At 61.7% G+C, this 53262-nt stretch carries 66 protein-coding genes and 1 pseudogene (1 of these 67 only partly in view); 10 read left to right on the top strand and 57 right to left on the bottom strand.

What is annotated here, in order from left to right; genetic code table 11:
* On the bottom strand, positions 1 to 519 hold the start of the coding sequence (eno, locus tag NKI52_RS17940) for a phosphopyruvate hydratase (RefSeq protein ID WP_352698833.1). 756 nt of this gene lie to the left of the window's left edge; only the first 519 of its 1275 coding nucleotides appear in the window; its start codon is at positions 517 to 519; its stop codon lies beyond the left edge, outside the window.
* Positions 520 to 721: 202 nt separating this feature from the next.
* On the opposite strand from eno, the gene NKI52_RS17935 reads away from it, so the two are divergent.
* Complete coding sequence (locus tag NKI52_RS17935; protein ID WP_084642452.1) at positions 722 to 844, top strand: hypothetical protein; 123 nt, start codon at positions 722 to 724, stop codon at positions 842 to 844.
* A gap of 76 nt (positions 845 to 920) precedes the next feature.
* On the opposite strand, the gene NKI52_RS17930 is transcribed toward NKI52_RS17935, so the two are convergent.
* The 7 genes from NKI52_RS17930 to NKI52_RS17900 form a co-directional block, all read right to left on the bottom strand.
* Complete coding sequence (locus tag NKI52_RS17930; RefSeq protein WP_023675091.1) at positions 921 to 1286, bottom strand: PRC-barrel domain-containing protein; 366 nt, start codon at positions 1284 to 1286, stop codon at positions 921 to 923.
* A 122-nt stretch (positions 1287 to 1408) separates the two neighbouring features.
* Positions 1409 to 2260: a 3-deoxy-8-phosphooctulonate synthase gene (kdsA, locus tag NKI52_RS17925; protein ID WP_352698831.1), complete on the bottom strand. Its 852-nt coding sequence runs from the start codon at positions 2258 to 2260 to the stop codon at positions 1409 to 1411.
* Positions 2257 to 3144, bottom strand: coding sequence for a VOC family protein (locus tag NKI52_RS17920; RefSeq protein WP_352699025.1), 888 nt, complete (start codon positions 3142 to 3144; stop codon positions 2257 to 2259). The genes kdsA and NKI52_RS17920 overlap by 4 nt, the downstream gene beginning before the upstream one ends.
* Before the next feature lie 96 nt (positions 3145 to 3240).
* Positions 3241 to 3528: a Dabb family protein gene (locus NKI52_RS17915; protein WP_352698829.1), complete on the bottom strand. Its 288-nt coding sequence runs from the start codon at positions 3526 to 3528 to the stop codon at positions 3241 to 3243.
* Between the two features lie 102 nt (positions 3529 to 3630).
* Positions 3631 to 3765 carry a hypothetical protein gene (locus NKI52_RS17910; RefSeq protein ID WP_352577845.1) on the bottom strand — a complete coding sequence of 45 codons (135 nt, stop codon included), beginning with the start codon at positions 3763 to 3765 and terminating at the stop codon, positions 3631 to 3633.
* A 368-nt stretch (positions 3766 to 4133) separates the two neighbouring features.
* Positions 4134 to 6113, bottom strand: a complete 1980-nt coding sequence (locus NKI52_RS17905) for a bifunctional 2',3'-cyclic-nucleotide 2'-phosphodiesterase/3'-nucleotidase (protein ID WP_352636696.1) — start codon at positions 6111 to 6113, stop codon at positions 4134 to 4136.
* A 131-nt stretch (positions 6114 to 6244) separates the two neighbouring features.
* Positions 6245 to 7510 carry an NAD(P)/FAD-dependent oxidoreductase gene (locus NKI52_RS17900; RefSeq protein ID WP_352698827.1) on the bottom strand — a complete coding sequence of 422 codons (1266 nt, stop codon included), beginning with the start codon at positions 7508 to 7510 and terminating at the stop codon, positions 6245 to 6247.
* Between the two features lie 180 nt (positions 7511 to 7690).
* Between NKI52_RS17900 and NKI52_RS17895 the strand changes: the two genes are divergently transcribed.
* A complete protein-coding gene (locus NKI52_RS17895; RefSeq protein ID WP_352457505.1) occupies positions 7691 to 8347 on the top strand; it encodes a 5-formyltetrahydrofolate cyclo-ligase in 657 nt (218 codons plus the stop codon).
* Between the two features lie 13 nt (positions 8348 to 8360).
* Here the strand turns inward: NKI52_RS17895 and NKI52_RS17890 are convergent, their stop codons facing one another.
* Complete coding sequence (locus tag NKI52_RS17890) at positions 8361 to 8834, bottom strand: Lrp/AsnC family transcriptional regulator (RefSeq protein ID WP_023675099.1); 474 nt, start codon at positions 8832 to 8834, stop codon at positions 8361 to 8363.
* Between the two features lie 157 nt (positions 8835 to 8991).
* On the opposite strand from NKI52_RS17890, the gene ald reads away from it, so the two are divergent.
* A complete protein-coding gene (ald, locus tag NKI52_RS17885; protein ID WP_352698825.1) occupies positions 8992 to 10107 on the top strand; it encodes an alanine dehydrogenase in 1116 nt (371 codons plus the stop codon).
* Between the two features lie 248 nt (positions 10108 to 10355).
* Here ald and NKI52_RS17880 read toward each other — a convergent pair whose 3' ends face one another.
* From NKI52_RS17880 to NKI52_RS17855, 6 genes are all read right to left on the bottom strand, one after another.
* Positions 10356 to 10823, bottom strand: coding sequence for a DUF1203 domain-containing protein (locus NKI52_RS17880; RefSeq protein ID WP_352457506.1), 468 nt, complete (start codon positions 10821 to 10823; stop codon positions 10356 to 10358).
* Between the two features lie 77 nt (positions 10824 to 10900).
* Positions 10901 to 11707: a 4-hydroxy-tetrahydrodipicolinate reductase gene (gene dapB, locus NKI52_RS17875; protein WP_352448952.1), complete on the bottom strand. Its 807-nt coding sequence runs from the start codon at positions 11705 to 11707 to the stop codon at positions 10901 to 10903.
* 150 nt (positions 11708 to 11857) lie between these two features.
* Positions 11858 to 12421: a GNAT family N-acetyltransferase gene (locus tag NKI52_RS17870; protein WP_352448953.1), complete on the bottom strand. Its 564-nt coding sequence runs from the start codon at positions 12419 to 12421 to the stop codon at positions 11858 to 11860.
* A gap of 5 nt (positions 12422 to 12426) precedes the next feature.
* The gene (gene sseA, locus NKI52_RS17865) at positions 12427 to 13278 is read right to left on the bottom strand and encodes a 3-mercaptopyruvate sulfurtransferase (RefSeq protein WP_352698822.1); all 852 of its coding nucleotides are present in this window, start codon (positions 13276 to 13278) and stop codon (positions 12427 to 12429) included.
* 35 nt (positions 13279 to 13313) lie between these two features.
* Positions 13314 to 14057, bottom strand: coding sequence for an alanyl-tRNA editing protein (locus tag NKI52_RS17860; RefSeq protein ID WP_023675105.1), 744 nt, complete (start codon positions 14055 to 14057; stop codon positions 13314 to 13316).
* Positions 14057 to 15091, bottom strand: coding sequence for a cysteine synthase A (locus tag NKI52_RS17855; protein WP_352698820.1), 1035 nt, complete (start codon positions 15089 to 15091; stop codon positions 14057 to 14059). Before NKI52_RS17855 ends, NKI52_RS17860 begins: the two co-directional genes overlap by 1 nt.
* 215 nt (positions 15092 to 15306) lie before the next feature.
* On the opposite strand from NKI52_RS17855, the gene NKI52_RS17850 reads away from it, so the two are divergent.
* A complete protein-coding gene (locus NKI52_RS17850) occupies positions 15307 to 16128 on the top strand; it encodes an SDR family oxidoreductase (RefSeq protein ID WP_352457508.1) in 822 nt (273 codons plus the stop codon).
* A gap of 25 nt (positions 16129 to 16153) precedes the next feature.
* Positions 16154 to 16309 (top strand): annotated as a pseudogene (locus NKI52_RS17845) (alpha/beta hydrolase); the annotation flags it as partial.
* A gap of 102 nt (positions 16310 to 16411) precedes the next feature.
* Here NKI52_RS17845 and NKI52_RS17840 read toward each other — a convergent pair.
* Positions 16412 to 17830: a DEAD/DEAH box helicase gene (locus NKI52_RS17840; RefSeq protein ID WP_352698818.1), complete on the bottom strand. Its 1419-nt coding sequence runs from the start codon at positions 17828 to 17830 to the stop codon at positions 16412 to 16414.
* A 388-nt stretch (positions 17831 to 18218) separates the two neighbouring features.
* On the opposite strand from NKI52_RS17840, the gene NKI52_RS17835 reads away from it, so the two are divergent.
* Together NKI52_RS17835 and NKI52_RS17830 are read left to right on the top strand one after the other, a co-directional pair.
* On the top strand, positions 18219 to 19751 hold the full coding sequence (locus tag NKI52_RS17835; RefSeq protein ID WP_352691955.1) for an acyl-CoA carboxylase subunit beta: 1533 nt from the start codon (positions 18219 to 18221) through the stop codon (positions 19749 to 19751).
* 7 nt (positions 19752 to 19758) lie between these two features.
* Positions 19759 to 20829, top strand: a complete 1071-nt coding sequence (locus NKI52_RS17830; protein ID WP_352698816.1) for a M48 family metallopeptidase — start codon at positions 19759 to 19761, stop codon at positions 20827 to 20829.
* Between the two features lie 44 nt (positions 20830 to 20873).
* Here NKI52_RS17830 and NKI52_RS17825 read toward each other — a convergent pair whose 3' ends face one another.
* Together NKI52_RS17825 and NKI52_RS17820 are read right to left on the bottom strand one after the other, a co-directional pair.
* Positions 20874 to 22877, bottom strand: coding sequence for a hypothetical protein (locus NKI52_RS17825; protein WP_352698814.1), 2004 nt, complete (start codon positions 22875 to 22877; stop codon positions 20874 to 20876).
* Entirely contained in the window at positions 22874 to 24403 is a 1530-nt protein-coding gene (locus NKI52_RS17820; RefSeq protein ID WP_352698812.1) for an NAD(P)H-hydrate dehydratase, read from the bottom strand. Before NKI52_RS17820 ends, NKI52_RS17825 begins: the two co-directional genes overlap by 4 nt.
* Before the next feature lie 357 nt (positions 24404 to 24760).
* Here NKI52_RS17820 and NKI52_RS17815 point away from each other — a divergent pair, with 357 nt between their 5' ends.
* Positions 24761 to 25099 carry a P-II family nitrogen regulator gene (locus NKI52_RS17815; protein WP_019857988.1) on the top strand — a complete coding sequence of 113 codons (339 nt, stop codon included), beginning with the start codon at positions 24761 to 24763 and terminating at the stop codon, positions 25097 to 25099.
* A 54-nt stretch (positions 25100 to 25153) separates the two neighbouring features.
* Complete coding sequence (gene glnA / locus NKI52_RS17810) at positions 25154 to 26563, top strand: type I glutamate--ammonia ligase (protein ID WP_023675115.1); 1410 nt, start codon at positions 25154 to 25156, stop codon at positions 26561 to 26563.
* Positions 26564 to 26677: 114 nt separating this feature from the next.
* Here the strand turns inward: glnA and NKI52_RS17805 are convergent, their stop codons facing one another.
* Positions 26678 to 27718, bottom strand: a complete 1041-nt coding sequence (locus NKI52_RS17805; protein WP_023675116.1) for a glutamine synthetase beta-grasp domain-containing protein — start codon at positions 27716 to 27718, stop codon at positions 26678 to 26680.
* Between the two features lie 317 nt (positions 27719 to 28035).
* On the opposite strand from NKI52_RS17805, the gene NKI52_RS17800 reads away from it, so the two are divergent.
* The gene (locus tag NKI52_RS17800) at positions 28036 to 28230 is read left to right on the top strand and encodes a DUF2735 domain-containing protein (RefSeq protein WP_352568581.1); all 195 of its coding nucleotides are present in this window, start codon (positions 28036 to 28038) and stop codon (positions 28228 to 28230) included.
* A gap of 84 nt (positions 28231 to 28314) precedes the next feature.
* Here the strand turns inward: NKI52_RS17800 and NKI52_RS17795 are convergent, their stop codons facing one another.
* The 38 genes from NKI52_RS17795 to NKI52_RS17610 form a co-directional block, all read right to left on the bottom strand.
* Positions 28315 to 30201, bottom strand: a complete 1887-nt coding sequence (locus tag NKI52_RS17795) for an MFS transporter (protein ID WP_352568580.1) — start codon at positions 30199 to 30201, stop codon at positions 28315 to 28317.
* 185 nt (positions 30202 to 30386) lie between these two features.
* A complete protein-coding gene (locus NKI52_RS17790) occupies positions 30387 to 31178 on the bottom strand; it encodes an ATP12 family chaperone protein (protein ID WP_352698810.1) in 792 nt (263 codons plus the stop codon).
* 2 nt (positions 31179 to 31180) lie between these two features.
* A complete protein-coding gene (locus tag NKI52_RS17785) occupies positions 31181 to 32038 on the bottom strand; it encodes a DMT family transporter (protein WP_502897768.1) in 858 nt (285 codons plus the stop codon).
* A 68-nt stretch (positions 32039 to 32106) separates the two neighbouring features.
* The gene (locus tag NKI52_RS17780; RefSeq protein ID WP_352698806.1) at positions 32107 to 33087 is read right to left on the bottom strand and encodes an RluA family pseudouridine synthase; all 981 of its coding nucleotides are present in this window, start codon (positions 33085 to 33087) and stop codon (positions 32107 to 32109) included.
* Positions 33088 to 33149: 62 nt separating this feature from the next.
* Positions 33150 to 33488 carry a DUF190 domain-containing protein gene (locus tag NKI52_RS17775; RefSeq protein ID WP_254817158.1) on the bottom strand — a complete coding sequence of 113 codons (339 nt, stop codon included), beginning with the start codon at positions 33486 to 33488 and terminating at the stop codon, positions 33150 to 33152.
* On the bottom strand, positions 33485 to 33856 hold the full coding sequence (gene crcB, locus NKI52_RS17770; RefSeq protein ID WP_245274632.1) for a fluoride efflux transporter CrcB: 372 nt from the start codon (positions 33854 to 33856) through the stop codon (positions 33485 to 33487). The genes NKI52_RS17775 and crcB (NKI52_RS17770) overlap by 4 nt, the downstream gene beginning before the upstream one ends.
* Before the next feature lie 122 nt (positions 33857 to 33978).
* Positions 33979 to 34365: a fluoride efflux transporter CrcB gene (crcB, locus tag NKI52_RS17765; protein ID WP_352593858.1), complete on the bottom strand. Its 387-nt coding sequence runs from the start codon at positions 34363 to 34365 to the stop codon at positions 33979 to 33981.
* Positions 34366 to 34396: 31 nt separating this feature from the next.
* Complete coding sequence (locus NKI52_RS17760) at positions 34397 to 35227, bottom strand: aspartyl/asparaginyl beta-hydroxylase domain-containing protein (protein WP_352698804.1); 831 nt, start codon at positions 35225 to 35227, stop codon at positions 34397 to 34399.
* 136 nt (positions 35228 to 35363) lie between these two features.
* Positions 35364 to 36674, bottom strand: coding sequence for a replication-associated recombination protein A (locus tag NKI52_RS17755; protein WP_352698802.1), 1311 nt, complete (start codon positions 36672 to 36674; stop codon positions 35364 to 35366).
* A 43-nt stretch (positions 36675 to 36717) separates the two neighbouring features.
* The gene (locus NKI52_RS17750) at positions 36718 to 38205 is read right to left on the bottom strand and encodes a DegQ family serine endoprotease (RefSeq protein WP_023675126.1); all 1488 of its coding nucleotides are present in this window, start codon (positions 38203 to 38205) and stop codon (positions 36718 to 36720) included.
* Positions 38206 to 38398: 193 nt separating this feature from the next.
* Positions 38399 to 38830 carry a 50S ribosomal protein L17 gene (gene rplQ / locus NKI52_RS17745; protein WP_023675127.1) on the bottom strand — a complete coding sequence of 144 codons (432 nt, stop codon included), beginning with the start codon at positions 38828 to 38830 and terminating at the stop codon, positions 38399 to 38401.
* A gap of 116 nt (positions 38831 to 38946) precedes the next feature.
* Complete coding sequence (locus tag NKI52_RS17740; protein WP_023675128.1) at positions 38947 to 39957, bottom strand: DNA-directed RNA polymerase subunit alpha; 1011 nt, start codon at positions 39955 to 39957, stop codon at positions 38947 to 38949.
* 104 nt (positions 39958 to 40061) lie between these two features.
* Complete coding sequence (gene rpsK / locus NKI52_RS17735; RefSeq protein ID WP_006205444.1) at positions 40062 to 40451, bottom strand: 30S ribosomal protein S11; 390 nt, start codon at positions 40449 to 40451, stop codon at positions 40062 to 40064.
* Between the two features lie 139 nt (positions 40452 to 40590).
* The gene (gene rpsM, locus NKI52_RS17730; protein WP_006205445.1) at positions 40591 to 40959 is read right to left on the bottom strand and encodes a 30S ribosomal protein S13; all 369 of its coding nucleotides are present in this window, start codon (positions 40957 to 40959) and stop codon (positions 40591 to 40593) included.
* A 198-nt stretch (positions 40960 to 41157) separates the two neighbouring features.
* Entirely contained in the window at positions 41158 to 41769 is a 612-nt protein-coding gene (locus NKI52_RS17725; RefSeq protein ID WP_023675129.1) for an adenylate kinase, read from the bottom strand.
* Positions 41766 to 43106, bottom strand: a complete 1341-nt coding sequence (gene secY / locus NKI52_RS17720; RefSeq protein WP_023675130.1) for a preprotein translocase subunit SecY — start codon at positions 43104 to 43106, stop codon at positions 41766 to 41768. The genes NKI52_RS17725 and secY overlap by 4 nt, the downstream gene beginning before the upstream one ends.
* A gap of 191 nt (positions 43107 to 43297) precedes the next feature.
* Entirely contained in the window at positions 43298 to 43771 is a 474-nt protein-coding gene (gene rplO / locus NKI52_RS17715) for a 50S ribosomal protein L15 (RefSeq protein WP_023675131.1), read from the bottom strand.
* A gap of 22 nt (positions 43772 to 43793) precedes the next feature.
* On the bottom strand, positions 43794 to 43991 hold the full coding sequence (gene rpmD, locus NKI52_RS17710; RefSeq protein ID WP_006205449.1) for a 50S ribosomal protein L30: 198 nt from the start codon (positions 43989 to 43991) through the stop codon (positions 43794 to 43796).
* A 24-nt stretch (positions 43992 to 44015) separates the two neighbouring features.
* Positions 44016 to 44579, bottom strand: coding sequence for a 30S ribosomal protein S5 (gene rpsE, locus NKI52_RS17705; protein ID WP_006333394.1), 564 nt, complete (start codon positions 44577 to 44579; stop codon positions 44016 to 44018).
* Positions 44580 to 44734: 155 nt separating this feature from the next.
* Positions 44735 to 45094 carry a 50S ribosomal protein L18 gene (rplR, locus tag NKI52_RS17700; protein WP_023675132.1) on the bottom strand — a complete coding sequence of 120 codons (360 nt, stop codon included), beginning with the start codon at positions 45092 to 45094 and terminating at the stop codon, positions 44735 to 44737.
* A gap of 85 nt (positions 45095 to 45179) precedes the next feature.
* Entirely contained in the window at positions 45180 to 45713 is a 534-nt protein-coding gene (gene rplF, locus NKI52_RS17695) for a 50S ribosomal protein L6 (RefSeq protein WP_023675133.1), read from the bottom strand.
* An 89-nt stretch (positions 45714 to 45802) separates the two neighbouring features.
* Positions 45803 to 46201, bottom strand: coding sequence for a 30S ribosomal protein S8 (gene rpsH, locus NKI52_RS17690; protein WP_006205453.1), 399 nt, complete (start codon positions 46199 to 46201; stop codon positions 45803 to 45805).
* Positions 46202 to 46213: 12 nt separating this feature from the next.
* Entirely contained in the window at positions 46214 to 46519 is a 306-nt protein-coding gene (gene rpsN, locus NKI52_RS17685; protein ID WP_023675134.1) for a 30S ribosomal protein S14, read from the bottom strand.
* A gap of 27 nt (positions 46520 to 46546) precedes the next feature.
* A complete protein-coding gene (gene rplE, locus NKI52_RS17680; protein WP_008875670.1) occupies positions 46547 to 47125 on the bottom strand; it encodes a 50S ribosomal protein L5 in 579 nt (192 codons plus the stop codon).
* Positions 47118 to 47432 carry a 50S ribosomal protein L24 gene (rplX, locus tag NKI52_RS17675; RefSeq protein ID WP_254817150.1) on the bottom strand — a complete coding sequence of 105 codons (315 nt, stop codon included), beginning with the start codon at positions 47430 to 47432 and terminating at the stop codon, positions 47118 to 47120. The genes rplE and rplX overlap by 8 nt, the downstream gene beginning before the upstream one ends.
* 12 nt (positions 47433 to 47444) lie before the next feature.
* Positions 47445 to 47813, bottom strand: coding sequence for a 50S ribosomal protein L14 (gene rplN / locus NKI52_RS17670; RefSeq protein ID WP_006205457.1), 369 nt, complete (start codon positions 47811 to 47813; stop codon positions 47445 to 47447).
* 82 nt (positions 47814 to 47895) lie between these two features.
* On the bottom strand, positions 47896 to 48135 hold the full coding sequence (rpsQ, locus tag NKI52_RS17665; protein ID WP_023675136.1) for a 30S ribosomal protein S17: 240 nt from the start codon (positions 48133 to 48135) through the stop codon (positions 47896 to 47898).
* 11 nt (positions 48136 to 48146) lie between these two features.
* Complete coding sequence (gene rpmC, locus NKI52_RS17660; RefSeq protein WP_006205459.1) at positions 48147 to 48347, bottom strand: 50S ribosomal protein L29; 201 nt, start codon at positions 48345 to 48347, stop codon at positions 48147 to 48149.
* Between the two features lie 13 nt (positions 48348 to 48360).
* Positions 48361 to 48774 (bottom strand): 50S ribosomal protein L16, encoded by a 414-nt coding sequence (rplP, locus tag NKI52_RS17655; protein WP_006205460.1) that lies wholly within the window; start codon positions 48772 to 48774, stop codon positions 48361 to 48363.
* Positions 48775 to 48801: 27 nt separating this feature from the next.
* Positions 48802 to 49527, bottom strand: a complete 726-nt coding sequence (rpsC, locus tag NKI52_RS17650) for a 30S ribosomal protein S3 (protein ID WP_023675137.1) — start codon at positions 49525 to 49527, stop codon at positions 48802 to 48804.
* Entirely contained in the window at positions 49527 to 49916 is a 390-nt protein-coding gene (gene rplV / locus NKI52_RS17645; protein ID WP_006205462.1) for a 50S ribosomal protein L22, read from the bottom strand. Before rplV ends, rpsC begins: the two co-directional genes overlap by 1 nt.
* Positions 49917 to 49918: 2 nt before the next feature.
* Positions 49919 to 50197, bottom strand: coding sequence for a 30S ribosomal protein S19 (gene rpsS, locus NKI52_RS17640; protein WP_006205463.1), 279 nt, complete (start codon positions 50195 to 50197; stop codon positions 49919 to 49921).
* 16 nt (positions 50198 to 50213) lie between these two features.
* Entirely contained in the window at positions 50214 to 51047 is an 834-nt protein-coding gene (gene rplB / locus NKI52_RS17635) for a 50S ribosomal protein L2 (RefSeq protein WP_023675138.1), read from the bottom strand.
* Positions 51048 to 51069: 22 nt separating this feature from the next.
* A complete protein-coding gene (locus NKI52_RS17630) occupies positions 51070 to 51363 on the bottom strand; it encodes a 50S ribosomal protein L23 (RefSeq protein WP_023675139.1) in 294 nt (97 codons plus the stop codon).
* Positions 51360 to 51980: a 50S ribosomal protein L4 gene (gene rplD, locus NKI52_RS17625; RefSeq protein ID WP_023675140.1), complete on the bottom strand. Its 621-nt coding sequence runs from the start codon at positions 51978 to 51980 to the stop codon at positions 51360 to 51362. The genes NKI52_RS17630 and rplD overlap by 4 nt, the downstream gene beginning before the upstream one ends.
* The gene (rplC, locus tag NKI52_RS17620) at positions 51980 to 52708 is read right to left on the bottom strand and encodes a 50S ribosomal protein L3 (RefSeq protein ID WP_352684842.1); all 729 of its coding nucleotides are present in this window, start codon (positions 52706 to 52708) and stop codon (positions 51980 to 51982) included. Before rplC ends, rplD begins: the two co-directional genes overlap by 1 nt.
* A gap of 96 nt (positions 52709 to 52804) precedes the next feature.
* Complete coding sequence (gene rpsJ, locus NKI52_RS17615; RefSeq protein WP_006205468.1) at positions 52805 to 53113, bottom strand: 30S ribosomal protein S10; 309 nt, start codon at positions 53111 to 53113, stop codon at positions 52805 to 52807.
* Between the two features lie 63 nt (positions 53114 to 53176).
* The coding region (locus NKI52_RS17610) for an EF-Tu C-terminal domain-related protein (RefSeq protein WP_455749504.1) at positions 53177 to 53262 on the bottom strand (86 nt) is incomplete at its 5' end.

Raw genomic sequence — 53262 nt, 5'->3', positions numbered from 1 at the left:
CGTCGGCGCGCCGATCGGCAGGATCATGAATTCCTGGAAATCGATCGGGTTGTCGGCATGCGCGCCGCCATTGATGATGTTCATCATAGGCACCGGCAGCACATGGGCCTTGGTGCCGCCGACATAACGATAGAGCGGCAGGTCGGCCGCTTCGGCCGCGGCCTTGGCCACAGCCAGCGACACGCCGAGGATGGCATTGGCGCCGAGCCGGCTCTTGTTGGGCGTACCATCGAGCTCGATCATGGTCTGGTCGATATGGATCTGATTCTCTGCCTCCATGCCGCCGATCGCCTCGAACAGCTCGCCGTTCACCGCCTCGACCGCCGTGAGCACGCCCTTGCCGAGATAGCGGGGGCCGCCATCGCGCAGTTCGACCGCCTCATGCGCGCCGGTCGAGGCGCCGGACGGCACCGCGGCGCGACCCATCGAGCCGTCTTCGAGCACGATGTCGACCTCGACGGTCGGATTTCCGCGGCTGTCCAGGATTTCACGCCCGACAATGTCGATGATGGCCGTCATTGCGATGTCCCCGATTGATCGATTGAAGCGTCGCGCACCTCTTAGCCAAAGCGCCGCAAAACGCAATCGGGGCACTTGCAAATATTGCCCGTGCGCTACGGATTCACGAAGCACGAAGCGCTGTCATCATTTGTCATACGCGGCATGCCGGTTTCTGGTTTATGGCTGTTGTCGCGCGGGGCGAAACAGGAGGAGTTTCGCCATGTCCCAGTTGAGCGGTATTGTGAGTTTGTTCCTGATCGCGGCTGCGTTCCTGACGTCGTGCGACAATCAGCAACCCCCGCAGGGATCGTCGCCTTTGCCGGCCCTGCAGATTGCGCAGTAGCATCCCGCCACATCGAAGGCCCCCGATTTCCCGGGGGCCTTTTTGATTCCAGGAGACTTAGTCAGTGCCAGTAAGGTCAGTGCCAGTAAGGCTCGACCTTGTAGTAGTTGTATGAGGCGTCACGCGCGGCCTCGCCGTCGGCGCCGGTCAGCTCGTTGATCGAATAGGAAGGAGCGGCCATCAGCTGGTCTTTGGTGAACGGCACGACATAGCCGCCCTTGTTCTCATCATAGTCAAGGCTCGCCCACGGAATGGCGTGGTATTTCTCGCCGATGCCGAGAAATCCGCCAAAACCGATCACGGCAAACATGATTCCGTTCGACAGTTTGTCGAGCATGACATCCTCGATGTCGCCGATATGAGTGCCTTCCGTATTGTAGACCGATGTGCCGATAACCCGCGAAGCGGCGATGGCTTCGGTGTGTCCCGTCTGGGTCGTCATGGTGTGCTCCTCGTCGTCGTTGACATTAGATTTTGACAATGAGGGCCGCGGGCTAAGGTTCCAGGCGGGTTCGAAATTCTTCAAAGTTTTCTTGGCCGCGCTGCTGTGGCGCAACTGCTGGTTCAACCCACGCTTTTGGCAATGCGATCGAACGCCATCAGCCGTTCAAGCAATGCGGGAAGATCCTTTAGCGGCACCATGTTGGGACCGTCGGAAGGCGCGTTGTCGGGGTCCTGGTGCGTCTCGATGAAGACGCCGGCGACGCCAACCGCGACGGCCGCGCGCGCCAGCGTCTCGACAAAGCGCCGGTCGCCTCCGGACGAACCGCCCTGCCCACCCGGCTGCTGCACGGAATGGGTGGCATCGAAAATCACTGGCGCGCCGATCTCGGCCATGATCGGCAGCGCCCGCATGTCGGACACCAGGGTGTTGTAACCAAAGGATGCGCCGCGCTCGGTGACCAAGACATTGGCGTTGCCGGAGCCGATGATTTTGGCGACGACGTTCTTCATGTCCCACGGCGCGAGGAATTGCCCCTTCTTCACATTGACCACCTTGCCGGTTCTTGCCGCAGCAATCAGCAAATCGGTCTGCCGGCTGAGGAAGGCAGGAATCTGCAGAATGTCGACATGCGGCGCGACGATCGCGCATTGTTCCTCAGTGTGGACGTCGGTCAGGATCGGCAGCGAAAAATTGTTGCGCAAATCGTCGAAGATCGGCATTGCCGCTTCAAGTCCGGCACCGCGCGTGCCGCCGAGCGAGGTGCGATTGGCCTTGTCGTAGCTGGTCTTGTAGACGAGTCCGATGCCGAGCCTTTCAGTCAATTCCTTTAGCGCACCAGCCATGTCGAAAGCGTGCTGCCGCGATTCCAGCTGGCATGGACCGGCGATCAGCGATAGGGGCGCGCTGTTGCCGAAAATGACCTTGCCGACCGCAACGGAGGAGTTTGGCATCAGTGGATTGAGCTTGTTCATGCGATCTCCCGGAAGATGAAGGCTGCGCCCTGCCCTGGCGCCGGCGGCACGATGATATCACCGCCGCGCATGTGGTGCTCGACGGAACTGGCTGCAAGCAACTTGGCGACGGCGTCGCCGTGCCTAATCGAAAAGACGATCCCAGCAAAGCGGAGTTCAGATGGCGCGCCGGCAGGAATGCCGAAGCGTGCCGAATAGGCTGCAGGATCCAGAACGGTCACGACGGCATTCGGCAGCTCATAGACAGTGCCGCCGCCCTGCGCCTCGATTCCGGCTGCGATCGAAATCAAACGGCCTTGTTCGAAGGGTTCGCCACTGACTGCCACGATTTCGACAATGCCGGTTGCGCCATTAGCGTGGGCCTGCAACGCAGTGCGGTCGACGTTCGGCGCATTGATCCGCCCGCAGGCGAAGAGAAAAGCGTCCGTTGGCTTGCCTGTAGCCGCGAAGGCCAGTTTGAACGATGCGGTGTCGCTCTTTCCCGTCGCATCGGTGAAGGCGCGCGAAAAGCTTAGCGCGTCTCCCGCCGACAGACCGGCTTCGATGAAGCGCGCGTGGTCCGCGGCGGCGCTTTCGGTGCCCAGCGCCACGGCAGAAAATCCTTCATCGCCGTTTTCTTCGCGATACGTGCGATCACGCACGACAAAGACATTGCGGTTCGCGATCGCCGTTGCCGCGGCCTGCCGGTCAGCGACCGCGAGCGGCTCGAGATAGGTGCCGTCGGTGAGGAAGACACAGCAGTTTTCGGTTCCGAAAGGGTGGATACCTGTCGGCGCAACGGTAAAGCCGAGCAAGGTCAAGCGCGCCCGCGCAACATCGAGGCTCGCGGTCGGCAGCACCAGGTGATCGAGCGGATGAGGGCTTGCGGGGGTGTTCTCTGTCATGTCCCGCGCGATGTGCCTCATTCCTGAAAATGGTTCAAGGGCTTGGCCGACGCCTCAGCGGAAAGACCACATCAGCGCGTAGGGGACGGCGGCTCGTCAACTTGCAACGATGTCGGCCGAATAACGCAATTCGCGCAGAGGTTTGACCCGGCTGGTGGTCTCTGCATAGAGCGGATGCGCCTTGTAGGCGGCGAGCGCTGCCTCGCCCTCGAACTCGGCATAGACGACCACATCGATTTCATCCGAGAGCGGGTCGACCTTGGTGTTGAGCATCACCTCGAAATGGCGCGAGTGGGGTATCTTGCCGAGCGCCAGCAGACCCGTACGCACTGCCTCGACGTCCACTTTACGCCGTGCGCTGAAGAAAACGATATGCCGGATCAACCCAGCCTCCTGGACCGTTGGACCGGCGTTCTTTTGTGTCAGCGGGAGCGTGCCGTCAATCGGCAGGATGTCGCGTCGGCGAACCGTGGCGAAAAAGAGAAACTACACCATGCTGGTTACATAGTGCACGACGCGGGTCACCTCCCTGATGATCCTGTCGAGGTAGCGGCCTTGGTTGTAAATGCCGTCCCAGATCAGGAAAAAGGTGACGGTCGTGATGATGATGACATAACGCATGGCTAAAACTAGCGCATATGGATGCTTGCAACCATAGTGATTCCGGCCCTGCTGGGACCCTCCCCGAATTTTAACGGCCTTTGGTCTGTCCGCTGCGATGCTTGCTGGCCAGAATGGCGCTACCGCTGCAGGGCGCCTTGGAAAGATAACCCCGCTCGGCTTCGACGACCGCTTCCCGCCTCGATCGACCAACTGCCACACGATTATTCCGGTGGGATTTCGACGGACACGCTGGATCTGGTCATGCCGCCGTCAAGCGGCGTTTCGCACCACCTGCTTGAAGAGGCCCCCTGTCTCAAACGGATTGGCCGTATCGGGACAGTATCTTAACGCTGAGACAGTTTCGAGCCGACGCTCAAATCCTTGCCTCAAAGCGTGATGCGGTACTTGGAAAACCCCGCTTCGCCCTCGCCCGCCGGCTCGATCGTCAGCGACTTCACTTGCGCAATAAACTCTCTCGCCTTGGCGCCGGTCTCGAACACGACGCTGGTTCCCGGTAGTGGCGCAAACGACCAGTTGGCATCCGCCGACAGGTTGATGGTGCCTTCGCTGACGATATAGCGCACGATCACGTCGCGGTTGGTGTCGGGCGCTTCGTAGATGATCTTCGAGGCATTGATCTCCGGGAAATTGCCGCCGCCGCCGGCTCGGTAGTTGTTGGTGGCGACGACGAATTTCCGCTTGGGACCAATTGGTTTGGCGTCGAACATCAAGTCAATGATGCGGGTCGAGCCAGCATTCACCAGCCCGCCCTTCGAATCATATTTCGGTGGCTGCGACAGGTCGATCCGGTAGGTGACGCCGTCGATCACGTCGAAATTATAAGACGGGAAGTCGGTGTTGATGAGCGCCTGGTCGGCTTTGCCCGGTTCGATCCGGTTGAAGATGCCGGCCGACATTTCCAGCCATTCCTTCACCTCTGCCCCGGTGATTTCGACGGCGCGCACCGTGTTTGGATAGAGGTAGAGGTCGGCGACGTTCTTGATGGCGATATCGCCCACCGGTACGTCGGTGTAATAGTCGGCGCCGTTGCGCCCGCCCGCCTTGAACGGTGCCGCCGCCGACAACAGCGGCATATCCTTCCACTCTGTGTTCTTCAGGATGTCCTTCAAGTACCAGGTCTGCGCCTGGCTGACGATCTGCACCGATGGATCGTCGGCGACCAGCGCAAAATAGGAATAGAGCGGCGCCGAGGTTTTGCCGACCGGCCGGCGCACATAGGCAAGCGTCGCCTCGTGGTCCTGTTTGAGCGCGTCGACGATGCGCTGGTCGTCCGCGACGGTCGGCTTGTTCGTCTTGTCGACCCGCTCAAAGATCGGCCTGGCCTCAGAGGTCGTCGAAACGATTTTCCACGTCGATCCGTCGCGCTCCAGCAACAGATCGATCAGCCCCATGTGCGAGCCCCAGAAGCCGGCCATGACGGCGGGCTTGCCTTGCAACGTGCCTTTCGCCGTATCGACGGCGTCCAGCGACTGAAAGTCCTTCTTGCCGGGGAAGACCAGATGCTGGTGGCCGGTGAACACCGCATCGATACCTTCGACACCGGCAACGAAGAAGGAGGCATTCTCCATCATGTCGCTTTGCTTCACATCGATGCCGGAATGGGAGAGCGCAATGACGATGTCGGCGCCTTCTTCCTTCATTTGCGGCACCCACGCCTTGGCCGCCTCGACGATGTCGCGCGTCTTGACGCTGCCCTCGAGATTTTTCAGGTCCCAGACCATGATCTGCGGCGGCACGAAGCCGATGATGCCGATCCTGATCGGTTGCTCGGCGCCCGACCCGTCTTTGATGTTCCTGTCGAGGATGACGTAAGGCTTGAGATAAAGCTTGTCGTCGCGCGGGTTCGCGGCGAGCTCCGTGCCGCGGATCAGGTTCGCGCAGACAAACGGGAAATTGGCACCGGCCAGCACCTTGTCCATGAACGACAGGCCATAGTTGAACTCGTGGTTGCCGAGCGTCGAGCATTCGTAGCCGAGCAGGTTCATGCCCTTCATGACCGGATGCAGATCGCCATCCTTCATCCCCCTCTCGTAGGCGATGTAGTCGCCCATCGGGTTGCCTTGCAGAAGGTCGCCATTATCGATCAGCATCGCGTTGGTTGCTTCCTTGCGCACGGCTTCAATCAACGATGCCGTTCGCGACAGCCCCATCGTGTCGTTAGCTTTGTCGGCGTAGTAGTCGTAAGGCAGCACATTCACGTGGATGTCGGTCGTCTCCATAATCCTCAGATGCGCCTGATTGGCTTGAGCCCGGGCGGAGAACGGGTGCAGCATGATCAGCGCTCCGCTGGCGGCAACGCCGGCGAGGAAATCGCGGCGTGAGACGAGGTGGCGCAATTGGGACATTCGTTCTCTCTTCCTTCCACGACGTGACAAGTCCTGCCCGAAGCAAAGCTTCGCGCCGAAATCCAGCCGAGTCCAGAAGCCGATTCCATCAAGAGGAGGTGACGCGCCGATGAATGTCCGGCAGCGAACAATCAGCCCTTATCGTCGTCGCCCTGGGTGATCAGCCGCGCGCTGCGCTGACCGGTGAAGTAGATCCATAGCCAACTCAGGGAAACCGCAAGCCGGTTACGAAAGCCGATCAGGAAGTAAATATGCGCCAAGCCCCATAGCCACCAGGCAAGCCGGCCGGTAAGCTTGATCCAGCCGAAATCGATGGCCGCCGCGCGCTTGCCGATCGTCGCCAAATCGCCGTCATGCCTGTAGCTGAAAGGACGCGGTGTCGCGTCACCGGCAAGCCTTGCCTTGATCGCCGTGGCGACGTGCCGTCCCTGCTGCTTGGCGGCGGGCGCGACGCCCGGCACCAGCCGGCCATCCGGTCGCAGGACGTGCGCTACGTCACCGATGACGAAAATCTCCGGGTTTCCCGGTACAGTGAGGTCGGGCTCGACAAGCACCCTGCCCGCGCGGTCCGCTGCCGCGCCGAGCCATTCGGCGGCCGGCGAAGCGGCGACGCCCGCCGCCCACAGGATTGTCCTAGCCGGCAAATGCCTGTCGCCGAAGACGACACCCTCGGCATCGCAGCGCGTAACCGCCCGGCCGAGTTCGACGGTCACGCCGAGCCGTTCGAGCGCCTTCATTGCATAATCGGAGAGTTCCGGCGCGAAATTGGCAAGAACGCGGTCGCCGGCCTCAATCAGCGCCACACGCGTCTGCCGCGTGTCGATGTTGCGGAACTCGCCGCGCAGCGTGTCATGCGCCAGTTCGGCAATGGTGCCGGCCAATTCCACGCCGGTCGGCCCGCCGCCGACGATCGCCAGCGTCAGCAGTGCCTGGCGCTTGGCGGGATCGGTTTCCCGCTCGGCCTGCTCGAAAGCCAAAAGAATACGCCGTCGAATGGTGGTGGCGTCCTCCAGTGTCTTCAGGCCCGGCGCGAACGGCTCCCATTCGTCATGGCCGAAATAGGCGTGCCGCGCACCGGTGGCCAGCACCAGCGTGTCGTAGGCGACCGTGCCGCCGTCCTGCAGCAGCACCCGCTTGCCGGTGCGGTCGATGCCAGTCACGGTGGCAAGCAGCGTCGTCACGTCCTTGCGCCTGCGCAGGAGATGGCGGATCGGCCAAGCCACTTCGGAGGTGGCCAGGGCCGTCGTCGCCACCTGGTAGAGCAGCGGCTGAAAAAGGTGATGATTGCGCCTGTCGATCATGGTGATGCGCACCGGCGCGCCGGCAAGTGCGCGGGTGAATTCGAGGCCGCCGAAACCGGCGCCTACGACGACGACGTGATGGTTGGCTATGTTCATCTCACTCATCCCTCTCGCCAAGGCTGATGTAAGTATCGTTGTGCAGTGCAGCAATGCCTGCGCTGCAACTGCCTGGGACTCGTCTCTTGATGTCGTGAATACGCATGCTGCAGACTCATTCCCGGATATAGCTTACGTCCCAGATACGACTTGGTTGGAATAGTACATTGCAGGTGAAGCATGGCTAGGAATGAAGATGAAGACCCAGCGCAGTACGCCTCGCCGCCTTGTTTTATGCACGAGCTCGATCCGGAGTTCCAAGCGCCGCTATCCGACTGGACCGACGTAAGGCGCTGGCGCAAGGCCGAGCGCGAGCGGTTGATCGTATCCCGCCTTGCCGTTTCGGCCGACACGCGCACAGCCATGTCGCAGCGCATTGCCGAAGGGCTCGACGCGGTGATCGGCGACATCGCCGGCCGCATGGTCAGCCTCTATTGGCCGTTTCGCGGCGAGCCGGACCTGCGCCCGTGGATGGAAACCGTTAACGCGCGGGGCGGGCGCACGGCGATGCCCGTCGTCGTCGAGAAAGACCGGCCGCTTGTCTTTCGCGCCTATGCCCACGGAGACCGGCTGGAGAAGGGCGTCTGGAATATCCCGATACCGGCCGAGGGTGATCCGGTGTTGCCCGACATCGTCATTTCGCCGATCGTCGGCATCGATCCCGGGCAGTTTCGCCTGGGTTATGGCGGCGGCTTCTTCGATCGCACGCTTGCCGCGATGCCCTTCAAACCGCTGGTCATCGGCGTCGGCTACGAACTGCAGCGCATCGTCACCATCTACCCGCAGCCGCACGACATTCCGATGGACCGTGTGGTGACCGAGGCAGTCAACACCTAGGCGAGTTCGGGGCCTAGGCGAGTTCAGGTTTCATTCCCACGGCCGTGCGATCGACGATTTCGCGCAAGGCAAAAGACGAATTGATCTTCGTCACATGCGGCATTGCCGACAGCCACTCCTTGTGGATGCGTTCGTAGTCGACGAGATCCTTTGCTGCGATGCGCAGGATGTAGTCATATTCGCCCGACATCAAATGGCAGGACAGGACGTTCGGGCAGCGCTTTATCGCTGCCTCGAAATCCGACAACGTCTTCTCGAATTGCCCGGACAGCGATATATGCACGATCGCCGTCATCTGGTGCCCAAGTGCAGCGTTGGACAGCCGTGCGTGATAGCCGCGGATGGTTCCGGACTTCTCCAGATTGTCCAGCCGCCGCGAACAGGCCGACTGCGACAGGCCAACCTTCTCGGCGAGCGCTGCGTTGGGTATCCGCCCGTCTTTCTGCAACGTCTCGAGAATGGCGATATCAATCCTGTCGAGCGGCATTTTTGCGGGTTCCTGCGAGAATTCTAATGTTTTGCGCAACGATTATCGAACAGTGGCCTCTCTGGCAAGCGCATTCGCAAACACTTACCGAACGATTCGTGGTTCACTATCTCTAGACAGGGAACAGGTCCTAAAAGGGCCGGATCAGGAGAAAAAGATGCGCGTCGGTTGCCCCCGGGAAATCAAGAACCATGAATACCGCGTCGGCCTGACACCGGGTTCGGTCCGTGAATATGTCGCGCATGGCCATGAAGTGCTGATCGAGACCGGCGCCGGCGCCGGCATCGGCGCCGATGACAACGCGTATCGCGCCGCCGGCGCCACGATTGCCAAAACGGCCGCCGACGTTTTTGCCAAGTCTGACATGATCGTGAAGGTCAAGGAGCCGCAGCCCAACGAATGGGTTCAGCTCCGCGACGGCCAGATCCTCTATACCTATCTGCATCTTGCTCCGGATCCGGAGCAGACCAAGGGTCTGCTGGCCTCCGGCGTGACCGCAATAGCTTACGAGACCGTCACCGACGAGCGCGGCGGCCTGCCGCTGCTAGCACCGATGTCGGAAGTCGCCGGCCGCCTGTCGATCCAGGCGGGGGCAATGGCGCTGCAAAAGGCCAATGGTGGCCGCGGCGTGCTACTTGGCGGCGTGCCCGGCGTGCTCCCCGGCAAGGTCACTGTGCTCGGCGGCGGCGTCGTCGGCCTGCATGCTGCACGGATGGCCGCCGGCCTTGGCGCCGACGTCACCATCATTGACCGCTCGATCCCGCGCCTGCGTCAGCTCGACGACATCTTTGGCGGCCGCGTCCACACCCGCTACTCGACCGTCGAGGCGCTGGAGGAAGAATGTTTTTCGGCTGACATCGTCGTCGGCGCCGTGCTGATCCCGGGGGCAGCAGCGCCAAAGCTGGTGACGCGCGAAATGCTGTCGGGCATGAAGAAAGGCGCCGTGCTGGTCGACGTCGCCATCGACCAGGGCGGCTGCTTCGAGACCTCGCACGCCACCACCCATGCCGAGCCGACCTATGAGGTCGATGGCGTCATCCACTATTGCGTCGCCAACATGCCGGGTGCGGTGCCGGTCACCTCGGCCCACGCGCTCAATAATGCGACGCTGCATTATGGCCTGCAGCTCGCCGACAAGGGCCTCAAGGCGCTGGTAGACGACCACCATCTGCGCAACGGGCTGAACGTCCACAAGGGCAAGATCACGAATCGCGCAGTGGCCGAAGCGCTCGGTTACGACCTGGTCGAGCCGAAGGCCGTTCTCGCCGCCTGAGCTGTCCGAATCTGCCTCTCCAGTGCCCGTCGGATTCGTCCGACGGGTTTTTTCTTATGTCGAAAAACTGAAAAGTGTCGGGCGCGCGGAATAACCGGACAACAAAAAAGCGGAGCCAAAGCCCCGCTTCCTCGGTTGTCGAAAATTCCCGCCGGTTCATCCGCGGTCGGCAAATCGATCGACAGTGTGTTTCTACCGCTTGTATGCGACGGGAGTACGACAGCCCCAAGCCGGTGCAGCCTGTCCGGTTACGCGCGGTCGATCCGGCACTGATAGCAATTGTTGCGCGCCGAGCGGATGTGGACGTAAGCGATGTCGTCGCGTTCGAACAACGTCTCTGCCCGTGCGGCAATTGCGTCGGTCGGAATGACGCCGCCGCTGCCGTAAACGATGCGGTCGTCCTTGCCATAACCACGCACAATGTAATCGCTGCTTTCGAGCATTTCGGGAAGCATTTTCCCCTCGGCGGCGCGTTCGCATTCTTTCGCATGCAGAAAGATCGGCCCCGTTTCGGCATAAGGCTGCAGCTCCGGAAAAGGCCGATAGGCCAAAACAAGATAGGCTTCTCCCACAGCAATATTTTTCAAGCAATGACGGCAAGGCACGCCGTCGCCATCCGAAATTTGCCGCTCTGGCTTCAAGCCATAAGCATCCGGCCCGCCGCGCTGAAGTGCCCGGACAGCATTGGTTGGCAAGGCTTTGAATTTTAGCGTCATGGCAAAATCTCCGGTGTCGTCGACCGGAAATTATGCTCGCAAGACAGAGCTTCCCACCCGATTCCTGCCGAAATGGATCAATCCATCAGCGCGTCGAGACCACGAACCAGACCTTTGATCTGCTGTACCCGTCTGATGGCGAGCAGCGTGCCCGCCACGTAAGGCGCCGCGGACGAGCCGGCGTCGTGGCGTATGGTCAGCCGCTCGTCTGGCAGACCGAACAGCGCCTCGCAGGACAGGATGTAGGACGGCAGGCGAAGCGCGTGCACTTGCACCCCCTCGCCTGCGCCGACCGCACCACCGCGTGTGGCCGGCACGCCGGAGACCTCGGAGACCGGCTTTGCCGTTGAGGCCTTGCGGATGTCGGCCAGCGCTTCAGCAAGCTCTCGTGCGGTTCCGGAGGGCGCGTCGGGCTTCTTTGCACTAGCATAATCGATGACCTCGACATCCGGCACGTATTTTGCCGCCATAAGTGCAAACCGCTTCATCAGCGTGGCGGTGATGGAAAAGTTGCCAGCGGCAACAACGCCGACGCCATTGGCCCGCGCCGCGGCGTCGATCTCGGCATAGTCGGCAGCTCCCAGTCCCGACGTGCCGATCACCGTGTGCCGTCCGTTGTCGATGGCGAGCAGCACATGGTCTTTCACGACATGCGGCTTGGTGAAGTCGACCAGCACGTCCGACGGCGCCTCCAGCGCCTCGGCCAGCGAGGCCGAAACGGCAATACCATTAGCCGGCATACCAACCAGCAGACCGGAATCCTGCCCCGCGCCGCTGCGTGATACAGCCCCGGCCAGCGCCATGTCGCCTTGCGCCCCGATCGCCGGAACCAGCGCTTTGCCGACCCAGCCGGTCGCGCCGGCCATTACCACGCGTATTGCCATCGTGCGATCCTCCATCACCCATCGATTTTTAGACGATAGCGATATGGAAAGAGCCAAGCTCATTCAAGTCGGGCTCGCCTTTGAGTGTTGATCCAGAGACTCTGGGACATTGCAAAGACAAGCTGAAGCTCGGATGAACGGGCCTGAAAATCAGGGCCGCATGACGCTGGCCGCGCGCTCGGCAAAAGACATCGGATGTACGACCTCCTTTTTTTGCGCCACTGGCGTAAAGCCGAGTTTTTGATACAGCGGCAGTGCTGCTGGGTGATCGAGGGTGCAGGTCTGCACCGTCACCCGCTTTGGCCCGTGCGACCAGGCTGCGGCGATTGCCGCACCGAGGAACCAGCGGCCGATGCCTTGCCCGGTCGCGTGCTCCATCATTCCGAAATAAGCGAGTTCCACTTCCTCCGGCAAATGCGGCTTGAGGTCGAAGAAGCCGGCCGGCGCACCATCCAGATAAAGCACCCTGATGTCGCGGTCCTCGCGGTGGATGCCCGCCGCAAGCTCCTCGTCGCTCAGCCTCAAAACATTGACCCAGTGCCATTTGCGGCCGACCCGATCCATCAAATAGCGGTAGAAATGCAGGGGAATGTCTTTGGTCTTGAGCAGCGCGATCTGGCGGTTGTACGGCAGCGGCGGCGAATAGGCAGGCGGCACATGCATTTCGAGAAACGTCACGGTGACATCGATGTCTTCCAGCGATCCGTCTTCCATCACCGTCAGTCCTTGCCCGTCACGACAGGCGTGTCGGAAAGCCCGCCCCATTCGGTCCATGAACCGTCATAAAGCCTGTTGTCGGCATGGCCAAGCGTCTCCAAAGCTAGCGTGACGGCTGCCGCGGTGACGCCCGACCCGCAGGAGGTGACGACCGGCTTCGACAGGTCGATGCCGGCTCCTTCGATCACTTTGCGCAGCCTGTCCTTCGGCAACAATTCGCCGTTTTCCGAAAGCGCCGAAAACGGCACGTTGTGCGCGCCCGGCATATGGCCGGAGCGGATGCCGGGGCGCGGCTCCGGCTCGGTGCCGGCAAAACGGGCAGGCGAGCGCGCGTCGGCGATCTGGCTCTCCCCCGTCTCGACGATCCGGCGCATGTCGGCAAGGCTGGCGACGCGGGCGGCATCGAAGTTGGCATAAAACACGCAAGGCGCGATCTTCGTCGGCTCCGCCGTCACCGGCCGTCCGGCGGCTTTCCAACGATCGAAGCCGCCGTCGAGTATATAGACCTGGAACACGCCCATGACGCGAAACAACCACCAGGCGCGCGGTGCAGAAAAGAACCCTGGCCCGTCATAGACAACAATCGTGTCATCGGCCGAAATACCCATCGCGCCGACATATTGCGCGAAATGCTGCGGCGACGGCAGCGTGTGCGGCAGAGCCGCGTCGGGGTCCGAAACCGCATCCTGGTCGAGGAAGCGGGCACCTGGAATATGCGCTACGTCGTACTCGGCGCGCGCGTCACGCTTTTGCGCCGGCAGATACCAGGACGCGTCGACAATCGTCAGGCCGGGTTCGCCGAGCCGCTTCTGTAACCAATCGGCATCGATGGTGAAAGGACTGTCGTCGGCCATCTTTTCTCTCCTGTCCCGTCCGTCGCATCCCTATATCAGGCTGGCGGCATAGGACCAAAGCGAATGCGGAAGCGCCGGTTCTCGCGGCCCTTCTTCTCGATCTTGCCGATATGGATCTCGCCGATTTCGCTGGTGCTCTTTACATGGGTGCCGCCGCAAGGCTGGCTGTCGATCGAAGCGTTCTCGCCGATGCAGACCAATCGGATCCTTCCCGTGCCGGCCGGGGGCCGCACATTCTTGGATTTCACCAGGCCCGGATTGGATGCCAGTTCCTCGTCGGATATGAGCCGGGTGAAGATCGGGTGGTCGGCTCGCACCAGCTCCATCAGTCTGGCCGTCACATCTTCCTTGGTAAAGCCGGCGTCCGGGATGTCGAAATCGATACGGCTGTCGTCCTCGGAAACCGCGGCGCCGGTGATCGGGAACGGACAGACGACGGTAAGCAGGTGGCAGGCAGAATGCATGCGCATCAACAACTGCCGCCGCGGCCAGTCGATGGCGAGCCTCATGCGCTCGCCCACCTTTGGAACTGCCTGCTCCGGCGCCGGCACATGGATGATCTCGTCCTTGGTTTCGCCGGTGATCGTAGCGGCAATCGCTATGCCGGTGCCGTCGGCGCGTTCGAGGCTGCCGGTGTCGCCCGGCTGCCCGCCCGATGTGGCGTAAAACACCGTCCGGTCCAGAATGATGCCGCCGCGATCATTGACTGCGACAACGGTGGCGTCGGCCGTCCCCAGATAGGCGTCGTCACGAAACAGCGCTTCGGTCTTGTGCGCCATCACGCAATCCTTTCGAACGGTACCGAAATCGTGCTCTGTTGCTCCATCCACCCCGGCACCGGCAGCTTCTTTTCGCGCAGGAATTCAGGATTGAACAGCTTCGACTGGTAGCGCGTGCCGTAGTCGCAAAGCATGGTCACGATGGTGTGGCCGGGGCCTAGCTCGCGCGCCAGGCGAATGGCGCCGGCAATGTTGATGCCCGTCGAACCGCCAACGCAAAGCCCCTCCTCCTGGATCAGGTCGAATACGATCGGCAGCGCGTCCTCGTCGGGGATCTGGAAGGCAAAATCGGGTGTAAAGCCTTGGAGGTTGGCGGTGATCCGCCCCTGCCCGATGCCTTCGGTGATCGAACTGCCCTCGGATCTCAGCTCGCCGCTGGTGTAGAAGGAATAGAGCGCTGCCCCCAGCGGATCGGCCAGCGCGATCTTGACCTGGTTGTTTTTGGCCTTCAGCCCGAAACCGACGCCTGCCAGAGTGCCGCCGGAACCGACCGCCGACACGAAACCATCCACCTTGCCGTCGGTCTGGTTCCAGATTTCTTCGGCCGTGGTGCGGATATGGCCGTCACGGTTGGCGACATTATCGAACTGGTTGGCCCAGATCGCGCCGTTCGGCTCGCTCTTCGCCATCTGCTCGGCCAGCCGGCCCGACAGCTTCACGTAGTTGTTCGGGTTCTTGTAAGGCACGGCGGGCACTTCGATCAGCTCGGCGCCGAGCAGTTTGATTGTATCCTTCTTCTCCTGGCTCTGGGTGTCGGGAATGACGATCACCGTGCGGTAGCCGAGCGCCTTGGCAACCAGTGTCAATCCGATGCCGGTATTTCCGGCCGTCCCCTCGACGATGACGCCGCCGGGCCGCAGCAGCCCACGCTGCTCCGCATCGCGGATGATGAACAGGCCGGCGCGGTCCTTTACCGACTGCCCGGGATTCATGAATTCGGCCTTGCCCAGGATCTCGCAGCCGGTTGCTTCCGAGGCCTTGTTGAGGCGGATCAGGGGCGTGTTGCCGATCACGTCGATCACAGAACGGGGCATGGAGATTCCTTTGTGGGTGCGGCGAAACCCTAGAAACCCGAAGCTTCGGTTTCAAGGCAAGAATTTGCCTGGTCCAGTCGCATTTCGCACACTGCAATTCCTGCAGCCAGGAGCGCCCGACCGGTATTCATTTCAACCATGTACCGAAAAGCACTCTTTTCATTCGATTTCTTCACCGGTAGAGCACAGGCTAAGAAGAGCCGGCGGGGCGCAACATGACACTCTATCGGGCCAATCCGAAGCATGGCGTCGCCTGGATTACGGGCGGCAGCAGCGGTATCGGCCGTTCGCTGGCCAAGGATCTTGCCGCTCGGGGCTATGTCGTCGCGGTGACTGCGCCAGATGACCATCCGATCGATACGCTCATCGTCGAAACGGCGCAGATGGCGGGCCGTGTCGCAGCCTATCCTTGCGACGTGACCGACGAAAAACGCATGGCGAAGACGGTTGCAGCGATCGAGAAAGATCTCGGTCCGATCGTGTTGGCAGTGTTCAACGCTGGAAGCTATATCGCAACGCCGGGCGAGGATCTTGTGGCGCGCAATTTCCGTCGGTCTTTCGAAGTCAATTATTTTGGCATCATCAATGGCCTGCTGCCGGTCATCGAACGCATGCGCGTGCGCTCGCGCGGCCATGTCGTGCTGATCGGTTCGGTCACCGCCTATTTCGGCTGGCCCACCACCGCCGCCTATGGCGGCACCAAGGCGGCAGTCAATATCCTGGCCGAGTCGCTGAAATACGATTTCGACAAGATGAACGTCCGCATCCAGGTGATTAATCCGGGCTTTGTCGACACGCGGCTGACCGAAAAGAACTTCCTGCCGATGCCGGGCTTGATGCCGGTCAATCTGGCCTCGCGCCGCATCGCGCAAGGCATCGAATACGGCGGCTTCGAAGTCACTTTCCCACGCCGCCTGAGTTGGACGCTGAAGCTGCTCAGGATGCTGCCGAGGCCGTTCTGCCGATGGGTGATCAGCACGGTCACCCGGTGGAATGCGCGGCCGCTGAATTTCGACCGCAAGCCGCCAGTCGAGTAGGATCGGTGATGGGCGAGCGATCGTACTTGCGGGTCGCTGGGGCGCCGCACATGAATTGATGCCGGTCGACGATACCGGCGACCCGGACAACCACGTCATTGCCGGCGACGCGCTGTCGCCATCGACCACGACTTTCCTCGCGCAGCGGATCGTCGTGTGGATCGAGGCGGTGGTAAAGTGAACCAAAGGCCCCCAAGCAAGAGGGCGACCGAAGCATCGCTCCGGTCGCCCTCTTCAATCGTGTGTGACCAAGCCAGGCTTGGCCGACCGCAACACGGTCAGATTATGCGGCCCGCGCTGCTGGCCGCTTGCCGCCGAAGCGGCGCTTGTTATTGCCCTTGAAGGGCTTGGCGCCTTCCGGCTTGCGCTCGCCCGCAAAGGCCGGCTTGTCGCCGAACCGCTTCTTGCCGAAGCCATTGTTTGCGCCGCCGGGCCGCCTGCCGTCGCGACGGCCATTGCGGTCGTTGCGATCATTGGCCGGTTCGAAGCTGCGCTCGTTCTTCTCGGCGGGATTGCGCTGCGGATCGGGGCTGCCGAGATGGTCGGCAACGATCGGCAGCTTGGTGCGGATGATGCGCTCGACCTGACGCAGCTTGCTGTTTTCAGACGGGTCGCAGAGTGTGATGGCGATGCCGTCCATGCCGTTGCGGCCGGTGCGGCCGATGCGGTGGACATAGCTCTCCGCCTCGTCCGGCAGGTCGAAATTCACCACATGGCTGATGCCGGGCACGTCGATGCCGCGTGCCGCAATGTCGGTCGCCACGAGAATGCGCACCGAACCCTCACGGAAATCGTTGAGTGCCTTCTGACGGGCATTCTGCGACTTGTTGCCGTGGATGACGGCGGCCTTGAAGCCGTCGCGCTCGAGATCCTTGGTCACCCTGTCGGCGCCATGCTTGGTGCGCGAGAAGATGATGACGGACTTCATCGCCTCATCGGCAAGCATGTTGGCCAGCACCTGGCGCTTCTGCTTGGTGCGGGCAAAGACGACACCCTGCACGATCTCGGCTGCCGCGGTGCTGTGAGGAGCGACTTCGACGCGGATCGGGTTCTTCAGCAGGCCTTTCGCCAGTTCGGCGATCTCGGCCGGCATAGTCGCCGAGAACAGCACCGTCTGACGGTCCGGCGCCGTCGCCTTGGCGATGCGCTTCACGTCGTTGATGAAGCCCATGTCGAGCATGCGGTCGCCTTCGTCGAGCACCAGCCATTTGGTGTCGGCAAGCATCAGGTCGCCTTCACGCACAAGGTCGGTCAGCCGACCGGGCGTTGCGATCAGGATGTCGACGCCGGGCGCAACCTTCTTCACCTGGCTGAAGCGCGAGACGCCGCCCAGCACGAGCGCGGTCGATACATGCGCGCCCTTGGCGAGCAGCTTGATCATCTCCTCGATCTGCACCGCGAGTTCACGTGTCGGCGCCAGGATCAGCGCGCGGGCCGTCTTCGGCCGGCGCTTGGTGCCAAGTGCGATGATCTTCGACAGGATCGGCAGCGCGAACGCCGCCGTCTTGCCCGAGCCGGTCTGGGCGATGCCGAAAATGTCGCGGCCTTCGAGCTGCGGCGGGATCGCCTGGGCCTGGATCGGCTTCGGATCGGTAAAGCCGGCGGCATTGGTGGCCTTGAGCAGTGCGCCGGTAATTCCAAGTGCGGCGAAACCGTTCAGTTCCCCAGTGTCCTTACCGGTCAAAGTGTTTTCATTGGTCAAAATATTCTTCTTTCATGCGGCTCCTGGCCGCAAACATCAATGGGCGGCAGGGCGCAACCTGCCGTCGAAAATTGTCATGAAACGACAAGGCGGGCGGACATTATCGTCCGCACGGCTGCGCTGTCGTGCCCGCAGGCATCATGCCACGGGGCTTTTTCGCCACCTTGCCGATCTGTCGGGAAGAGGGAAAACAGACGCAACCAGTCTCATTCGTCGAGAAGGCCGGATTATCCCGGCCCAAGCGCCTATGCCGCCGCATATGGCCCAGTTCCCATCGAAATGCAAGGGGCCCGATGCTGCAGCGCAGCAAAAGCCATGAGGAAGCGGCGCTTGCGCTCTCTCGCGGGCATGATTACCACAATGCAGCTTTCCGTTTCGGGGACCGGTCATGAAGGACGTGCTGAAGGAACTCGAGCGCCGCCGCGAGATCGCCCGCATGGGCGGCGGCCAGGCCCGCATCGACGCCCAGCACAAGAAGGGCAAGCTGACCGCCCGCGAACGCATAGACGTCTTTCTCGACGAGGGCTCGTTCGAGGAGTTCGACATGTATGTCGAGCACCGCTCGACCGATTTCGGCATGGAGAAAACCAAGATCGCCGGCGACGGCGTCGTTACCGGCTGGGGCACCGTCAACGGTCGCCCGGTCTATCTTTTCGCCAAGGATTTCACCGTGTTCGGCGGCTCGCTGTCCGAGGCGCATGCCGAAAAGGTGGTCAAGGTCCAGGAGATGGCGCTGCGCAATCGCGCGCCGATCATCGGCCTTTACGACGCCGGCGGCGCCCGCATCCAGGAAGGCGTGGCGGCGCTCGGCGGCTATGCCGAGATCTTCCAGCGCAATGTACTGGCCTCTGGCGTCATCCCGCAGATTTCACTGATCATGGGCCCCTGCGCCGGCGGCGATGTCTATTCGCCGGCGATGACTGACTTCATCTTCATGGTTCGCGAAACCTCCTACATGTTCGTCACCGGGCCGGATGTGGTGAAGACCGTCACCAACGAGACGGTCACCGCCGAAAGCCTCGGCGGCGCTTCTATCCACACGACGAAGTCCTCGATCGCCGACGGAGCCTACGACAATGACGTCGAGGCGCTGCTGCAGATGCGCCGGCTGGTCGATCTGCTGCCCGCTTCCAACACGGCGGAAATTCCCGAGATCGAATGCTACCAGTCGGTCACCGATCACGATCTGTCGCTCGACAGGCTGATCCCCGACAATGCCAACAAACCCTACGACATCAAAGAGTTGATCCTTAAAGTTGCCGACGAGGGTGACTTCTTCGAGATCCAGCAGAATTTTGCGAAAAACATCGTCACCGGCTTCGGCCGTATCGAGGGCCGCACCGTCGGCTTCGTCGCCAACCAGCCGATGGTGCTGGCCGGCGTGCTCGATTCGGATGCCAGCCGCAAGGCGGCTCGTTTCGTGCGATTCTGCGACTGCTTCTCGATCCCGATCGTCACCTTCGTCGACGTGCCGGGCTTACTGCCCGGCACCGCGCAGGAATATGGTGGGTTGATCAAGCACGGCGCCAAGCTTCTGTTCGCCTATGCCGAAGCGACCGTGCCAAAGATCACCGTCATCACCAGAAAGGCCTATGGCGGCGCCTATGACGTGATGGCCTCGAAGCATCTGCGCGGCGACATGAACTATGCCTGGCCGACGGCGCAGATCGCGGTGATGGGCGCCAGGGGCGCGGTCGAGATCATCTACCGCAAGGACATCGGCGACGCGGAAAAGATCGCGGCACATACAAAAGCTTACGAGGATCGCTTCCTGTCCCCCTTCGTTGCCGCCGAGCGCGGCTATGTCGACGAGGTGATCATGCCGCATTCGACCCGCCGGCGCATTGCACGTGCGCTCAGGATGCTGCGTAACAAGGACATGCAGAACCCCTGGAAGAAACACGACAATATTCCGCTGTGAGGGGTTGATGTCGCGCCTGGTCCTCTATGTAGGAGCGCGTTTCGGCAGGTTTGCCATCCTGCTCTTCGCCCTGCCGCTGTTTTGCCCAATACTCCTGTGGTTCTGGTTCCTCGATTGCTATCCGCTCGCTGTCATCGCGACTGGCGTTGTTGCGATCCCGGCCGCGATGCTGGCCATCGTTCTGTTGATCGGGACATTGTTCGCCGGTTTTCGACGCAGCAAGGTGGACGGGATTACTCGGGAATCAGCCCCGAAATTGTGGGCCGTCTGGGAGAGTATTGCCGGCAAACACCGCGCCAGCCGCACGAGCATCATCCTGAGCGACGATCTCAACGCTAGCATCGGTGAAGAGCGGCCGTTTCTGGGCCTGCTTGGTCGCAGGGCAATTCTCACCGTGGGCCTGCCGCTGCTCGCAGCGACCGACCAAAAGGGGTTTGCGGCGATCTTGGCCCATGAGGACGCCCATCTGAAAAATAAAGATACAAATGGCGGGCTCAACCTGGCCGAACTCGAAAAGAGCTTCGATCTAATCTTCGACTTCGCCCCACCGGGAAAAACCGTTTCAGGCAGCCTGTTCTACTGGATGCTTGGCCCGCTGTCGCGCACGCTGGAGCGCGAAGAAATACGGTTGTCGCGGCGGGCGGAAATTGACGCAGATCGTCATGCAGCGATGTCCGGCGATGCACATGAAACGGCGCGCGCCCTGCTGCTGATCGGTGCTGCCAGTACGTTCTTCGATGACCAAGTGTATATTCCGCTTAAACGTGAACTGCTTGGCACCATGGTACCGCCTCGTCCACCACTTGAAAGAGTTCTGGCGGCCGCCAGTCACCTGTCGAGGCTTCCCATCCTGCAAGAATATGCGCAAAAGGCCTGGGACGCGCCAGATAACGAAAGCGCGGATCATCCGCCCTGGTCCGAACGTTTGACTGCTCTTGGATTTAGCTCGGCTCCAGAGATAGAACCAGTTCTGGTTTCCGCCTTGTCGAGCCTGCTGAGCGATGAGATCGTCGCCGAACATGTCCGGCATTTCGACGGCGAATGGACATCGAAGATCGCCGACTATCTCGATCGATAGCTATCCACCTGAAACTATAGCGGCTAATGCCCAGTCGGCGCAGGCTATTCCGCTTCCGCCGCGCCGAATCCGGCTCCCATCGTCGCGCGGACGGCGCCCGACCATGGCGTGGCGTGATTGTCGATGCGCATCTGGAAGATAAAATAGGTCGGCGAGCAGAAGCCGATGCCTTTCACCTTGCCGAGGCCGGGCGTATCGGGCGGCAGCGACTGGCACATGTAATCCTCGCGGCAGAAATGGTCGGCCGAACAGGCGGGACGATTACCGCGATTGACAGCGCCGCCGAGGCACTGGTCGAAATTATTGGTCGCCACGCAGGTGTCGAATTTCTTGCCGCCGACGAGCCCGCAGATCTCGTTGGGCATCGGCTTGCCCGTCTTGAAGGCGGCAAAGCTGCGATCCCGGTCGTCGCAGCCGCGATAGGCGATACCCGCCGGCACACCGATCTTCGGCGGTCGGCAGGTGTAGGCGGCGCGCGAAATGCTTGGCGCGAACGCCGCGAACTGACCGGTGATGGTATAGCGGTCATTGAAAGGCTGTGCCGGGTTGCTGGCGATCGAGCCGGTCAGGCACGGATGGCCGGAGAACATCTCTTCGCTGTGCTTGGGCAACAGGCATTGCGCCAGCTTGGTGCGTACGCCGGACGCGGTTGCCAGCTGCGTGCAGACGGTGCCGGCGCCGCATTGCCATGTTGCGCCGAAGCGGGCCGCATCCTGTGGCATCAGGCACGGCATCGCCATCTCGGCCGGCGAATAGGCGATTTCGCCGGCATCGTTCCAGGTCGCCGGCGGCGCGAACGATAACGGGCGAAAGCGGTTCGGTTCCTTGCCGTCGGCAGTCGCGCGCAGCCAGGCGACGCGGCGCGGGATGTCGGCGTGGAGATGCGGGGAGATGCCGACCTCGATGCGGTTGAGCGGCGAGGTCGTCTTGTCGTCCAGGCCGATGAAATGGAAGCCGGCGGTCGAGCCCGCCTGATGGCAGCCCTGGCAGGCGCCGTTGTCCAGCCGCTCGACCAGTGCCTCCGGCGTGCGCACCAGCTTCAGCGCAGAGAAATCGACACCAGCGAAATCCGCGGACTGGAACAGTGGCGTGAACAGGTGGTTGGCCTGCCTCGCACTGCCGAAGGTCGACCACGAAATGACCTTCCTTGCCAAGAATTCATCGGGGATTTGGTAGACGCCGAGATCGACCGCCGCGACACTGGTGCGGACATAGTCCGCAAGTCTTGCTTTCAGCGCGACGTCTTCGGCAAGGCGTGCCGCATCGGGCGTGTTTTCCAGCGGCTTTTCGCTGGCAGCCACGCCATCGATGCCGAAAATTCGCATGAGATAGGCAGCCTGCCCGCCGAATTCGGTCTCCTGGCCGGAGGGGAAGCGCACCACTTGCGCATTGAGCTCGAGCTGCTTGAAGGTGAGCGCCGCCCTGTCCAGCGGCCCACCGATCAGCCAGCCGGCATCGACGTTCTCGTCGAGCTGTGGTGCCCAGCGCCCGGCGACGCCGACACAACCGCCATCGGCATCCGGCGCGGCATTGTAGACGGCACTGAAATTGAACGGCAGGCGCGAGCCCAGAACCTTGCCGTTTTTCTTGAAACTATAGGATAAGCGATAGACGAAGCGCACTTCGCCGCAACTCGTATCGCCTTGCAGCGCGGCGAAGTCGCGCCGGTCGAGCCGGTTGACTACGCCGACGAGGCGGAAGCGCGCGGCATCGGTCCTCAGCCAGCGCATGTCCATGACGCGGCCAACATTGCCGTCGGTCACCTCGTAGAGCGGCCGACCGCCGGCCTTCATCTCGGCCCGCAATGCTGCGACGTCGCTTGCAATCGTTTCGACGATCGCGTGATAGGCCGGCGCCTTGTCGTAAAGCGTCTTCAAATCGCCCTTGCCATCGACGCCTAAAATGCCGGCGAACCCGTAACCGTTGCTGTCGAGAGCGGCGAGAACGGCCGGGTCGTCGACGATCGTCAGCGGAGTTTCGGCGTTCGCAGCCTGCGCCATGAATACGGCGCTGACGATCGCAACGAGCAGCGTGAACATGCGGTTCATTCGGCAGCTATCCCGCGACTTTCGATAAGCTCGCGCAGGACCGGCACCAGCGCCAGCGGCAGGTCCTCGGCGATCAGCCCCGGCCCGAAACGGCTGCCGGCCTCGGCATGGATCCAGACTGCCGCACAGGCCGCTTCAAAGGCCGGCATGCCCTGCGCCAGCAGCGCGGCGATGATACCCGACAGCACGTCGCCCGAACCGGCGGTGGCCAGCCAAGGCGCGCCATTGCCGTTGATCGCTGCCCGGCCATCGGGGGCCGCAATCACAGTGTCGGCACCCTTGTAGACGAGAGTGGCGTTGGCCCGTTCGGCTGCGGCGCGTGCCTTGGCGAGTTTGGACAGGTCCTTGTCCTCGGCGATATCTGAAAAAAGCCTGGCGAATTCGCCGTCATGCGGCGTCATCACCAGAGCCGGCGCGCTCGGCCGGCTGGCGGCTTCGAACAGGGCATCCGGCGCGTCGCGAAACGAGGTGACGCCGTCGGCGTCGAGCACCAAGCCCTCAATCCCGCCGCCCTGCCCATGGGCGCCATTCAGCACGGCCAGGGCGAATTCGCGCGTCTTCTCACCAATGCCAAATCCCGGGCCGAGCACGAAGGCCGATGGCCGGCGGCTGCCGACGAATTCGTCCACATCCGCGACAGTGTCTAGCTTGCGCAGCATGATCGAGGTCAGATGCGCCGCGTTCACATGGATGGCGTTCGCCGGCGACAGCAAGGTGACGGCCCCTGCCCCGCTCCTGGCCGCGGCAAGCGCCGACAGCCGCGCAGCACCCGTCGCCGACGGCCCGCCGGAAAAGACGCCGACATGGCCGCGTTTATACTTATGGGCGTCGACGGCCGGAACCGGAAAGCGGCCAAGCCAGAGCGCCGGAATGTTCTCGAATGTTCGTGGTTCAAGCTGCGCAACAACACTGTCGCTTATGCCGATATCAGCGAGCACGATTTCGCCGCACAGCTCGCGCCCCGGCAACAAAAGATGGCCTGGCTTTTTTCGCGCAAAGGTCACGGTGATTCGGGCGTGGAAAGCCTGACCGAGGACATTGCCGCTCTCACCGGAGACGCCCGACGGCAGGTCGACCGCGACGACCGGCGAATTCAACTCCGCCACATTGTCGATCGCCTTGGCGGGGTCGCCGGATAGCGGCTTGGACAGCCCCGCCCCGTAAAGCGCATCGACCACGATCGAGCCCGTCTCGGCAACGAAATCCGACAGCGGCCGAGCTTCAACCGGACACTCCGAGGCAGCGACTGCTGCATCGCTGCCTCCTTTAGGCGATCCGGACGCCCATACCGAAACGTCGACGGCGCTCTCCCGAAGGATGCGCGCCACGACATAGCCGTCGCCGCCATTGTTGCCGGGGCCGCAAAGCACGTGGACGCGCGTTGCGTTCGGGTAGCGCTTGAGTACTACGGCAGCAACCGCAGCACCGGCATTGCGCATCAGGCCGATGCCGTCGAATGGACCAGCGGCAATCGCCAGCCGGTCGGCCTCGGCTATGTCGGACGGAGACAGAAGCTCATTGCTCATGCGGGCGACATGCACATCATTTCCCCAAGCATTGTCCAGTTTTTGATCCGACGCAAACAACGAAGGTCCCCAAGCAATTTGGCGGCGTACATCGTTCGGGACGACGGCGCGCAGCTGCCCATGAAATACCCGATCTGCCCAATTTTTGTGCGGACGGCAGGACCGGCGGTGTGTAGGCTCGCGGCATTCATGGCGCATCCAACGCTGCGAATGACGCGAATGTACATTCCCGCGTGGCATGGTATCCAAATCATGTGAGGCCGTTCGGCGCCCCATCAATTGGCACAGTTCGTGCTTGATTGAGGCGCAAGCGGGGCTCACAACCCGTCTTTTTTGGCAGTGGAGGCCACTTTTTACATGAAAAAGATCGAAGCGATCATCAAGCCGTTCAAGCTAGACGAAGTGAAGGAAGCGCTTCAGGAGGCCGGCCTGCAAGGTATCACCGTTACCGAGGCCAAAGGGTTTGGCCGCCAGAAGGGCCATACCGAGCTTTATCGCGGCGCCGAATATGTCGTCGACTTCCTGCCGAAGGTGAAAATCGAAGTCGTGCTCGGCGACGATGCGGTCGAAGCCGCGATCGAAGCCATCCGCAAGGCGGCCCAGACCGGCCGCATCGGCGACGGTAAGATCTTCGTCTCCAATATCGAGGAAGTGGTGCGCATTCGCACCGGCGAAACCGGCATGGACGCCGTCTGAATTTTCCCGTTAAAAGGCCATGTTCAAAACGTCATCACATAGGGAAGCAGGGACATGACGACAGCCAAAGACATCATGAAGCAGATCAAGGACAACGACGTTAAGTTCGTCGATCTGCGCTTCACCGATCCGAAGGGCAAACTGCAGCACGTTACGATGGATGTCGTCGAGGTCGAGGAAGACATGTTTGCCGATGGCGTCATGTTCGATGGTTCCTCGATCGCAGGCTGGAAGGCGATCAACGAGTCCGACATGGTGCTGATGCCGGATTCCGATACGGTGCATATGGACCCGTTCTTCGCGCAGTCGACCATGGTCATCCTGTGCGACATCCTCGATCCGATCTCCGGGGAGTCCTACAATCGCGACCCGCGCGGCACCGCTAAAAAAGCCGAGGCCTACATGAAGGCCGAAGGCATCGGCGACCAGATCTTCGTCGGTCCTGAAGCCGAGTTCTTCGTGTTCGACGACGTCAAGTACAAAGCCGATCCCTACAACACCGGCTTCAGGCTGGATTCGACCGAACTGCCGTCCAATGACGATACCGACTACGAGACCGGCAACCTCGGTCACCGGCCGCGCATCAAGGGCGGTTATTTCCCGGTGCCGCCGGTCGATTCGGCGCAGGACATGCGCTCGGAAATGCTCACCGTGCTCGCCGAGATGGGCGTGCGCGTCGAAAAGCACCACCACGAAGTGGCCGCCGCACAGCACGAGCTCGGCATCAAGTTCGACACGCTGGTCCGCAACGCCGACAAGATGCTGATCTACAAATATGTCGTGCACCAGGTCGCCAATGCGTATGGCAAGACGGCCACCTTCATGCCGAAGCCGGTGTTCGGCGACAATGGCTCGGGCATGCATGTCCACCAGTCGATCTGGAAGGAAGGAAAGCCGACTTTCGCCGGCAACGAATATGCCGGCCTGTCCGAGAGCTGCCTGTTCTACATCGGTGGCATCATCAAGCATGCGAAGGCGATCAACGCCTTCACCAACCCGCTGACCAACTCCTACAAGCGCCTGGTGCCGGGCTATGAAGCGCCGGTGCTGCTCGCCTATTCGGCACGCAACCGCTCGGCCTCGTGCCGCATTCCGTTCGGCTCGTCGCCGAAGGCCAAGCGCGTCGAGGTCCGCTTCCCCGATCCGGGCGCGAACCCCTATCTCGCCTTCGCCGCCATGCTGATGGCCGGCCTTGACGGCATCAAGAACAAGATCCACCCGGGACAGCCGATGGACAAGGATCTCTACGATCTGCCGCCGAAGGAATTGAAGAAAATCCCGACCGTCTGCGGCTCGCTGCGCGAGGCTTTGCAGAGCCTCGACAAGGACCGCGGCTTCCTGAAGGCCGGCGGCGTCTTCGACGACGACCAGATCGACAGCTACATCGAGCTTAAGATGGCCGAGGTGATGCGCTTCGAAATGACGCCGCATCCGGTCGAATACGATATGTACTATTCGGTCTGATCCAGATCGTTGCAGCCAACAAAAAAACCCCGGAGGAGACGCCGGGGTTTTTATTGCGATGCGATCAGAGAGAAAGTCACGGCGCAGACCTGAGGTCTACGCCGGGACGAATGCTCAAGCCGCGGCCGACACTTCGGCGCTGGTAGGGACGGAGGCGATCGTCTTCAATATCTGCGAGGCGATCTGGTAGGGGTCACCCTGCGAGTTCGGGCGGCGATCCTCGAGATAGCCCTTGTAGCCGTTATTGATAAAGGAATGCGGCACGCGGATCGAGGCGCCGCGGTCGGCGATGCCGTAGCTGAACCTGTTCCAGGGCGCGGTCTCGTGCTTGCCGGTCAAACGCTTGTCGTTGTCCGGCCCATAGACGGCGATGTGATCCATCAGGTTTTTGTCGAAGGCTGCCATCAGCGCCTCGAAATAGCCCTTGCCGCCGACTTCGCGCATATAGGCGGTCGAGAAGTTGGCATGCATGCCGGAGCCGTTCCAATCGGTGTCGCCGAGCGGCTTGCAGTGATATTCGATATCGATGCCGTACTTCTCGGTCAGGCGCTGCAACAAATAGCGCGCCATCCACATCTGGTCGGCGGCCTTCTTGGAGCCCTTGCCGAAGATCTGGAATTCCCACTGGCCTTTGGCCACCTCGGCGTTGATGCCTTCATGGTTGATGCCGGCGGCAAGGCAAAGGTCGAGATGCTCCTCGACGATCTGCCTGGCGACTGAGCCGACATTGCTGTAGCCGACGCCGGTATAGTACGGGCCTTGCGGCGCCGGATAGCCGCTCTCGGGGAAGCCGAGCGGGCGGCCGTCCTTGTAGAAGAAATACTCCTGCTCGAAGCCGAACCAGGCGCCCTCGTCGTCGAGGATGGTGGCGCGCTTATTGGAGGCATGCGGCGTCACGCCATCGGGCATCATGACCTCGCACATAACGAGCGCGCCATTGGTGCGGGCCGGATCCGGGTAGACGGCGACCGGCTTCAGAACGCAATCGGAGCTGTGGCCCTCGGCCTGCATGGTCGAAGAACCGTCGAAGCCCCACAGCGGAAGCTGGTCGAGCGTCGGAAACTCGGCATAGTCCTTGATCTGCGTCTTTCCGCGAAGATTGGGAACCGGGGTGTATCCATCGAGCCAAATGTACTCGAGCTTGTATTTCGTCATTCTAGCCTCTCGTTGCTTGATCACCGAACCCTGGATGGCGCCGGAGCAGGCCGGCCTATCCAGCAGCCGACCTGCCGGATTATCAAAAAGCAATTCGTGTGCCATTCTCGCCGGCGACGGGTGCGGCAAAGTGAGGTCGCATCGGCGCAAAATTGCCGGGCCGCTGCAAGGTGCGCTGGGATCACTCACAAGCATAGTTTGCATAAATAATGTGCAACTAGTGATCTTTTTATAATCATATTGCCTAATTCGATTGCTGAACCTATCTTGGGGAAAGGTTGAATCGGCTAGGTTCTGTCGAAGAAAGGAAACCGACAATGGAAATCACTTCCACTCGTCAGTCGGCCAAAATCCTGATGTTCCCGGTGGCAGCGCGCGTGTCTGCCTCAAATTTAAGCGGAAAGGCTAAGTTCGCGGCAGAACTTGCTTCTTTGCGCAACCGCACGGATTTCGGAAGTGCCTGGTATCATGAGGCAGCGATCGAGGAAGCGAAACAGGATCGGAAGAGCTAGGCTTCTCCGTCCGCGTATTTGATAAATTGGCAAAGCCCGGCGCGATCGCTCGCGCCGGGCTTTGCTTGAGCCGGGACAGGTCGGCTACTGCTTGGTGTGCAGGTCTGTTCCGAGGGTATCCCTGACGAAGATCATGCCAATGATCAGCGACATCGCTGCAACGGCGACCGGATACCAGAGGCCGTAATAGATGTTGCCCTTAGCCGCGCTCAGCGCGAAGACGGTCACCGGCAGTAAACCGCCAAACCAGCCATTGCCAATATGATAAGGCAGCGACATGCCGGTGTAGCGGATGCGGGTCGGGAACATCTCGACCAGGATCGCAGCGATCGGCCCGTAAACCATGGTCACGTACAGAACCAGGATGAACAGGATGCCGATGGTCAGCGGCCAGTTGATCTGTGCCGGATCCGCGAACATGGCAAAAGCGCCGGACGCGGGAATGTTGTAGACTGTCACCTCGGTTGCGCCAGCCGCTTCTTCCTTGGTCAGGATCTTGTCAGCGACTGCCTTGTCTGTCGGGACGGTCGTTTTTTCGCCGGCACGAATCGCGGTGGCATCGAGTTTAAGCTCGGGATTGGCAGCCACAAAAGCGTCGAGCTTCTGGTCGGCCACTTTCGATGCCGCACGCTTTAGAGGATAACCTCCATCCTGTAAGGCGATATTGATTGCCTTGCCGAAGGCTGTGTCCTTGGCCTTCAACTGGTCGCCAGCCGCGACCGCGTCATAGGCTTCAGCCGTTTCGTTGCCGATCTTGACCGTTGCAGCAGTTCCGGGCGCGGCTGTCGTGACCACATCGTATGGCACGGAACTCTTCGCAAGGAATGCCGTGGCAACATCGCACGAGCTGGTGAATTTCCATGTTCCGGTAAGATTGAATTGGAAACTGCAGTCGCCCGGTGCGGCGGTGACGGTTGCTCGAACATTTTCCTGCGCGGTAGCTAGAGTGGGATTAGCGGCGCGGGTCAGTGCCTTGAACAGTGGAAAGGTGGTGACGATCGCCAGCGCCAAACCCGCCATGATGATCGGTTTGCGGCCGATCTTGTCGGAGAGCCAGCCGAATACGACGAAGAAGATGGTGCCAAGCGCCAGCGCGATCGCGATCATGATATTGACCGACTGCGGATCGACCTTGAGCACGTTCTGCAGGAAGAACAGCGCGTAGAACTGGCCGTTGTACCAGACCACGGCCTGGCCAGCGGTAAGGCCAAGCAGCGCCAGCAATGCGATCTTGGCGTTTTTCCACTGGCCGAAGGCTTCGGACAGGGGTGCCTTGGAGCCTTTGCCCTCTGCCTTCATACGCTGGAAGGTCGGAGACTCGGCAAGTGACAGGCGAATCCAGACCGAGATGGCGAGCAGGACCGCGGAAACCAGGAACGGAATGCGCCAGCCCCAAGCTGTGAAATCTTCCTTGCTGAGGGAATTCTGCACAATCAGAATCACGATCAGCGACAGGAACAGGCCGAGCGTTGCGGTGGTCTGGATCCATGAGGTGTAGAAGCCACGGCGGTCATCTGGAGCGTGCTCGGCGACGTAGGTCGCGGCGCCGCCATATTCGCCGCCAAGCGCCAGACCCTGGAGCAGACGGAGCGCAATCAGCATGATCGGCGCGGCAATGCCCCAACTGGCGGAGCCGGGAAGCACGCCGACGAGGAAGGTCGACAGACCCATGATCATGATGGTGACAAGAAATGTGTACTTGCGGCCGACGAGATCGCCGATGCGGCCGAACACCAGGGCACCAAGCGGGCGAACGATGAAGCCTGCGGCAAACGCCAGAAGCACGAAGATATTTCTCGTTGTTTCCGGATAGGAGTTGAAGAATGCGGTGCCGATCGCGGCCGCCAATGCACCGTAGAGATAGAAATCGTACCATTCGAAAATGGTGCCGAGCGAGGAAGCAAAGATGACCTTCTTCTCCTCGCGCGTCATGCCGCGGCTTGTTTTGCCGGCGGTCGATGCCATTGCCATGAGCGTATCCTCCCGTGTGATTCTGCCAGTCCTCGATGCGGCACTTCATCGTCCGCGTTTCCTCGCAACGCAGACTCAGTGCAGCCATCAGTGCAAAAAATGACAGAAAGCAGTGCCCAGAGGCAGACCGCCTTTGGGATTATGACTTTGGTCTAATGTGCAGTGCGAAATCGCAGGTAGTGCCGTCAGCCTTTGAGAGCGTCGAGCAGTCCGACTGCCGCCATCATGTCGCGCTTGCGGGCCGCGCGGCGCGCGAGCGCCTCGGCATCATGGCCCCATTGCTCGGCCTGCCAGTCCTCGTCGACATGGCCGGCAGCCCAGGCCGCCTCGCCGTCTAGCTCGCCGACATCGACGGCCAGCGCCAGCAGCGCCGATCCGGTCAGCGACGTCATGACGTGGATGGCGGCAAGGCGCAGCGGATCGGCACGTTGGGCAAGATGCTGGCCAAGCAGCGCGATACTCTCGCGCGGCTGTTCGACATGGATCACGCCTTCGGCAAGATGGAACCGGGCGCCGAGCGCGCTGCGCACCCAGTCGATGACCGGATCCCAATGCTCGTTCTGCCGGTCGACGAGTCCTTGGGGCGCATCGGCGCGGTAGCAGAGCAGATCGGACGAGGCAAAGCGCAGGATGTCCTCCAGCACGGCCTGGGGATCACTGGCGACGCCATCGATTGCCGTATTGACCAGACGCATCACCGGCATCGTCACCGGGTCGATGGTCTCCTCCTGTGCGGCGAATTCCTCGGCGACGAGAGCAGCCGCCTTTTCGGTCGGCAGCGCCAGCAGCGCCTTGGCCGGCGTGCGGACGGGCTTGCCATCGAGATGGACGGCAAAACCGTCTTCGACCGGTGCTACCGCGACGGTCTTGTAGAAGCGCTTCGGCAGCGGCGTCTTCATCTGGATCTGGGCGCGACGCACCGGGTCTGGATCAGAGAGCTGCTTTCCAGCTTCGAGGTCGTTCAATATATCGCGCATGCTCATCCGGGACTTTGTTTTCGGGCCGGCCGGTTGACGATGATAAGACCGGCGGCGATGAGGCCGAGTGCCAGGAAGATACGAACGGTCAGCGGCTCGTTCAAGAACACGGCGCCGCAGAGCACGCCGAAGACCGGCGACAGGAAGGTGAAGCTCGACAGTCCAGATGCAGGGTAGCGCCGCAGCAGCCAGAACCACAGCACATAGGTGAACGCGACAACGTAGACGGCCTGGAACAGCAGCGCCAAGGTCGGCAGAAGGATAAAGCTGCGGACGGGCGGCCCGGCAAAGGGCATCACCAAAATGCCGACGACAGCGGCCCCGGCCAGCTGATAGAGCAGCAGCTTTTCGGCGCTGGCCGTCACCAGCTTCGACCGCTTGATGACGATATTGGTCACGGCCCACAGAATGCCGGCACCGAGACTGAGCAAATCGCCGCCCAATGTTGCGCCGCCATTGGCGCTCAGTTTATCGGAAAACACCGCGATCAGTCCGGCGAAAGCGAGCAGCAGACCAATGAGCTTGCGCGCCGTGATGCTTTCGCCCAGCAGGAAATGACCGCCGACCAGCATCCAGAACGGCATGGTGTTGACCAGCAAAGTGTTGCGCACGACAGTGGTGTGCTCGAGCCCGACATAGAGAAACAGGAACTCGAGACCGAAAAGCGCGCCTGCCAGGATGCCGGCGACGACGGTCTTGTCGGGCGTGAACAGCGCAATGCCGCGCCAGCGGCACCAGCCGAAAACACACAGGCCGCCGATGACCGAGCGGGCGATGGACAGGAAAACAGGGTCGTAGCCAGCATAGGAGATCTTGGCGGCAACGTAGTTCAGGCCCCACGAAAAGGTCAGCCCGACCATGATGACGGCGGCCGCCAGATCGACCGCGTCACGGCGGTCGAGCGTATCTGTGGCGACGCCCACCGCCGCTAGTCCTCCGCGCTCGCGTCATCGAAACCGAGCAGGTTCCAGCTCTGGCGCATATGCGGCGGCATCGGTGCGGTGACGTCGACAAAGCCCTTGTCGGGATGCGGGATAACGATGCGGCGCGCGTGCAGATGCAGCCGGTTCTGCATGCCGCCTGGAAAATCCCAATTGGTGTCGGCCTCGAAATATTTGGGGTCGCCGATGATCGGGCAACCGATATGGGCGGCATGGACGCGAAGCTGGTGGGTGCGCCCGGTATAGGGTTCCATTTCCAGCCAGGACAGGGTCTGCGCCGCCTGCTCGACGATGCGGTAATAGGACACGGCGTGATCGGCGCCCTTTTCGCCGTGCTTGGCGATGCGCACACGATCGCCGTCGGCCGTCGGTTCCTTGATCAGCCAGGTCGAGATCTTGTCCTCGCGCTTCGGCGGCACGCCCTTGACCAGCGCCCAGTAGGTTTTCTTCGTCTCACGCGCCCGGAACGCTTCGGCGAGCCTCATGGCGGCGAGCCTTGTACGGGCGACAACCAGCACACCCGACGTGTCGCGGTCGAGCCGGTGCACCAGACGCGGCTTCTCGCCCTTCTGGTTGCGCCAGGCTTCCAGCATGTCGTCGACATTGCGGGTGACGCCAGAGCCGCCCTGGACCGCCAGGCCGGCCGGCTTGTTGAAGACGAAGACCTTCGGGTCCTCATGGATCAGCATCTTTGCCAAAACGTCGGCGTCGCCCTGGTTGCGGATCGAATGACCGGTGAGCGGGCTTTCACCTTTCTTGTCGACTTCGAGCGGCGGCACTCGGACCGTCTGGCCGGCTTCGACGCGGGTATCGGCCTTCACCCTGCCGCCGTCGACGCGGATCTGGCCGGAACGCAGCAGCTTCTGCAGATGACCGAAACCGAGACCGGGGAAATGGCTCTTGAACCAGCGGTCGAGCCGCATGCCCGCCTCGCCGGCGTCCACTGTGATCTGTTCAACGCCTGCCATGATTCCAATCGCCGTTTTGCAGGCATGCAACGGCATTCGCCGGTACCCGCAATCTCACTCGGTTATTCGTTGTCGGTTCCATATTGCAGAACCTGAACTTTCTCCAGCGTAATCAAACCACTTGTCATGATTGTTTCAAGCACGGGCAGGAAAGCGGCCAATTTTTCCTCGTCATCGACGATCTCGATGACGAGTGGCAGATCCTCCGACAGGCGGAGGATCTTCGTGGTGTGAAGCCGGCTGGAATGGCCGAACCCCATCGCGCCGCGCAGGACGGTCGCGCCGGCTATCTGCATTTCGCGGGCCCTCAGCACGATAACCTCATACAGCGGACGGCCATCTGCCTTGTCGTTTTCGCCGATAAATATGCGCAGCAATTGTGCCTGGGTTGGTATCTTCATTGCCTGGACCCTCTCAGCCGGTTGAGCCGAACTGCAAAGATGTGGCCAAGCCAGACGGCGGCAAGCCAGGCCACCACGGAGATCGCGATATTGAGTCCCGCCGCCACAAGCCTCCCGCCTTGCGCGAGGGTGAGTGTTTCAAGGCTGAAAGCGGAGAAGGTCGTCAGGCCGCCGCAGAAGCCGGCCATGAAGAATTGACGTTGCAGCGGACCGGCGAAGACGCGACCATCCGGTCCCGTCAATGTCGCGTAGAAGCCGATGAGGAACGAGCCAACAATGTTGACGAGGAGCGTGCCGAAGGGAAATCCAGCGCCCCACAGGGCAGTGCTCGTCGATGAGGCAAGCGCCCGCAACACACCGCCGATCATGCTGCCTGCGGCTACGGTCGCATAGAGCCGAACCGTTTCGTTGGTTCTGCGACGGCCAATGAGGCGCGCCGCATGCCCTGCCGCAGTGTCCGTCCCGTCGTGGCGGAGCTTCCGCAGGCCGCTCACGGCGCCCCGCCGCCAATCAGAAGACTTCCCGCAGCAAAGCCCAGCGTCACGCCGCCGAGGCTCAGAAAAACCGAAAGCAGCACATTTCCGCCGGCGCGCCGCCATTCGCCCTCGCGCGCCAGCGCCAGCGTCTGCAGGCTGAAGGAAGAAACCGTGGTGTAGCAGCCGAGGCCGCCGGTAACGGTAAAGGCCCAGATGGCGGGCATGCCGTCGCGCGCCACCGCATGCGCAACGACACCGATTGCAAACGCTCCCGAGACGTTGACGGCCATAGTGCCCCAGGGAAAGGTCTCGCCGACCCGGCGGGCGACGAAGCCGGACAGGAAGAAGCGGGCCATTGCACCGATCGCGCCACCAAGGCAGACAAGCAACAGATGATACATCGTGCTTCCTCGCGCCGGTCACACCACGGTGTCAGGCGGCTCCGGCCTTCTTCGGCTTGCTGGAGCCGATCATCTTCCAGTTCTTGTAGAACATGGCATTGATGCGCTCGACGCTGACCGAAACGATGGCGAGAAGAGCGGCGATTAGGCCCGGGAATGGCGATGGCCGGATGATGTCCATGAACACGCAGTAGCGGCGCCCATCATATTCGTTGACCGAGCGGTGCAGCAGCGTGTCGTCGAAAATATAGAGCGGATTGTCGTGCCAGTAGTTCCTGGCGTTGTTGCACTCGACGAAAACCTCGGCCTTCACCGGGAGAAGATTGTAGAGAATGCGCAGGCTGAGCCGCAGCGGTCCGAAATGCCAGGAGGTCGATTCCTTGCCCCTGAACACCGACACGGCGATGGTCTTGATATATTTGAAATCCTTGTTGAATTCGGCGACGTTGTCGATCTTGTGCTTGCCGTACCACTGGTAGACATACATGCCGCGCCGGCCGCTGCCGAAATTGGCGTCGATATCGGCGATGATCTCGTCCTTGCGCGCCTTGAAGACGTCCAGAACCTCGTTGACCTCACGCTGATAGTCCGGAGGAAACTGGTCCAGTTTCCAGACACCGCGGTTTCTGTAGCACAGCAGATCGACCAGCAGATTGAAGGGCGAAAGCAGCCAGGTGAAGATGCCGTTGCCGAGAAAATAACCACTGAACAGCGCCCAGTTCTTGTTGTCATTGCGCAACACGTCGACCAGGCCGAGGACAATGAAAATTGTCGTCAGGATGGGAATGAAATAGAAGCCGAGCGCCAGCAGCGGGATCGCCATGGCGAACTTTCGAAGGGTCTTGCGAGTTTTTTTTGTCATTTTTCCACGCGCCAGGCGCGATTCCGTTCTGAATATCGTCGGTACGTTTCTGGCCTGTCCGCCGGCCGGAGGCGCATCTTGATAGGGTTTTTTATCCCGCCAGACAACGGCGATCACACCAGTGTGCGACTGGCAGCTACTTTTCCCGCTCGCTGCGCAGCTTCGCCCAATAATCCAGCCGCTTCCTGATATCGCGCTCGAAGCCGCGCTCGGGCGGGTCGTAGAATGTCTGCCTTCCCATCTTCTCCGGAAAATAGTCCTGGCCGGAAAAAGCGTCGGGTTCGTCGTGGTCGTAGCGGTAGCCGGCGCCGTAATCTTCCTGTTTCATCAGCTTGGTCGGCGCATTGAGAATGTGCTTGGGCGGCAGCAGCGAACCGAATTCCTTCGCTGCCTGTGTGGCGGCCTTGAACGCGGTATAGACTGCATTGGATTTCGGCGCGGTGGCGAGATAGACGGTCGCCTCGGCGAAGGCCAGTTCGCCCTCGGGCGAGCCCAGATAGTCATAGGCGTCCTTGGCGGCGTTAGCGACGACGAGCGCCTGCGGGTCGGCCAGCCCGATATCCTCCATCGCCATGCGCACCAACCGGCGCCCGAGATAAAGCGGATCTTCGCCGGCGTCGAACATGCGGGCGAGATAGTAGAGTGCCGCGTCGGGGTCGGAGCCGCGCACCGATTTGTGCAAGGCGGAGATCAAATTGTAGTGGCCGTCCTGTCCCTTGTCGTAGATCGGCGCGCGGCGCTGGACGATGCGCTGCAGGGCTTCGGCGCCGAACACCTCCTTTGATTTCGCTGCGCGCCAGACCTCTTCGGCGAGCGTCAGCGCCGCGCGGCCGTCGCCATCGCTCATGCGGATGAGCATCGCCCGTGCCTCGTCATCGAGCGGCAGCGCCCTGCCCTCTGCCTCCTCGGCCCGCGCCAGCAGCTTGGCGATGCTGTCCTCGCCGAGCGAGTGGAAGACCAGCACACGCGCGCGCGACAACAGCGCGGCGTTAAGCTCGAAGGACGGGTTCTCGGTGGTGGCGCCGACCAGCACGACGGTGCCGTCTTCCATCACGGGCAGAAAACTGTCCTGCTGGGCGCGGTTGAAGCGATGGATCTCGTCGACGAACAGCAGTGTCTGGCGGCCGTTGGAGCGGCGCAGCTTCGCTGCCTCGAACACTTTCTTCAGGTCGGCAACGCCGGAAAACACCGCCGAGATCTGTTCGAAGGCGAGGCTTGTCTCGCCGGCAAGCAGCCGTGCGACCGTGGTCTTGCCGGTGCCGGGCGGGCCCCAGAAAATCATCGAGCCGAGCGAGCCGGAGCCGATCAGCCGCGTCAGCGCGCCGTCGGATCCGGTCAGATGCTCCTGGCCGACGACCTCGCCGAGGTTCTTCGGACGCAGACGGTCCGCCAGCGGCCTGCCGGGCGGCGTCTTTTCCGGTTCATCGACACTGAACAGATCGGCCATGCAACTTCTTCTGCCTGGAGCCCGATCATGCTGACGTTCGGGCTCAGTAACGCAACACCTGGCGTAGTATCTGCCCGCCGCGCTCGACGGTAAAGCGCCACCAGCGCGTATCCTGCTGGGCTACCTGTTCCAAGGTCGCCGCCTTGTCGATCGTCAGGCCATTGACCTCACGCACGATGTCGCCTGGCTGGAAGCCAAAATCGGCAGCAGGCGAATCGCGGTTGATGTCGACCACGGTGACGCCTTTGACATCCGTGCGCAGACCGAGCCGTTGGGCAAGCCGTGGCGACAGTTCAGCAACCTTGGCACCGGAAAACGGGCTGCGGCCGCGCAATATGAGTTCCGCAGCTTTGGCGCCCTCAGGCGGCCGTTCCAGCGCGATGTCCATCGTCGCCTGCTGACCCTTGCTCAGAACGCCGAAGCTGGCATTCGTACCAATCGACAGCGTCGCCATCCGGTAGTCCAGCGCCCCGACGCTCTCGACCGGCTTGCCGTTGAGCGACAGCACTACGTCGCCCGGCTTGAGCCCTGCCTTGGCGGCGGGTCCCGCCTCTTCGACCGAAGAAACCAGCGCACCGGTCGGTTTGTCGATGCCGAGCGATTCGGCAATCTGCGGCGTCACCGCCTCGAACTCGGCACCGGCATACGGCCGCTCGAAGAAGTCGAGCCCGGCCTTGGCCGCGTCGGCGAAGGCGCGAACCATGTTCGAAGGGATGGCAAAGCCGATGCCGATCGAGCCGCCGCTACGGCTATAGATCGCCGTGTTGATGCCGATCAGCTGCCCTCCCATGTTGACCAGCGCGCCACCGGAATTGCCGGGGTTGATGGCGGCGTCGGTCTGGATGAAGAAGCTGGAATCGGAGACGCCGATATGGCTGCGCGCCACCGCCGAAATAATGCCGCTGGTGGTGGTCTGGCCGACACCGAACGGATTGCCGATCGCCAGCACCAGGTCGCCGACCTCGAGCGCGTCGGAATCGCCGATGGCGATCACCGGAAACGGCTTGTCGGAAGAAATCTTGAGCACGGCGAGATCGAGCGTCTCGTCCTTAAGCAGTACCTTGCTGTCGAATTCGCGCCCATCGGCAGTCGCGACCTTGACCTGGTCGGCGTCCTTGACGACGTGGAAATTGGTGACCACGACGCCGGTCGGATCGACCAGCACCCCCGAACCGAGCGAGGACTGCGCGCGCGGCTGCGAGCGGCCGAAGAACTCCTCGAAGAACGGATCGCCGTCGAAGGGCGACGTCACCTTGGCGGTCTGCGAGGCGTAGACATTGACCACGGCCGGCGCCGTCTGCTTGACCAGCGGCGCGAAGGACAGCTGCACCTCCTCGCGGCCGAACGGCACGCGCTTGTCGGGGCCTGAAGTGGCGTTTTCGCCTTCGACGCCATGCAGCAGATCGGTTAGCACGTCGGACAGACCGGGATCTGGCTTGGCCTCCTCCGCCAGCGCGTGCCTGGCCGCCGGCACGACGGCCAACGCCATCAAGGCGCAGATCAGAACAATGGACAGCCGTTTAACGCGCATTCCGAATCCTCCAAGTCGGGCGCCATTGTCCTGACGATTGTGCAAAATGAAAGGCTAAGCCGCTGAAATCCGATTATTTTGGGTAGTCGCCGCAAAAACCGGTGACAAAACCCCTACCAGCCCTGCCCGGTACCTTCGGAAACAGAAAAAGGGCCCGGAGGCCCCTTTTGAACTTCTCGCGAAAAACCGAGCCTTATGCGGCTGCAGCTTCCTCTTCGGTGCCTTCGGCCTCGATGCGGGCACGGTCGCCGGCGCCCTTGGCCGAGGTGTCGCGGTCGACGAACTCGATGACCGCCATTGCCGCGTTATCACCGTGGCGGAAGCCGGCCTTCATGATGCGCAGATAGCCGCCGTTGCGGGTGGCATAACGTGGCGCGATGGTATCGAACAGGCGCTTGACGACGCCTTCATTGCCGATCTGGGCAATAACCTGGCGGCGGGCGTGCAGGTCGCCGCGCTTGCCGAGCGTCACCAACTTCTCGACGATCGGACGCAAATCCTTCGCCTTCGGCAGCGTGGTGAGGATCTGCTCGTGCTCGATAAGCGACACGGCAAGGTTGGCAAACATCGACTTGCGATGGCTTATGCTGCGGGCGAACCGGCGGCCTTTAAATCCGTGGCGCATGGCTCTTCTCCTTCATTGCGGTTTCAAGAGGCCTGAGCCCCAGTTGGTTAGCCGCATGATCTTGTCCGAAAAGTCTGCAACTTTTTGCTGCGCTGACCTTCGGTTCGAGATCATGCTCAATATTGGTCTTCGTAACGCTTGGCGAGGTCTTCGATGTTTTCCGGCGGCCAGTCCGGCACTTCCATGCCGAGATGCAGGCCCATCGCCGCCAGGACTTCCTTGATCTCGTTCAGCGACTTGCGGCCGAAGTTCGGGGTGCGCAGCATCTCGGCTTCGGTCTTCTGGATCAGGTCGCCGATATAGACGATGTTGTCGTTCTTCAGGCAGTTGGCCGAACGCACCGAAAGCTCGAGCTCGTCGACCTTCTTGAGCAGCGCCGGGTTGAAGGCAAGCTCGGTAACCTGTTCGGCGGCGACTTCCTTCTGCGGCTCGTCGAAATTGACGAACAGGCCGAGCTGGTCCTGCAGGATGCGAGCGGCGAAGGCCACCGCGTCCTCGCCCGAAATCGAACCGTCGGTCTCGATGGTCATGGTCAGCTTGTCATAGTCGAGAACCTGGCCCTCGCGGGTGTTCTCGACCTTGTAGGAGACCTTCTTGACCGGCGAATACAGGCTGTCGACGGGGATCAGCCCGATCGGCGCGTCCTCGGCGCGGTTACGGTCGGCCGGCACATAGCCCTTGCCGGTATCGACGGTGAATTCCATGCGGATTTCAGCGCCTTCGTCCAGCGTGCAGATGACGTGGTCGGGATTGAGGATCTCGACGTCGCCGACCGTCTGGATGTCGCCGGCGAGAACCGCGCCCGGTCCCTGCTTGCGGACGACCATGCGCTTGGGGCCGTCGCCTTCCATGCGGATGGCGATTTCCTTGATGTTCAAAACGATGTCGGTCACGTCCTCGCGGACGCCGGCGATGGACGAGAATTCATGCAGAACGCCGTCGATCTGCACGGCGGTTACAGCCGCGCCACGCAGCGAAGACAGAAGCACGCGGCGCAGCGCGTTGCCGAGGGTGAGGCCGAAGCCGCGCTCGAGCGGCTCGGCGACCAGCGTGGTCAGCGTCTTCTTCTTCGACGAGAACTCGATCTTGTTCGGCTTGATCAGTTCTTGCCAATTTTTCTGGATCATAGTGCTTTCCTTCCGTTGTCCCGCCACCATCCAATCGTGGCGGGCGACCTGGAATGCCGTGGAGGAGCGCCCTTGAGGCGCTCGCGCGGCGTTCGGTAAATTCTTTAGACGCGGCGCTTCTTGCGCGGGCGGCAGCCATTGTGCGGGATCGGCGTCACATCACGGATCGAGGTGATGGTGAAGCCGGCAGCCTGCAGCGCGCGCAGCGCCGATTCACGACCGGAGCCGGGTCCACAGACCTCGACCTCGAGCATGCGCATGCCGTGTTCCTGGGCCTTCTTGGCAACATCTTCTGCGGCCATCTGGGCAGCGAACGGGGTCGACTTGCGCGATCCCTTGAAGCCCTGGGCTCCGGCCGACGACCAGGCAATCGAGTTACCCTGCGCGTCGGTGATGGTGATCATCGTGTTGTTGAAGGTCGAATTGACGTGGGCAACGCCCGACGAGATGTTCTTGCGTTCGCGACGGCGAACACGAGCGGCTTCCTTGGCCATGATGGTCCTTTCAGTTGATCTCTACACCGCCGTAATGCCAGCGGCTCCACCAGGGAGAAGGCAGTAGGGGAATATGGCAGTAGGGCAGTATGTCTGCCGTTCCTATTGCCTTACTGCCCTACTCCCTTACTGCCCTAAATTACTTCTTCTTTCCGGCAATCGACTTAGCCGGGCCCTTGCGGGTGCGCGCATTGGTATGCGTGCGCTGACCACGAACCGGTAGCGAGCGGCGGTGACGCAGGCCGCGGTAGCAGCCGAGGTCCATGAGTCGCTTGATGTTCATCGACACTTCGCGGCGCAGATCGCCCTCGACCTGATAGTCGCGGTCGATGGTCTCGCGGATCTGCAGCACTTCCGCGTCGGTCAGCTGGTTGACGCGACGCTCGGCCGGGATGCCGACCTTGTCGACGATCTCCTGGGCGAACTTCTTGCCAATGCCGTGAATGTATTGAAGCGCGATGACGACGCGCTTGTTGGTCGGAATATTGACGCCGGCTATACGAGCCATGTTCTTCTCTTCTCCATATAGGCCGGACGAGCCGGCGCTTCAAGTTGCCCCGCGTCCGGTGGAGGCCGGCCCTTGCGGGAGTTTCCAGTTCAAAGCGGCCTGCCTTGCCCTTGCGGACAAGCAAGCCTCATGCCTGATAGGAAGACGGGCCGCCATACCCCAGCGGACCGCTCCAGTCAAGCGCAATCGTTCGATTCTCTAGCCGGCCGCCTGGCCAACTTTCCGGGTCGTCGCCCTGAGCACCGCCTCGATCTGCTGCGTCACCGCATCGATGTCGGCCATGCCATCGACGCCCCTGAGCTTGCCCTTGGCGTAGTAGTAGCCGATCAGCGGCGAGGTTTTCTTGTAATATTCCCTCAAGCGTTCCTCGAACACCGCTGGGCTGTCGTCCTTGCGCACCGGCAGGCCTGCGGCCTTGGCGTCTTCGGCGCGCTTGACGATTCGGCCAACCAGCGCCTTGTCATCGACGACAAATTCGATGACAGCATCGAGCTCCAGTCCGCGATCCGACAGCATTTCCTCAACGGCGTCCGCTTGCACCAGGGTTCGCGGGTACCCGTCAAGGATGAAGCCGTTTGCGCAATCAGCTTGATCGATGCGCTCGGCCACGATGGCGTTGACGATAGCGTCGGACACCAGTTCGCCAGCGTCCATCACCGCCTTGGCGCGCTTGCCGACTTCGGTGCCAGCCTGGACAGCAGCACGCAGCATGTCCCCCGTGGAAAGCTGTGGGATGCCGTGTCGATCTACCAGTCTTAGTGCTTGTGTCCCCTTGCCCGCCCCCGGCGGTCCAAGCAATATCAACCTCATCTGGCCTTTTTCCCCCCGCGCAGCTTCGACTTCTTGATCAGGCCCTCATACTGGTGCGCGATCAGGTGACCCTGAATCTGCGCCACCGTATCGAGCGTTACACTGACCACGATCAGGAGCGAAGTGCCACCAAGGTAGAACGGTACGCCAGTCGCTGAAATCAGGAACTCGGGCAGCAGACACACCAGCACCAGATAAATGGCGCCGACGACGGTGATGCGGGTGAGCACATAGTCAATATAGTCCGCAGTGCGCTCGCCCGGACGATAGCCCGGGATGAAGCCCGAATGCTTCTTGAGCTGGTCGGCGGTGTCCTTCGGATTGAAGACGATCGCCGTATAGAAGAAGGCGAAGAACACGATCATCGCCGCGTAGAAGGCCATATAGAGCGGCTGGCCGTGGCCGAGCGCCGCCAGGATGGTGCTGGCCCATGCAGGCATATTGGTGGTCTGCGAGAAGCCGGCAACCGTTGCCGGAAGCAGCAGCAGCGACGAGGCGAAGATCGGCGGAATGACGCCGGAGGTGTTAAGCTTCAGCGGCAGATGCGAGGTATCGCCCTGGAACATGCGATTGCCGACCTGGCGCTTGGGATACTGGATCAGCAGGCGGCGCTGGGCGCGCTCGAAGAAGACGATCAGCGCGATGACGATGATGGCCAGCACGATGATCGCCAGGATCAGGCCGGTCGACAAGGCGCCGGTGCGGCCAAGCTCCAGCGTGCCGGAGATGGCGCGCGGCAGGCCGGCGACGATGCCGGAGAAGATGATCAGCGAAATGCCGTTGCCGATGCCGCGAGCAGTGATCTGCTCGCCAAGCCACATCAGGAACATGGTGCCGCCGACCAGCGTGACGACGGTAGAGATGCGGAAGAACATGCCGGGATCGTTGACGATGCCGTTGCCGCCCTCAAGCCCGACCGAAATGCCGTACGCCTGAACCAGCGCCAGAAGCACGGTGCCGTAGCGCGTGTACTGGTTGATGATCTTGCGGCCCTGCTCGCCTTCCTTCTTCAGCGCTTCCAGCGACGGAATGACCGAGGTCATCAGCTGCATGATGATGGAGGCCGAGATATAGGGCATGATGCCGAGGGCAAAGATCGCCATGCGCTGCACGGCGCCGCCGGCGAACATGTTGAACATGCCGAGCACGCCCTTGCTCTGCGACGAGAAGGCCTGGGCGAAAGCGTCGGGATTGATGCCGGGCAGCGGAATATAGGTGCCAAGACGGTAGACGAGCAGCGCGCCGATGGTGAACCAGATGCGCTTCTTCAGATCCTCGGCTTTGGCGAAGGCCGAAAAATTCAGATTCGAGGCTAGTTGTTCAGCAGCCGAAGCCATGCCTGATTCTCCGCTTGGTCACGCTCGATGCCCGCAGCTCAGGCGGCGCGTGTCACCGAAGCTCACGAGATAAGCTCCGGACTGCAAACATGCAAGCGGCCGCGTTGATGCGGCCGCCACATCTGTCGGATCAAAGCACGACCGCAGGCAAAACCGAATTCCACCTTTGCCGACCGTGCTTCAAATTGCCGTTACTCGGCGGCTGCCTGCTCAGGCAACTTCACCGAGCCGCCGGCCTTTTCGATCTTCTCGATCGCGGCCTTGGAAGCACCGGCAACGTCGAAGGCAAGCTTGGCCTTGATGTCGCCGTCCGAGAGGATGCGCACGCCGTCCTTGACGCGACGGATGACGCCGGCCGCAACCAGCGCCTCGGCCGTTACAACTGTCTTAGCATCGAGCTTTTTGGCATCGAGCGCGGCCTGGATGCGGGCCAGCGACACGACGGTGAAGCTCTTGGCGAAGATATTGTTGAAACCGCGCTTCGGCAGGCGGCGGTAGAGCGGCATCTGGCCACCCTCGAAGCCGTTGACGGCGACGCCGGAGCGCGCCTTCTGGCCCTTGACGCCGCGACCGGCGGTCTTGCCCGAACCGGAACCGATGCCACGGCCGAGACGCTTCTTGGAGTGCGTCGCGCCGTCCTTGTCACGCAGATCGTTGAGTTTCATCTGGGTTCTCCTGCGCTCTGGTTCAGCCCTCGTCCACGACGCGGACGAGATGCTGGACGGCAGCGATCATGCCGCGCACCGAGGGCGTATCCTCCAGCGTGCGCTGCTTGTGCATCTTGTTGAGGCCGAGGCCGACCAGCGTTGCGCGCTGCTCCTTCGGCCGGCGGATCGGCGAACCGATCTGCTCGACGGTGATGGTCTTGGTTGCTTTCTTGGCCATGGTCAGATCCCTGGTCAGCATCGACTATTCTTCAGCCGCAACGGCGGTGCCGCGGCGGGCCTGAAGGGTCGAATACTTGATGCCGCGCGCGGCAGCCACATCCTTCGGATGCATCTGGCTCTTCAGCGCGTCGAAAGTGGCGCGAACCATGTTGTAGGGGTTCGAAGAACCCATCGACTTGGCGACCACGTCATGCATGCCGAGCGTCTCGAAAACGGCGCGCATCGGGCCGCCGGCGATGATGCCGGTACCTTGCTTGGCGGCGCGCAGCAGAACGCGTCCCGCGCCCCAGCGTCCCTCGACGTCGTGGTGCAGCGTGCGGCCTGAGCGCAGCGGCACGAAGATCATGTCGCGCTTGGCCGATTCTGTCGCCTTGCGGATCGCCTCCGGCACTTCGCGCGCCTTGCCGTGGCCGAAGCCGACGCGGCCCTTCTGGTCGCCGACGACGACAAGTGCCGCAAAGCCGAAGCGCCGGCCGCCCTTGACGACTTTGGCGACACGGTTGATGTGGACGAGCTTGTCGACCATACCGTCGTCGCGCTCTTCGCGATCACGGCCGCGGCCGCCATCCCTACGTTCCTGTGCCATATCCTGTTCCTTGTTTTTTTCCGGAAGCACGGTTGATGATGATATCCGGCACCTCTGCGGGTCGCCGGGGGCGAAAACTCTTTTTTCCTTCGCATAATCTTATCCGAAAAGTCTGCAACTTTTTGCTGCGCTGACCTTCGGTTCGGGATCATGCTCTAGAAGCTCAGACCACCTTCACGGGCAGCCTCGGCCAGCGCCTTGACGCGGCCGTGGTAGATATAGGCGCCGCGGTCGAAGACGACTTCCTTGACGCCGGCCTTGGAGGCGCGTTCGGCGATCAGCTTGCCGATGGCAGCTGCAGCCGCGGTGTCGGCGCCGGTCTTGAGCGAGCCCTTGAGCTCCTTCTCGAGCGTCGAAGCAGCCGCGATGGTGTGGCCCTTGGCGTCGTCGATCACCTGGACATAGATGTTCTTCGACGTGCGATGGACCGACAAGCGCGGACGATCGCCGGCAACCTTCTTGATCTGGCGGCGGACGCGCTGGGCGCGGCGTTGGGTGGATTCTTTCGAGCCCATCATATCAGTTCCTTGCCTTCAAAAAACGGGGGCAACCATATGCGGTAGGACGAGCCTCCCGCGACCGCTCCCCGCGGCGTTAAAATTACTTCTTCTTGCCTTCCTTGCGGACGATCTTCTCGCCAGCATAGCGAACGCCCTTGCCCTTGTAGGGCTCGGGGCTGCGATACTCGCGGATCTCGGCGGCGACCTGGCCGACCTGCTGCTTGTCGATGCCGGTCACCGTGATTTCCGTCGGCTTCGGCACCGAAATCGTCACGCCCTGCGGCGTCTCGTAGACGACGTCATGGCTGAAGCCGAGCGCCAGCTGCAGGTTCTTGCCTTGCATGGCGGCACGATAGCCGACGCCGGTGATCTCGAGCTTCTTTTCGAAGCCGTCCTTGACGCCCTGCAGGATGTTGACGATCTGCGTGCGTGACATGCCCCACTTGGAACGGGCAGTCTTGGTCTGGTCGCGCGGCTGGACAGCGATCTCGCTGCCTTCCATCTTGACCAGCACTTCGTCGTTCACCACGAACTTCAGCTCGCCCTTCGGACCCTTCGCCGTCACGGTCTGGCCGTTGACGGTCGCGGTCACGCCCTGCGGCAGCGAAACGGGTTTCTTTCCAATACGAGACATTTTGTTGTCCTCGTCACTTCTCTTGTTTCAGGTCTCGGCTTTCGGGACTAGATCCCGAAAACCTGTTTCCAACCGGGTCACATACCAGATCAGAAGATCTGGCAGAGGATTTCCCCGCCGACATTCTGTTCACGCGCTTCGTGGTCGGCCATCACGCCCTTCGGCGTCGAAAGGATGGCGATGCCGAGGCCGTTGGCGACGTGCGGTATCGACTTGGCCGAAACGTAGACGCGGCGGCCGGGCTTCGAGACCCGAGCGATTTCGCGCACCACCGGCGCACCATCGAAATACTTCAGCTCGATCTCGATTTCGGACTTGCCGTTGTCGAAGTCGGTCTGGCTGTAGTCGCGGATATAGCCTTCCGCCTTCAGCACGTCGAGGACGCGGGTACGCAAGCGCGAGGCCGGCGTCGAAACGCTCGACTTCTTGCGGCCATACGCGTTGCGGATGCGGGTCAGCATATCGCCCAGAGGATCGCTCAATGACATGTTATGTCCTCCTTACCAGCTCGACTTGACCAGGCCCGGGATCTGGCCGTTATTGCCGAGATCACGAAGCGCGATACGCGATACTTTGAGCTTGCGATAATAGGCACGCGGACGTCCGGTGACTTCGCAGCGGTTGCGGATGCGGGTCTTGGCCGAGTTGCGCGGCAGCGCCGAAAGCTTCAGCTGGGCGCGGAAGCGCTCTTCCATCGGCTTGGACTGATCCATGATGATCGCCTTGAGCACCTTGCGCTTGGCAGCGAACTGGTCCGCAAGCTTGCGGCGCCTGTTGTTCTTCTCGACTGAGCTGGTCTTTGCCATTTCAGATTTTTCCTTTTCTCGCTGCCGTTACTGGCGGAAGGGGAAGTTGAAGGCCTTGAGCAATGCCCTGGCTTCGTCGTCCGTCTTCGCAGTCGTACAAACGATGACGTCCATGCCCCAGATCTGATCAACCTTGTCGTAGTTGATCTCCGGAAACACGATGTGTTCCTTGATGCCCATGGCATAGTTGCCACGGCCATCGAAGCTCTTCGGATTAAGTCCGCGAAAGTCGCGGACGCGCGGCAGTGCGATGTTCACGAGGCGGTCGAGGAACTCGTACATGCGTTCCTTGCGCAGCGTGACCTTGGCACCGATCGGCATCTTCTCGCGGACCTTGAAGCCGGCGATCGAGTTGCGGGCGCGGGTGACAACGGCCTTCTGGCCGGCGATCATCGCAAGGTCTTCCGCCGCGATCGAAGGCTTCTTCGAATCGCCAGTCGCCTCGCCGACGCCCATGTTCAGCACGATCTTGTCGATGCGCGGAACCTGCATCTCGTTCTCGTAGCCGAACTGCTCCTGCAGCGCCTTGCGGATGGTCTCGTTGTAGACCTGCTTGAGGCGCGGCGTGTTCTGGGCAGTTGCCTGCTTGGTTTGAGCCTTAGCCATTGATGACTTCTCCCGAGCGCTTGGCGACGCGCACCTTCTTGCCGTCCTTCTGGAAGATGAAGCCGACGCGGGTCGGTTTGCCATCCTTGGGGTCGGCGAGCGCGATGTTCGACAGCTGGATCGGCGCTTCCTTGGTGATGATCCCGCCCTCTTGGGACTGGGACTGCTTCTGGTGACGACGGATCAGGTTGACGCCGCGCACCAGCGCGGTGTCATCCTTCGGCTGTACCGAAAGGACTTCGCCCGAACGGCCCTTGTCCTTGCCGGCCAGCACGACGACCTTGTCGCCTTTTCTAATCTTTTGCATTGGTCCGGCTCCTTACAGCACTTCAGGCGCGAGCGAGATGATCTTCATGTGGTTCTTGGCGCGGAGTTCGCGCGGAACCGGTCCGAAGATACGCGTGCCGATCGGCTCTTTCTTGTTGTCGACGAGAACGGCTGCGTTCTTGTCGAAACGGATCACGCTGCCGTCCGGGCGGCGGATGTCCTTGGCCGTGCGAACCACGACCGCCTTCATCACATCGCCCTTCTTGACGCGGCCGCGCGGGATGGCTTCCTTGATCGACACCACGATGATGTCGCCCACGGAAGCGTATTTCCGCTTCGAGCCGCCCAGCACCTTGATGCACATGACACGACGGGCGCCGGAATTATCCGCGACGTCGAGGTTTGTTTGCATCTGAATCATGACTGGCCGCCTTCTTCTTTTCTAACGGGACGGGTTTCTCACCCCTCCCCGGTCTGTCCAAAATTCGTTTCGTTAGCCCTGATCAGGCCTGGTCCGAAGACACCACGACCCAGCGCTTGTCCTTGGAAATCGGCTTCGATTCCTGGATGAACACCTGATCGCCGACCTTGTGGGCGTTGTTCTCGTCGTGCGCCTTGTACTTCTTGGTCATGCGCACGGTCTTCTTCATCACGGGATGCGTGAAGCGCCGTTCGACCTTGACGACAACCGTCTTCTCGTTCTTGTCGCTGACGACGGTGCCCTGCAGAATGCGCTTTGGCATGGTTTTCGTCCTTAAGCCTTCTTGGCCGCGGACTTTTCCGCAGCGATGGTCTTGATACGCGCAATGTCCTTGCGGACCTGCCTCACGCGCGCGGTCTTCTCAAGCTGGCCGGTGGCCTTCTGGAAGCGCAGGTTGAACTGCTCCTTCTTCAGGCTGGCCAGGTCGTCGGTCAGCTGGTCCTGGGTCTTGGTCCGGATGTCTTCGGCTTTCATGATCAGCCCGTCCTTATTCTGCGATGCGCTGTACGAAGCGCGTCCTGACCGAGAGCTTGGCCGCGCCGAGACGCAGCGCCTCACGGGCGGTTTCCTCGTTGACGCCGTCGATCTCGAACATGATGCGGCCCGGCTTGACGCGTGCCGCCCAGTAGTCGACCGCGCCCTTGCCCTTACCCATACGGACTTCGGTCGGCTTCGACGTCACCGGCACGTCCGGGAAGATACGGATCCACACGCGGCCGGCACGCTTCATCTCGCGGGTGATCGCGCGGCGGGCCGCCTCGATCTCACGCGCGGTGACGCGGTTCGGCTCAAGCGCCTTCAGCCCGAAACCACCGAAATCCAGGTTGGTGCCGCCCTTGGCGGTACCGTGGATGCGGCCCTTGAACTGCTTGCGGAACTTTGTGCGCTTTGGCTGCAGCATCGTTCTAACTCCAAATTCCTAAATGTCTTACGCGTTTTCGCGACGGCGACCGCGTTCGCGCTCACCACCACCGCCATGCGCATGATCGCCCTCGGTGGCGCGGCGCTCCGAAGCCATCGGGTCGTGCTCGAGGATTTCGCCCTTGAACACCCAGACCTTGACGCCGCAGATGCCGTAGGCCGTATTCGCCTCGGCCGTGCCGTAGTCGACGTCGGCACGCAGCGTATGCAGCGGCACGCGGCCTTCGCGATACCATTCCATGCGCGCGATCTCGGCGCCGCCGAGACGGCCGGCGCAGTTGATGCGGATGCCTTCGGCACCGAGGCGCATCGCCGACTGCACGGCACGCTTCATGGCGCGGCGGAACGCGATGCGGCGCTCGAGCTGCTGTGCGATCGACTGGGCGACCAAGGTCGCGTCGATCTCCGGCTTGCGCACTTCGACGATGTTCAGATGCGTCTCGGACTTGGTCATCTCCATCAGCTTCTTGCGAAGCTTCTCGATGTCGGCGCCCTTCTTGCCGATGATCAGGCCCGGACGCGCCGCATGGATGGTGACGCGGCACTTCTTGTGCGGACGCTCGATCACGACCTTCGAGATCGCAGCCTGCTTGAGTTCCTTCTCAAGATATTTGCGGATCTTGATGTCCTCGTGCAGCAGCTTGCCGTACTCGCCGGTGTTCGCGAACCAGCGCGAATCCCAGGTGCGGTTGATGCCGAGACGCAGACCGATCGGATTGACTTTCTGGCCCATTATGCGGCCTCCCCTTTTTCTTCGACTTCACGAACGACGATCGTGAGGTGCGAGAACGGTTTCTCGATACGGCTGGCGCGACCACGGCCACGGGCATGGAACCGCTTCATGACGATCGACTTGCCGACATAGGCTTCCGCCACGATCAGCGCATCGACGTCGAGGTCGTGGTTGTTTTCCGCGTTGGCGATCGCCGATTCCAGCGTCTTCTTGACCGTGCCGGAAATCCGCTTGGCCGAGAATTCGAGATCGGAAAGCGCTGTCGCGACCTTCTTGCCGCGGATCAGCGCGGCAACGAGGTTCAGCTTCTGCGGGCTGATACGGATCGTGCGCAACACGGCGCGCGCTTCGTTGTCAGCAAGCCTGCGCGGAGCTTTGGCCTTGCCCATGATTATTTCCTCTTCGCCTTCTTATCCGCGCCGTGACCGTAATAGGTCCGGGTCGGAGCGAATTCACCGAACTTGTGACCGACCATGTCCTCGTTCACCGAGACGGGAACGTGCTTCTGGCCGTTGTAGACACCGAAGGTGAAGCCGACGAACTGCGGCAGGATGGTGGAGCGGCGGCTCCACATCTTGATCACCTCATTGCGACCACCTTCACGAACCTTGTCCACCTTCTTCAGAAGGTAGCCGTCGATGAAGGGGCCTTTCCAAATCGAACGAGTCACTTGGCGTTACCTCTTCTTAGCTCTTGCGCTGATGGCGCGAGCGCAGGATGAACTTGTCGGTCGCCTTGTTGGACCGCGTCTTCTTGCCCTTGGTCGGCTTGCCCCAGGGCGAAACCGGATGGCGGCCACCCGAGGTGCGGCCTTCGCCGCCGCCATGTGGATGGTCGACCGGGTTCATGGTCACGCCGCGATTGTGCGGACGTTTGCCGCGCCACACGGTGCGGCCTGCCTTGCCGTCATTGATGTTGCCGTGGTCCGGGTTAGACACGGCGCCGACAGTGGCCATGCAGGAGCCGTGGACGACACGCTGCTCGCCCGAATTGAGGCGCAGGATCGCCATGCCCTGGTCGCGGCCGACGAGCTGGCCATAACCGCCGGCCGAACGGGCGACCTGAGCGCCCTTGCCGGGCTTCAGTTCGATATTGTGGACGATCGTGCCGACCGGCATCGAAGCCAGCGGCATCGCGTTGCCCGGCTTCACGTCGACCGATTCACCGGCCACGATCTTGTCGCCGGGAGCCAGACGCTGCGGGGCGATGATGTAGGACAACTCGCCATCGTCATACTTGATCAGCGCGATGAAGGCGGTGCGGTTCGGATCGTACTCGATACGCTCGACCGTGCCGACGACGTCGAACTTGCGGCGCTTGAAGTCGATGATACGGTAGGTGCGCTTGTGACCGCCGCCGATGAAGCGGGCCGTGATGCGGCCGTAATTGTTGCGGCCGCCCGACTTGGTCAGGCCTTCGGTCAGGCCCTTGACGGGCTTGCCCTTGTAGAGGCCCGAGCGGTCGACGATGACCAGCTGACGGGTGCTCGGCGTTACCGGGTTGAATTTTTTCAGTGCCATTGTTCTGTCCTCGCGACCTTGCTCAGAGACCCGTCGCGACGTCGATCGACTGGCCTTCGGCCAGCGTCACAACCGCCTTCTTGACGTCGCTCTGGCGGCCGATCGTGCCGCGGAAGCGCTTGATCTTGCCCTTGCGGACAAGCGTGTTCACGGCCATCACCTTGACGCCGAACAGCGCTTCGACGGCGGCCTTGATTTCCGGCTTCGACGCCTTCTTGGCGACATTGAAGACGACCTGGTTCTGCTCGGAAGCCATGGTCGACTTTTCGGTGATCGCCGGCGAGACGATCACGTCGTAATGACGAAGGTCGGTCATTTGAAGCGCTCCTCGAGAGCCTCGACGGCGGCCTTGGAAAGGACCAGCGTGCCGCGGCGCAGAATGTCGTAGACGTTGATGCCCTGGATGGGCAGCACGTCGATGTTCGGGATGTTGGTCGCCGCCAGCTTGAAATTCTTGTCAAGCTCGGCGCCGCCGATCACCAGGGCGTTGCTCAGGCCCAGCGTCGCGAAATTCGCGATCAGTGCCTTGGTCTTGGCCTCGGTCAGCTTCAGCTCGTCGATGATGATGATCGACGCGCTCTTGGCCTTGGCCGAAAGCGCATGCTTGAGGCCGAGCGCGCGCACCTTCTTCGGCAGATCGTGCTCATGGCTGCGCACGACCGGGCCGTGGGCCTTGCCGCCGCCGCGGAACTGCGGAGCGCGAGCCGAATGGTGACGGGCGCGGCCGGTACCCTTCTGCTTGTACATCTTGGCGCCGGTGCGGGCGATTTCCGCGCGACCCTTGGCCTTGTGGGTGCCCTGCTGTTTCTTGGCAAGCTGCCAGCGCACGACGCGCTGCAGGATGTCCTCGCGCGGATCAAGGCCAAAAATCTCTTCGGAGAGCTTCAGCTTGCCGGCGTCCTTGCCGCCAAGCGTTGTAATCTTGAGGTCCATTATTCCGCTCCCTCTGTGGCCGGGGCCTCGTTCGTGGCGGCACCGTCAGTCGCAATGGCGCGGATCGCGGCTGGCTTCGGCGCATTGGCCGGAAGCGCCACCTTGGCCGCGTCGCGGACCAGAATCCATGCACCCTTCGAACCCGGGACCGCACCGCGGATCAGGATCAGGCCGCGATCGGCATCGGTCGAGACGACCTCGACATTCTGCGTGGTGACGCGGGTGTCACCCATGTGGCCGGCCATATGCTTGCCCTTGAACACCTTGCCCGGATCCTGGCGCTGGCCGGTCGAGCCGTGTGTACGGTGCGACACCGAGTTGCCGTGCGTCGCGCGGCCGCCACCCATGTGGTGCCGCTTGATGACGCCCTGGAAGCCCTTGCCGATCGTGGTCCCCGTCACATCGACCTTCTGGCCGACGACGAAGTGCTCGACGGTGATCTCGGCGCCAACATCGATCATGTTGTCGGCGGAGACGCGGAACTCGGCAACCTTGGCCTTGGGCTCGACGGAAGCGGTCGCGAAATGGCCGCGCATCGCCTTCGACGTGTTCTTCACCTTGGCAAGGCCAACGCCGAGCTGGACGGCGGTATAGCCGTTCTTCTCCTGCGTGCGCTGCGCCACGACCTGGCAGTTCTCCATCTGGAGAACAGTGACGGGAACATGTTCCCCGGCATCGTTGTAGATGCGGGTCATTCCCACCTTCTTTGCAATCACACCTGAACGCATCGGTTCAATTCCTTTAGAGTTCCCTGTCGGGGCTGTCGCCCCTCCACGCCTCTTGTTCCTTCAGAGTTCCGGGTCGCCCCGCTGACCTCTGGTTCCTTAGAGCTTGATCTCGACGTCGACACCGGCGGCCAGGTCGAGCTTCATCAAAGCATCGACCGTCTGCGGGGTCGGGTCGACGATGTCGAGCAGACGCTTGTGCGTGCGCATCTCGAACTGCTCGCGGCTCTTCTTGTCGACGTGAGGCGACCGGTTGACCGTGAACTTTTCGATCCGCGTCGGCAGCGGAATGGGGCCGCGGACGTTGGCGCCGGTGCGCTTGGCGGTCGACACGATTTCCCGTGTCGAGGCGTCGAGCACCCGGTGATCAAACGCCTTCAGGCGGATGCGGATATTCTGTCCGTTCATGCGTCACTTCCTTGTTCTGGCGCGGCGCGGGCAGCGCCCGCGACAGATCGGTTTAAATCCAAATTACTCTTTGATGGTGACGACGATGCCGGCACCGACGGTGCGGCCGCCTTCACGGATGGCGAAGCGCAGCTTCTCTTCCATGGCGA

This window comes from Mesorhizobium sp. M0590 (assembly GCF_040320905.1).
In the GTDB taxonomy this organism is placed as follows: Bacteria; Pseudomonadota; Alphaproteobacteria; order Rhizobiales; family Rhizobiaceae; genus Mesorhizobium.
Note: the sequence above shows the minus strand (reverse complement) of the source record. Positions and strands in the feature narration are given on the sequence as shown.

Bases quoted from the DNA above. Each gene is read 5' to 3' on its own strand.
- rpsN (WP_023675134.1), bottom strand. From the start codon at position 46,519: ATGGCAAAGACCAGCTCAGTCGAGAAGAACAACAGGCGCCGCAAGCTT.
- ald (WP_352698825.1), top strand. From the start codon at position 8,992: ATGCGCGTCGGTTGCCCCCGGGAAATCAAGAACCATGAATACCGCGTC.
- rplX (WP_254817150.1), bottom strand. From the start codon at position 47,432: ATGCAAAAGATTAGAAAAGGCGACAAGGTCGTCGTGCTGGCCGGCAAG.
- NKI52_RS17900 (WP_352698827.1), bottom strand. From the start codon at position 7,510: ATGAACATAGCCAACCATCACGTCGTCGTCGTAGGCGCCGGTTTCGGC.
- NKI52_RS17905 (WP_352636696.1), bottom strand. From the start codon at position 6,113: ATGTCCCAATTGCGCCACCTCGTCTCACGCCGCGATTTCCTCGCCGGC.
- NKI52_RS17870 (WP_352448953.1), bottom strand. From the start codon at position 12,421: ATGGAAGACGGATCGCTGGAAGACATCGATGTCACCGTGACGTTTCTC.
- NKI52_RS17740 (WP_023675128.1), bottom strand. From the start codon at position 39,957: ATGATCCAGAAAAATTGGCAAGAACTGATCAAGCCGAACAAGATCGAG.
- NKI52_RS17830 (WP_352698816.1), top strand. From the start codon at position 19,759: ATGTCGCGCCTGGTCCTCTATGTAGGAGCGCGTTTCGGCAGGTTTGCC.
- rpmC (WP_006205459.1), bottom strand. From the start codon at position 48,347: ATGAAAGCCGAAGACATCCGGACCAAGACCCAGGACCAGCTGACCGAC.
- rpsM (WP_006205445.1), bottom strand. From the start codon at position 40,959: ATGGCTCGTATAGCCGGCGTCAATATTCCGACCAACAAGCGCGTCGTC.
- NKI52_RS17800 (WP_352568581.1), top strand. From the start codon at position 28,036: ATGGAAATCACTTCCACTCGTCAGTCGGCCAAAATCCTGATGTTCCCG.
- NKI52_RS17755 (WP_352698802.1), bottom strand. From the start codon at position 36,674: ATGGCCGATCTGTTCAGTGTCGATGAACCGGAAAAGACGCCGCCCGGC.
- glnA (WP_023675115.1), top strand. From the start codon at position 25,154: ATGACGACAGCCAAAGACATCATGAAGCAGATCAAGGACAACGACGTT.
- NKI52_RS17780 (WP_352698806.1), bottom strand. From the start codon at position 33,087: ATGGCAGGCGTTGAACAGATCACAGTGGACGCCGGCGAGGCGGGCATG.
- rplV (WP_006205462.1), bottom strand. From the start codon at position 49,916: ATGGGCAAGGCCAAAGCTCCGCGCAGGCTTGCTGACAACGAAGCGCGC.
- dapB (WP_352448952.1), bottom strand. From the start codon at position 11,707: ATGGCAATACGCGTGGTAATGGCCGGCGCGACCGGCTGGGTCGGCAAA.
- rpsK (WP_006205444.1), bottom strand. From the start codon at position 40,451: ATGGCCAAGGAAGCCGCTCGTGTTCGCCGTCGCGAACGCAAGAACATC.
- NKI52_RS17895 (WP_352457505.1), top strand. From the start codon at position 7,691: ATGGCTAGGAATGAAGATGAAGACCCAGCGCAGTACGCCTCGCCGCCT.
- NKI52_RS17920 (WP_352699025.1), bottom strand. From the start codon at position 3,144: ATGACAGAGAACACCCCCGCAAGCCCTCATCCGCTCGATCACCTGGTG.
- kdsA (WP_352698831.1), bottom strand. From the start codon at position 2,260: ATGAACAAGCTCAATCCACTGATGCCAAACTCCTCCGTTGCGGTCGGC.
- NKI52_RS17880 (WP_352457506.1), bottom strand. From the start codon at position 10,823: ATGACGCTAAAATTCAAAGCCTTGCCAACCAATGCTGTCCGGGCACTT.
- rpsC (WP_023675137.1), bottom strand. From the start codon at position 49,527: ATGGGCCAGAAAGTCAATCCGATCGGTCTGCGTCTCGGCATCAACCGC.
- rplD (WP_023675140.1), bottom strand. From the start codon at position 51,980: ATGGACCTCAAGATTACAACGCTTGGCGGCAAGGACGCCGGCAAGCTG.
- rpsE (WP_006333394.1), bottom strand. From the start codon at position 44,579: ATGGCACAGGAACGTAGGGATGGCGGCCGCGGCCGTGATCGCGAAGAG.
- NKI52_RS17935 (WP_084642452.1), top strand. From the start codon at position 722: ATGTCCCAGTTGAGCGGTATTGTGAGTTTGTTCCTGATCGCGGCTGCG.
- NKI52_RS17750 (WP_023675126.1), bottom strand. From the start codon at position 38,205: ATGCGCGTTAAACGGCTGTCCATTGTTCTGATCTGCGCCTTGATGGCG.
- NKI52_RS17795 (WP_352568580.1), bottom strand. From the start codon at position 30,201: ATGGCAATGGCATCGACCGCCGGCAAAACAAGCCGCGGCATGACGCGC.
- NKI52_RS17855 (WP_352698820.1), bottom strand. From the start codon at position 15,091: ATGCCCCGTTCTGTGATCGACGTGATCGGCAACACGCCCCTGATCCGC.
- NKI52_RS17760 (WP_352698804.1), bottom strand. From the start codon at position 35,227: ATGACAAAAAAAACTCGCAAGACCCTTCGAAAGTTCGCCATGGCGATC.
- NKI52_RS17630 (WP_023675139.1), bottom strand. From the start codon at position 51,363: ATGACCGACCTTCGTCATTACGACGTGATCGTCTCGCCGGCGATCACC.
- secY (WP_023675130.1), bottom strand. From the start codon at position 43,106: ATGGCTTCGGCTGCTGAACAACTAGCCTCGAATCTGAATTTTTCGGCC.
- NKI52_RS17850 (WP_352457508.1), top strand. From the start codon at position 15,307: ATGACACTCTATCGGGCCAATCCGAAGCATGGCGTCGCCTGGATTACG.
- crcB (WP_352593858.1), bottom strand. From the start codon at position 34,365: ATGTATCATCTGTTGCTTGTCTGCCTTGGTGGCGCGATCGGTGCAATG.
- rplB (WP_023675138.1), bottom strand. From the start codon at position 51,047: ATGGCACTGAAAAAATTCAACCCGGTAACGCCGAGCACCCGTCAGCTG.
- NKI52_RS17790 (WP_352698810.1), bottom strand. From the start codon at position 31,178: ATGCGCGATATATTGAACGACCTCGAAGCTGGAAAGCAGCTCTCTGAT.
- rplF (WP_023675133.1), bottom strand. From the start codon at position 45,713: ATGTCTCGTATTGGAAAGAAACCCGTTTCGCTGCCGCAGGGCGTGACC.
- NKI52_RS17815 (WP_019857988.1), top strand. From the start codon at position 24,761: ATGAAAAAGATCGAAGCGATCATCAAGCCGTTCAAGCTAGACGAAGTG.
- NKI52_RS17835 (WP_352691955.1), top strand. From the start codon at position 18,219: ATGAAGGACGTGCTGAAGGAACTCGAGCGCCGCCGCGAGATCGCCCGC.
- rplP (WP_006205460.1), bottom strand. From the start codon at position 48,774: ATGCTGCAGCCAAAGCGCACAAAGTTCCGCAAGCAGTTCAAGGGCCGC.
- NKI52_RS17725 (WP_023675129.1), bottom strand. From the start codon at position 41,769: ATGAGGTTGATATTGCTTGGACCGCCGGGGGCGGGCAAGGGGACACAA.
- NKI52_RS17825 (WP_352698814.1), bottom strand. From the start codon at position 22,877: ATGAACCGCATGTTCACGCTGCTCGTTGCGATCGTCAGCGCCGTATTC.
- rpsJ (WP_006205468.1), bottom strand. From the start codon at position 53,113: ATGAACGGACAGAATATCCGCATCCGCCTGAAGGCGTTTGATCACCGG.
- NKI52_RS17860 (WP_023675105.1), bottom strand. From the start codon at position 14,057: ATGGCGCACAAGACCGAAGCGCTGTTTCGTGACGACGCCTATCTGGGG.
- rpsH (WP_006205453.1), bottom strand. From the start codon at position 46,201: ATGTCATTGAGCGATCCTCTGGGCGATATGCTGACCCGCATCCGCAAC.
- rplR (WP_023675132.1), bottom strand. From the start codon at position 45,094: ATGGGCTCGAAAGAATCCACCCAACGCCGCGCCCAGCGCGTCCGCCGC.
- NKI52_RS17930 (WP_023675091.1), bottom strand. From the start codon at position 1,286: ATGACGACCCAGACGGGACACACCGAAGCCATCGCCGCTTCGCGGGTT.
- rplC (WP_352684842.1), bottom strand. From the start codon at position 52,708: ATGCGTTCAGGTGTGATTGCAAAGAAGGTGGGAATGACCCGCATCTAC.
- NKI52_RS17785 (WP_502897768.1), bottom strand. From the start codon at position 32,038: ATGGTCGGGCTGACCTTTTCGTGGGGCCTGAACTACGTTGCCGCCAAG.
- NKI52_RS17805 (WP_023675116.1), bottom strand. From the start codon at position 27,718: ATGACGAAATACAAGCTCGAGTACATTTGGCTCGATGGATACACCCCG.
- rplN (WP_006205457.1), bottom strand. From the start codon at position 47,813: ATGATTCAGATGCAAACAAACCTCGACGTCGCGGATAATTCCGGCGCC.
- NKI52_RS17910 (WP_352577845.1), bottom strand. From the start codon at position 3,765: ATGCGTTATGTCATCATCATCACGACCGTCACCTTTTTCCTGATCTGG.
- NKI52_RS17820 (WP_352698812.1), bottom strand. From the start codon at position 24,403: ATGAGCAATGAGCTTCTGTCTCCGTCCGACATAGCCGAGGCCGACCGG.
- rplQ (WP_023675127.1), bottom strand. From the start codon at position 38,830: ATGCGCCACGGATTTAAAGGCCGCCGGTTCGCCCGCAGCATAAGCCAT.
- rpmD (WP_006205449.1), bottom strand. From the start codon at position 43,991: ATGGCCAAGAAAGCAACCAAGACCATCACCGTCGAGCAGATCGGTTCG.
- crcB (WP_245274632.1), bottom strand. From the start codon at position 33,856: ATGATCGGCGGTGTGTTGCGGGCGCTTGCCTCATCGACGAGCACTGCC.
- sseA (WP_352698822.1), bottom strand. From the start codon at position 13,278: ATGGCCGACGACAGTCCTTTCACCATCGATGCCGATTGGTTACAGAAG.
- rplO (WP_023675131.1), bottom strand. From the start codon at position 43,771: ATGAAACTCAACGATCTGCGTGACAAGGACGGCGCGACGCACTCCAAG.
- NKI52_RS17775 (WP_254817158.1), bottom strand. From the start codon at position 33,488: ATGAAGATACCAACCCAGGCACAATTGCTGCGCATATTTATCGGCGAA.
- NKI52_RS17890 (WP_023675099.1), bottom strand. From the start codon at position 8,834: ATGCCGCTCGACAGGATTGATATCGCCATTCTCGAGACGTTGCAGAAA.
- rplE (WP_008875670.1), bottom strand. From the start codon at position 47,125: ATGGCTAAGGCTCAAACCAAGCAGGCAACTGCCCAGAACACGCCGCGC.
- rpsQ (WP_023675136.1), bottom strand. From the start codon at position 48,135: ATGCCAAAGCGCATTCTGCAGGGCACCGTCGTCAGCGACAAGAACGAG.